Source organism: Marinobacter sp. JSM 1782161 (assembly GCF_011421605.1).
GTDB lineage: Bacteria > Pseudomonadota > Gammaproteobacteria > Pseudomonadales > Oleiphilaceae > Marinobacter_A > Marinobacter_A bohaiensis.
Map to the genome: position 1 here is coordinate 1 of NZ_WSSA01000005.1, position 57,671 is coordinate 57,671.

The 57,671-nt window shown below is 63.9% G+C and carries 52 protein-coding genes and 1 tRNA gene; 28 read left to right on the plus strand and 25 right to left on the minus strand.

Annotated elements, in window-relative coordinates; translation table 11 throughout:
- Positions 1-351 precede the first annotated feature (351 nt).
- On the minus strand, positions 352-1,554 hold the full coding sequence (gene tyrS / locus GQB00_RS19165) for a tyrosine--tRNA ligase (protein ID WP_111497951.1): 1,203 nt from the start codon (positions 1,552-1,554) through the stop codon (positions 352-354).
- 306 nt (positions 1,555-1,860) lie between these two features.
- Here tyrS and GQB00_RS19170 point away from each other — a divergent pair, with 306 nt between their 5' ends.
- On the plus strand, positions 1,861-3,276 hold the full coding sequence (locus GQB00_RS19170; protein ID WP_323127310.1) for an OapA family protein: 1,416 nt from the start codon (positions 1,861-1,863) through the stop codon (positions 3,274-3,276).
- A 7-nt stretch (positions 3,277-3,283) separates the two neighbouring features.
- Complete coding sequence (locus GQB00_RS19175; protein WP_165857475.1) at positions 3,284-4,387, plus strand: anhydro-N-acetylmuramic acid kinase; 1,104 nt, start codon at positions 3,284-3,286, stop codon at positions 4,385-4,387.
- A 64-nt stretch (positions 4,388-4,451) separates the two neighbouring features.
- Here GQB00_RS19175 and erpA read toward each other — a convergent pair whose 3' ends face one another.
- The 4 genes from erpA to argC form a co-directional block, all read right to left on the minus strand.
- The gene (gene erpA, locus GQB00_RS19180) at positions 4,452-4,805 is read right to left on the minus strand and encodes an iron-sulfur cluster insertion protein ErpA (RefSeq protein WP_111497953.1); all 354 of its coding nucleotides are present in this window, start codon (positions 4,803-4,805) and stop codon (positions 4,452-4,454) included.
- 67 nt (positions 4,806-4,872) lie between these two features.
- Positions 4,873-5,337: a bactofilin family protein gene (locus GQB00_RS19185; protein ID WP_111497954.1), complete on the minus strand. Its 465-nt coding sequence runs from the start codon at positions 5,335-5,337 to the stop codon at positions 4,873-4,875.
- A 4-nt stretch (positions 5,338-5,341) separates the two neighbouring features.
- Positions 5,342-6,082, minus strand: a complete 741-nt coding sequence (locus GQB00_RS19190; protein ID WP_111497955.1) for a DUF6776 family protein — start codon at positions 6,080-6,082, stop codon at positions 5,342-5,344.
- A 12-nt stretch (positions 6,083-6,094) separates the two neighbouring features.
- Positions 6,095-7,132, minus strand: coding sequence for an N-acetyl-gamma-glutamyl-phosphate reductase (gene argC, locus GQB00_RS19195; RefSeq protein ID WP_165857614.1), 1,038 nt, complete (start codon positions 7,130-7,132; stop codon positions 6,095-6,097).
- Between the two features lie 246 nt (positions 7,133-7,378).
- Between argC and GQB00_RS19200 the strand changes: the two genes are divergently transcribed.
- The 6 genes from GQB00_RS19200 (at position 7,379) to GQB00_RS19225 (ending at position 13,505) form a co-directional block, all read left to right on the plus strand.
- Positions 7,379-9,160, plus strand: coding sequence for a chloride channel protein (locus GQB00_RS19200; protein ID WP_111497956.1), 1,782 nt, complete (start codon positions 7,379-7,381; stop codon positions 9,158-9,160).
- Positions 9,161-9,166: 6 nt separating this feature from the next.
- Positions 9,167-9,589 carry a protoporphyrinogen oxidase HemJ gene (gene hemJ, locus GQB00_RS19205; protein ID WP_165857476.1) on the plus strand — a complete coding sequence of 141 codons (423 nt, stop codon included), beginning with the start codon at positions 9,167-9,169 and terminating at the stop codon, positions 9,587-9,589.
- Positions 9,590-9,614: 25 nt separating this feature from the next.
- Positions 9,615-10,400, plus strand: a complete 786-nt coding sequence (thiD, locus tag GQB00_RS19210) for a bifunctional hydroxymethylpyrimidine kinase/phosphomethylpyrimidine kinase (protein ID WP_165857477.1) — start codon at positions 9,615-9,617, stop codon at positions 10,398-10,400.
- The gene (thiE, locus tag GQB00_RS19215) at positions 10,397-11,068 is read left to right on the plus strand and encodes a thiamine phosphate synthase (RefSeq protein ID WP_165857478.1); all 672 of its coding nucleotides are present in this window, start codon (positions 10,397-10,399) and stop codon (positions 11,066-11,068) included. Before thiD ends, thiE begins: the two co-directional genes overlap by 4 nt.
- On the plus strand, positions 11,068-12,348 hold the full coding sequence (gene hemL / locus GQB00_RS19220) for a glutamate-1-semialdehyde 2,1-aminomutase (protein WP_165857479.1): 1,281 nt from the start codon (positions 11,068-11,070) through the stop codon (positions 12,346-12,348). The genes thiE and hemL overlap by 1 nt, the downstream gene beginning before the upstream one ends.
- 242 nt (positions 12,349-12,590) lie before the next feature.
- A complete protein-coding gene (locus tag GQB00_RS19225; RefSeq protein ID WP_165857480.1) occupies positions 12,591-13,505 on the plus strand; it encodes a DUF4382 domain-containing protein in 915 nt (304 codons plus the stop codon).
- Here GQB00_RS19225 and GQB00_RS19230 read toward each other — a convergent pair.
- The 3 genes from GQB00_RS19230 to mrcB are packed head-to-tail and all read right to left on the minus strand — an operon-like array spanning position 13,502 to position 17,363.
- Positions 13,502-14,413: a DUF4382 domain-containing protein gene (locus GQB00_RS19230; protein ID WP_165857481.1), complete on the minus strand. Its 912-nt coding sequence runs from the start codon at positions 14,411-14,413 to the stop codon at positions 13,502-13,504. The genes GQB00_RS19225 and GQB00_RS19230 overlap by 4 nt on opposite strands.
- 41 nt (positions 14,414-14,454) lie before the next feature.
- Positions 14,455-15,015: a hypothetical protein gene (locus GQB00_RS19235; RefSeq protein WP_111498152.1), complete on the minus strand. Its 561-nt coding sequence runs from the start codon at positions 15,013-15,015 to the stop codon at positions 14,455-14,457.
- Positions 15,016-15,017: 2 nt separating this feature from the next.
- On the minus strand, positions 15,018-17,363 hold the full coding sequence (gene mrcB, locus GQB00_RS19240) for a penicillin-binding protein 1B (protein ID WP_228276951.1): 2,346 nt from the start codon (positions 17,361-17,363) through the stop codon (positions 15,018-15,020).
- 224 nt (positions 17,364-17,587) lie between these two features.
- Here mrcB and GQB00_RS19245 point away from each other — a divergent pair, with 224 nt between their 5' ends.
- From GQB00_RS19245 to GQB00_RS19255, 3 genes are all read left to right on the plus strand, one after another.
- A complete protein-coding gene (locus tag GQB00_RS19245; protein ID WP_165857483.1) occupies positions 17,588-19,150 on the plus strand; it encodes an AAA family ATPase in 1,563 nt (520 codons plus the stop codon).
- Between the two features lie 114 nt (positions 19,151-19,264).
- Positions 19,265-19,630, plus strand: coding sequence for a pentapeptide repeat-containing protein (locus GQB00_RS19250; protein ID WP_165857484.1), 366 nt, complete (start codon positions 19,265-19,267; stop codon positions 19,628-19,630).
- 7 nt (positions 19,631-19,637) lie between these two features.
- The gene (locus GQB00_RS19255; protein WP_165857485.1) at positions 19,638-19,967 is read left to right on the plus strand and encodes a Rieske (2Fe-2S) protein; all 330 of its coding nucleotides are present in this window, start codon (positions 19,638-19,640) and stop codon (positions 19,965-19,967) included.
- Here the strand turns inward: GQB00_RS19255 and sfsA are convergent.
- On the minus strand, positions 19,964-20,674 hold the full coding sequence (gene sfsA / locus GQB00_RS19260) for a DNA/RNA nuclease SfsA (protein WP_165857486.1): 711 nt from the start codon (positions 20,672-20,674) through the stop codon (positions 19,964-19,966). The two genes, GQB00_RS19255 and sfsA, sit on opposite strands and share 4 nt — an antisense overlap.
- A gap of 465 nt (positions 20,675-21,139) precedes the next feature.
- Here sfsA and dksA point away from each other — a divergent pair, with 465 nt between their 5' ends.
- From dksA to pgi, 10 genes are all read left to right on the plus strand, one after another.
- Positions 21,140-21,580 (plus strand): RNA polymerase-binding protein DksA, encoded by a 441-nt coding sequence (gene dksA / locus GQB00_RS19265; RefSeq protein WP_111497968.1) that lies wholly within the window; start codon positions 21,140-21,142, stop codon positions 21,578-21,580.
- Positions 21,581-21,637: 57 nt separating this feature from the next.
- Entirely contained in the window at positions 21,638-22,516 is an 879-nt protein-coding gene (gene gluQRS, locus GQB00_RS19270; RefSeq protein WP_165857487.1) for a tRNA glutamyl-Q(34) synthetase GluQRS, read from the plus strand.
- A 59-nt stretch (positions 22,517-22,575) separates the two neighbouring features.
- On the plus strand, positions 22,576-22,752 hold the full coding sequence (locus GQB00_RS19275) for a hypothetical protein (RefSeq protein WP_165857488.1): 177 nt from the start codon (positions 22,576-22,578) through the stop codon (positions 22,750-22,752).
- Positions 22,742-25,720, plus strand: a complete 2,979-nt coding sequence (locus GQB00_RS19280; RefSeq protein WP_165857489.1) for an ATP-binding protein — start codon at positions 22,742-22,744, stop codon at positions 25,718-25,720. Before GQB00_RS19275 ends, GQB00_RS19280 begins: the two co-directional genes overlap by 11 nt.
- A gap of 23 nt (positions 25,721-25,743) precedes the next feature.
- On the plus strand, positions 25,744-27,144 hold the full coding sequence (locus tag GQB00_RS19285) for a sigma-54-dependent transcriptional regulator (RefSeq protein WP_165857490.1): 1,401 nt from the start codon (positions 25,744-25,746) through the stop codon (positions 27,142-27,144).
- Between the two features lie 885 nt (positions 27,145-28,029).
- A complete protein-coding gene (pcnB, locus tag GQB00_RS19290) occupies positions 28,030-29,382 on the plus strand; it encodes a polynucleotide adenylyltransferase PcnB (RefSeq protein ID WP_165857491.1) in 1,353 nt (450 codons plus the stop codon).
- Between the two features lie 2 nt (positions 29,383-29,384).
- Positions 29,385-29,909: a 2-amino-4-hydroxy-6-hydroxymethyldihydropteridine diphosphokinase gene (folK, locus tag GQB00_RS19295; RefSeq protein ID WP_165857492.1), complete on the plus strand. Its 525-nt coding sequence runs from the start codon at positions 29,385-29,387 to the stop codon at positions 29,907-29,909.
- Between the two features lie 113 nt (positions 29,910-30,022).
- On the plus strand, positions 30,023-30,817 hold the full coding sequence (panB, locus tag GQB00_RS19300; RefSeq protein ID WP_165857493.1) for a 3-methyl-2-oxobutanoate hydroxymethyltransferase: 795 nt from the start codon (positions 30,023-30,025) through the stop codon (positions 30,815-30,817).
- Positions 30,814-31,662 carry a pantoate--beta-alanine ligase gene (gene panC, locus GQB00_RS19305; protein WP_165857494.1) on the plus strand — a complete coding sequence of 283 codons (849 nt, stop codon included), beginning with the start codon at positions 30,814-30,816 and terminating at the stop codon, positions 31,660-31,662. Before panB ends, panC begins: the two co-directional genes overlap by 4 nt.
- A gap of 136 nt (positions 31,663-31,798) precedes the next feature.
- A complete protein-coding gene (gene pgi / locus GQB00_RS19310) occupies positions 31,799-33,463 on the plus strand; it encodes a glucose-6-phosphate isomerase (protein ID WP_111497976.1) in 1,665 nt (554 codons plus the stop codon).
- 55 nt (positions 33,464-33,518) lie between these two features.
- Here the strand turns inward: pgi and folK (GQB00_RS19315) are convergent, their stop codons facing one another.
- Entirely contained in the window at positions 33,519-34,049 is a 531-nt protein-coding gene (folK, locus tag GQB00_RS19315; RefSeq protein WP_165857495.1) for a 2-amino-4-hydroxy-6-hydroxymethyldihydropteridine diphosphokinase, read from the minus strand.
- The gene (gene folB, locus GQB00_RS19320) at positions 34,046-34,405 is read right to left on the minus strand and encodes a dihydroneopterin aldolase (protein WP_165857496.1); all 360 of its coding nucleotides are present in this window, start codon (positions 34,403-34,405) and stop codon (positions 34,046-34,048) included. Before folB ends, folK (GQB00_RS19315) begins: the two co-directional genes overlap by 4 nt.
- 194 nt (positions 34,406-34,599) lie before the next feature.
- Here folB and plsY point away from each other — a divergent pair, with 194 nt between their 5' ends.
- Positions 34,600-35,184 (plus strand): glycerol-3-phosphate 1-O-acyltransferase PlsY, encoded by a 585-nt coding sequence (gene plsY, locus GQB00_RS19325; RefSeq protein WP_165857497.1) that lies wholly within the window; start codon positions 34,600-34,602, stop codon positions 35,182-35,184.
- Between the two features lie 35 nt (positions 35,185-35,219).
- Here plsY and tsaD read toward each other — a convergent pair whose 3' ends face one another.
- The gene (gene tsaD, locus GQB00_RS19330) at positions 35,220-36,278 is read right to left on the minus strand and encodes a tRNA (adenosine(37)-N6)-threonylcarbamoyltransferase complex transferase subunit TsaD (protein ID WP_111497979.1); all 1,059 of its coding nucleotides are present in this window, start codon (positions 36,276-36,278) and stop codon (positions 35,220-35,222) included.
- Positions 36,279-36,604: 326 nt separating this feature from the next.
- On the opposite strand from tsaD, the gene rpsU reads away from it, so the two are divergent.
- The 4 genes from rpsU to GQB00_RS19350 all read left to right on the plus strand — a co-directional run bounded on the left by rpsU (position 36,605) and on the right by GQB00_RS19350 (position 41,010).
- Entirely contained in the window at positions 36,605-36,820 is a 216-nt protein-coding gene (rpsU, locus tag GQB00_RS19335) for a 30S ribosomal protein S21 (protein ID WP_004578868.1), read from the plus strand.
- Positions 36,821-37,056: 236 nt separating this feature from the next.
- Entirely contained in the window at positions 37,057-38,796 is a 1,740-nt protein-coding gene (gene dnaG / locus GQB00_RS19340) for a DNA primase (RefSeq protein ID WP_165857498.1), read from the plus strand.
- A 180-nt stretch (positions 38,797-38,976) separates the two neighbouring features.
- Complete coding sequence (gene rpoD, locus GQB00_RS19345) at positions 38,977-40,833, plus strand: RNA polymerase sigma factor RpoD (RefSeq protein ID WP_165857499.1); 1,857 nt, start codon at positions 38,977-38,979, stop codon at positions 40,831-40,833.
- 100 nt (positions 40,834-40,933) lie between these two features.
- Positions 40,934-41,010 (plus strand) — tRNA-Ile (locus GQB00_RS19350).
- A gap of 156 nt (positions 41,011-41,166) precedes the next feature.
- Here GQB00_RS19350 and amt read toward each other — a convergent pair.
- The 11 genes from amt to purU all read right to left on the minus strand — a co-directional run bounded on the left by amt (position 41,167) and on the right by purU (position 53,804).
- The gene (amt, locus tag GQB00_RS19355) at positions 41,167-42,522 is read right to left on the minus strand and encodes an ammonium transporter (RefSeq protein WP_165857500.1); all 1,356 of its coding nucleotides are present in this window, start codon (positions 42,520-42,522) and stop codon (positions 41,167-41,169) included.
- A 259-nt stretch (positions 42,523-42,781) separates the two neighbouring features.
- Entirely contained in the window at positions 42,782-43,639 is an 858-nt protein-coding gene (gene folD / locus GQB00_RS19360) for a bifunctional methylenetetrahydrofolate dehydrogenase/methenyltetrahydrofolate cyclohydrolase FolD (RefSeq protein ID WP_165857501.1), read from the minus strand.
- A 13-nt stretch (positions 43,640-43,652) separates the two neighbouring features.
- Positions 43,653-44,999 (minus strand): FMN-binding glutamate synthase family protein, encoded by a 1,347-nt coding sequence (locus GQB00_RS19365; protein ID WP_165857502.1) that lies wholly within the window; start codon positions 44,997-44,999, stop codon positions 43,653-43,655.
- A gap of 24 nt (positions 45,000-45,023) precedes the next feature.
- A complete protein-coding gene (locus GQB00_RS19370) occupies positions 45,024-45,707 on the minus strand; it encodes a protein glxC (protein WP_165857503.1) in 684 nt (227 codons plus the stop codon).
- Between the two features lie 11 nt (positions 45,708-45,718).
- On the minus strand, positions 45,719-46,621 hold the full coding sequence (locus tag GQB00_RS19375) for a class II glutamine amidotransferase (RefSeq protein WP_111497986.1): 903 nt from the start codon (positions 46,619-46,621) through the stop codon (positions 45,719-45,721).
- Positions 46,622-46,681: 60 nt separating this feature from the next.
- Positions 46,682-48,016 carry a type III glutamate--ammonia ligase gene (glnT, locus tag GQB00_RS19380; RefSeq protein WP_111497987.1) on the minus strand — a complete coding sequence of 445 codons (1,335 nt, stop codon included), beginning with the start codon at positions 48,014-48,016 and terminating at the stop codon, positions 46,682-46,684.
- A complete protein-coding gene (locus tag GQB00_RS19385) occupies positions 48,013-48,501 on the minus strand; it encodes a hypothetical protein (protein WP_165857504.1) in 489 nt (162 codons plus the stop codon). Before GQB00_RS19385 ends, glnT begins: the two co-directional genes overlap by 4 nt.
- On the minus strand, positions 48,501-51,410 hold the full coding sequence (locus GQB00_RS19390; RefSeq protein ID WP_165857505.1) for a 2Fe-2S iron-sulfur cluster-binding protein: 2,910 nt from the start codon (positions 51,408-51,410) through the stop codon (positions 48,501-48,503). Before GQB00_RS19390 ends, GQB00_RS19385 begins: the two co-directional genes overlap by 1 nt.
- Entirely contained in the window at positions 51,394-51,660 is a 267-nt protein-coding gene (locus GQB00_RS19395) for a sarcosine oxidase subunit delta (RefSeq protein WP_165857506.1), read from the minus strand. The genes GQB00_RS19390 and GQB00_RS19395 overlap by 17 nt, the downstream gene beginning before the upstream one ends.
- 11 nt (positions 51,661-51,671) lie before the next feature.
- Positions 51,672-52,913, minus strand: a complete 1,242-nt coding sequence (locus GQB00_RS19400; protein WP_111497991.1) for an FAD-dependent oxidoreductase — start codon at positions 52,911-52,913, stop codon at positions 51,672-51,674.
- Positions 52,914-52,931: 18 nt separating this feature from the next.
- Entirely contained in the window at positions 52,932-53,804 is an 873-nt protein-coding gene (purU, locus tag GQB00_RS19405) for a formyltetrahydrofolate deformylase (protein ID WP_111497992.1), read from the minus strand.
- Between the two features lie 58 nt (positions 53,805-53,862).
- On the opposite strand from purU, the gene GQB00_RS19410 reads away from it, so the two are divergent.
- Both GQB00_RS19410 and GQB00_RS19415 read left to right on the plus strand, forming a co-directional pair.
- The gene (locus tag GQB00_RS19410) at positions 53,863-54,141 is read left to right on the plus strand and encodes a hypothetical protein (RefSeq protein WP_165857507.1); all 279 of its coding nucleotides are present in this window, start codon (positions 53,863-53,865) and stop codon (positions 54,139-54,141) included.
- 138 nt (positions 54,142-54,279) lie between these two features.
- On the plus strand, positions 54,280-54,822 hold the full coding sequence (locus GQB00_RS19415) for a helix-turn-helix domain-containing protein (protein WP_165857615.1): 543 nt from the start codon (positions 54,280-54,282) through the stop codon (positions 54,820-54,822).
- A 138-nt stretch (positions 54,823-54,960) separates the two neighbouring features.
- Here GQB00_RS19415 and GQB00_RS19420 read toward each other — a convergent pair whose 3' ends face one another.
- Both GQB00_RS19420 and GQB00_RS19425 read right to left on the minus strand, forming a co-directional pair.
- A complete protein-coding gene (locus tag GQB00_RS19420; RefSeq protein WP_165857508.1) occupies positions 54,961-56,004 on the minus strand; it encodes an LLM class flavin-dependent oxidoreductase in 1,044 nt (347 codons plus the stop codon).
- Between the two features lie 27 nt (positions 56,005-56,031).
- Positions 56,032-57,609, minus strand: coding sequence for a BCCT family transporter (locus GQB00_RS19425; RefSeq protein WP_111497995.1), 1,578 nt, complete (start codon positions 57,607-57,609; stop codon positions 56,032-56,034).
- Positions 57,610-57,671: the final 62 nt, after the last annotated feature.

The following is a 57,671-nucleotide window of genomic DNA, read 5'->3' on the forward strand; positions in this document are numbered from 1 at the left end:
CGCTTCTCAACCTTGTCAACCGTTATTTTTCAGCGTTTTCGATGCTTCCGAAACCGCCGAATCGTTGCCGGCTGACCCGTTCAAGGTGGCGCGCATTTTACGCTGTTTCGCCACCCTGTCAACCGTTGATTTCGAGAAAATTTAAATCAAATTCTTCAAGCAAATCAGCCGGTTGCCTTTCGATTTCTGGCCCGCCTCAGTGGCGTGCCCCTCGAAAGAGATGCGCATTCTACAGACTTCTCCGAACCCGTCAACGCCTTTTTCAAAAAATCTCAAAAAAGACGGTGACGACCCAGCTCCTCTATATAGAGCGCCTCTTCTATATAGAGGAACCGGGCCATCTCTCGGCCGCTAGGCCGTGATGCGCACCCGGGCAATCTTCTTTTTGCCCGCCTGGATGACCACATCGTCCCCGGCCACGAACATCCGCTCGTCTTTCAGTTGCTCGCCATTCACGTAGACGGCACCACGCGCGAAGACATCCTTGGCGGCCTTCCCATTCTGGGCCAACCCCGCTTCCTTGAGCAGGGACACGATATGAACTTCCGAACGATCGCCCAACGCCACATCCACTTCCGGCACGTTATCGGGAATCTCGCCCAAGGCGACCTGGTTGCCTGCCGACTTGTGCGCATTCCGCGCCGCCTCCTCGTCATGGAAGCGGGTAATGATTTCCTCAGCCAGCAAGCGCTTGTATTCCTGAGGGTTGCCGCCCTGCTCGACGGCCTTGCGAAACTCTTCGACCTCACTCATCGGCCGGAAGCTGAGCAGCTCGAAGTAACGCCACATCAGCGCATCGGGAATCGACAGCAGCTTGGTGAACATCTCCCCCGGGGAATCGGTGACGCCCACATAGTTGTTGAGAGACTTGGACATCTTCTGCACGCCATCCAGCCCTTCCAGAATCGGAACCGTCAGAATGACCTGAGGCTCCTGCCCGTAACGACTCTGGATGGTGCGCCCCATCCCCAGATTAAAGCGCTGATCGGTGCCACCCAGTTCGACATCCGCTTCCAGTGCCACCGAGTCGTAACCCTGAACCAGAGGATAGAGGAATTCGTGAATCGCAATGGACTGATTGGCATCGTAGCGTTTGGCAAAGTCATCCCGCTCAAGCATGCGCGCAACGGTGTACTGGCCGGCCAGGCGGATCATATCGGCGGACGACATCTTGCTCATCCAGTCAGAGTTGAACGCGACCGTGGTTTTTTCCGGATCCAGGATTTTGAACACCTGCTCTTTATAGGTACGGGCGTTCTCGGCCACCTGCTCGTCGGTTAGCGGGGGGCGCGTTGCACTCTTGCCGGTGGGATCGCCGATCATGCCGGTGAAGTCACCAATCAGGAAGATCACTTCATGCCCCAGATCCTGGAACTGGCGCAGCTTGTTGATCAGGACCGTGTGCCCCAGATGCAGATCCGGCGCCGTGGGATCGAAGCCGGCCTTGATCCGCAGACGACGCCCGGACTTCAATTTCTCAACCAGTTCCTCTTCCGGCAGAAGCTCATCAACGCCACGCTTGATCAGCGCGAGGGCATCGTCAATTGCGGTCATTCATCCTTCCTTCTATCTGGCAAACAACGGATTTAACAAAGCTCAACACAACGCTTCATGGCGTTACCGACAAACCTGATACAGTTCACGCTGTTTATTTTTTAGGCAAACAATAATAGGATTCAGCACTTTGGCCACGAAGCCGACGCATTATATCAGGGTCGTTTCGCTCGTGCCGGGCGCACGATAACGCCGCTGAAAAAGGTACGCATGCTTTTTAATGCTTCGGGCCTTGAACTATACTTCACGAATTATTGAACAAACCGACAGAACTTACCGACTTGCCGGGGAAAACAGGTTACCGACGTGCTTAAAAAATTTCCGAAAAAACATCTGGTCGCGCTGGGCGTCGTGGGTATCGTTACCGGCGCCAGCTTACTGATCAGTCCCAGCGAGCCGGTGGAAGCCGGACGCGTCTCGGTTGCCCTGAACATGGAGAGCGGCAAAACCGCCCCCATCCAGCCTGCGGCCGACATCCCTGATGCCAACGAGCCAACCGCGGCCAGCACGCCCTCTGGAGCCCCAGCCCCAACTGCCGACGTGGTTTCGACAACACCGCAATCCTCAACAGAACCGGTCAACCAGGCGCCGGCGTCGCCCCAAACCCGCCCGCTGCAATGGCAACGCTTCGAGATCAAGCCCGGCGACAGCCTGTCCAGCCTGTTCAGCAAGGCTGGTTTCGACGCAGCCCTGATGTACTCGGTCATCAACGGCGAGGGTGAGGCCGCCAAACTCGAGCGGCTCTACGCCGGCGAGACCATTGCCTTCGCCAGCAACGCCGACGGCGAGCTGAAAAAGGTCACACTGGAGCGCAACCGCCTGGAATCGCTGGTGATCGACAAGCAGGACGACGGTTTCCAGGGCGAGATCGTCACCCGCGAACCGGAAGCCCGCCCGGCCTATCGGCACGGGCGCATCGACGGCTCCCTCTACCTGGCCGCCCGCGACGCCGGCCTCAACGATCGCCTGACCATGGAGTTGGCCGGCATTTTCGGCTGGGACATCGACTTCGTCTACGACATCCGCAAGGGTGACCGTTTCGAGGTGCTCTATGAAGAGCTCTACCTGGACGGCGAGAAAATCGATACGGGTCGAATCCTGGCCGCCAAGTTCACCAATCGCGGCGAGGAAGTGATCGCCCTGCTCTACGACGACGCCGGGGGCAACGCCGACTATTTCACACCGGACGGCCACAGCTTGCGCAAGGCGTTCCTGCGCACCCCGATCAACGCCCGGGTCTCATCGCCGTTCAATCTACAGCGCCGGCACCCGGTACTGGACGTCGTGCGTCCGCACGAGGGCACCGACTATGCCGCCCCGCCGGGAACCCCGATCAAAGCGGCTGGCGACGGACGCATCCTGTCCGCCGGCTGGAAGGGTGGCTACGGCCGCACCGTCGTCATCCAGCATGGCGACAACATCTCCACCCTCTACGCCCACATGCGCGCGATCGGAAAGGGTATGAAGCGCGGCACCCGCGTCAAGCAGGGGCAGACCGTAGGTTACGTCGGGTCGTCAGGTATGGTCACCGGCCCGCACCTGCACTACGAATTCCGGATCAACGGCTCACCGCGCAACTCGCGAACGGTCAAGCTGCCGGACGCCTCGCCCATTCCGGAATCGGAAATGACGCAATTCAAGGCCAAGACCCAGTCGCTACTGACCGCACTCAACGAAGCCAGCGGCGAGCGCCAGATCGCCCTGGGCCCGGACAGCGAGTAACACCGCCGTGACCGCAACCGCCTACATTGGCCTGATGTCGGGAACCAGCATGGATGGCATTGACGCCGTGCTGGTTTCCTTCCCCGAAGACCGGATCCACATCCACACCACGTTCAGCCTTCCCTATTCAGATACCCTCCGCCAGCGTGTGAGCCGCGCGTCTCTCAATCACGCTACGCCGGACGAGCTGGGGGAGCTGGACCACGAGCTGGGCGACCTGTTCGCCGAGGCCGCCACCGGGGTCCTCGACAAGTCCGATTTCGACGCCGGCGAGGTTGCCGCCATCGGCAGCCACGGCCAGACCATTCGCCACCAGCCCTGGGGCGCCATGCCATTCTCCATGCAGATCGGCGACCCCAATCGCATCGCCGAGCGCACCGGCATCACTACGGTTGCCGATTTCCGGCGCCGGGACATGGCCGCCGGCGGCCAGGGGGCGCCGCTGGTTCCGGCTTTCCACCAGGCCTATTTCGCCAGCCGCCAGGAATCCCGTTGCATCGTCAACTTCGGCGGCATCGCCAACATCACCTGGTTGCCCAAGGACAAGCCGGACCAAGCCGTCGGCTTCGACACAGGGCCCGGCAATGCGCTGATCGACGCCTGGTGCCTCGACCAGACCGGCCGCCCCTACGACGAGGACGGTCACTGGGCCCGCACCGGAACCGTCAACGAGGCCCTGCTCGAGGATATGCTCAGCGACGCCTACTTCAGGCGCAAGCCACCCAAGAGCACGGGCAAGGAACGCTTCAACCAGGCCTGGATCGAGACGGTCGTGGCGCGTCACCCGGAGCTGCCAGCCCACGACATCCAGTGCACCCTGGTGGAATTGACGGTACGGTCGCTGGTCATGCAGTTACCGGCCACCGAGAACCTGAAGCTGTTCATCTGCGGCGGTGGTGCCCGTAATCGTTTCCTGATGGAGAGACTTCGGGAAGCGCTGCCCCTGGTCGACGTGGAGACGACGGCCGTGCTGGGGCTGGACCCGCAATGGGTCGAGTCCGTCGCCTTTGGCTGGCTGGCCAAACGTACCCTGGAGCAGCGGCCCGGCAACCTGCCCGCGGTTACCGGGGCCCGGGGCGCCCGTATCCTGGGTGCGATCCACCACGGCTAATCAGGGTTATCGGAAAGAGGAAGGAAGCGGCCATCCTGCGTTGCGCGAATGGCCGGGAACCGGGTCAGATGGAGAAGGAGGAGCCGCACCCGCAAGTGGTCGTGGCGTTGGGGTTCTGAACCATAAACTGGGAACCCTGCAGACCCTCCTGATAGTCCACCGTCGCGCCGATCAGGTACTGATAGCTCATTGCATCGACCAGCAGGGTAATGCCGTCCTTTTCGATGACCGTGTCATCTTCTTCCAGGGCTTCATCAAACGAGAAACCATACTGAAACCCGGAACACCCGCCACCGGTCACGAAGACACGCAGCTTCAGGTCGGGATTACCATCTTCCTCGACCAACTCGCGTACTTTCGCCACAGCGTTGTCGCTGATAAAAAACGGCGTCGCTATTTGTTCCTGAACGGCACTCAAGGTCGCCTCCTGAATATTACGTGAGCAACTACCCGGGGATTATCCAATTCCCGAGTAAAACAGTCAATTATTGAGCCGTCTCTTTATCGGCTGCGGGCGAATCGCCCGATACCCCCGAATCGTCGGCCGGACGCTCCTGACGCAGCAGCCCCACCGGTTCCTTCTGGTGAACCAGGCTGCCGTTCACCTCAGCCCCCATCGCCATCTGGATGAGGCTGTAATACACGTTCCCGGTAATGGAGGCTTTCTCGGCCAGTTCAAGGTGTTCTGACGCGTACACATCGCCATTGACGGTTCCATTGATGATCACATGCGGCGCCACGATGTCGCCATCGACGGCTCCGATCTGGGAAATCCGCAGAATGGCGTCGGCACCTTCCTCAGCGATCACCTTCCCCCGGACACGGCCGTCCACGTGCAACCCGCCGGAGAACTCGACATCACCGGCCACCGTGGTCTTGCTGGAAATCAGGGTATCGAAATGCCCTGTAGCCGGTTTCCGCGACTTCTGCTTCTTGTTACTGCCGAGCATGCTGCTACTTCTCCGTTAAAGATTGCCAATCAAACGTGCGTTCGCTCTTGGTCGCCTTGCGGCCTTCCGCCTTGGCAACCACCTGAATTTCAAGGGGCTCAAAGCCCTCCGGCAGGGTCATCACGCCCTCCACGTCCTGGAAATATCGGTAGCGGAAGCGAATGCCCAGGTTCTCGATGTCGTCGGACAGATCGCGCAACGCGATGACCTCTCGCTCGCCGCCCCGTTGTCCGACAACGTTGACCGCCACCAGGCCGGCGATGTAACTGCTGTTCTCCCCGACCTGCGTCAGCACAAGCTTGAAGCGATAACGCTCGTCGCCGCGCCGGGGTTCCAGCTCAAAGCGCTGGATCTGCAACCCCATGGCCGACTCCGACGGCGCCATGATGTTCTTGTAGAACGTCAGATCGGAATTGACCGCCACCAGCCGATCCTCAAGCCGGGAAATCGTGTGCCGCGCCTGGGTCAGTGCCTGCTGATCGATCTTTCGGCCCCGTTCCAGGTTAACCACCTGCCGCTGAAGACCCGAACGCTGCTGACGCAAATCCGCCAGCTCGCCGGTCAGGTCCTTGTCGCTCTTGGTGACATCGCTGAACCGGAAGCCGCCCTGGGCCATGCCGGCAAAGTAGCCGATCACAGCAAACAGGGCACAACAGCCCATCAGGACCAGAAAACGACGCCATTTCTGCCCGGGCTGATGCCGGACGACGATGTACTCGCCCTGTTTCTTGCGCTCGGAGCTCAAACTGTCACTCCGTTACGGCAGCAGGGCCGGTGCTTCGAGCCCGGCGGTTTCGCTCAGCCCAAACATGATGTTCATATTCTGCACGGCCTGGCCGGCCGCGCCCTTCACCAGGTTGTCGATCACCGAGGAGACAATCACAACCGGGCTGTCCTCCTGACGGTGCAACGCCATCCGGCACTGGTTGGCGCCGCGCACACTGCGCGTTTCCGGATGCGAACCGAACGGCATGACATCGACAAACGGCTCGTTGGCGTAGCGCTCTTCAAACAGCCCCTGCAGCGAATCGAAGGCGGAGGAATCGCGCAACTCGGCGTACAGCGTGGCTTCGATACCGCGCACCATGGGCAGCAGGTGCGGCACGAACGTCACCCCGACGCGACCGCCGGCCGCCAGTTCCAGGCCCTGACGGATTTCCGGCAGGTGACGGTGGCCGGAGGCCCCGTAGGCCTTGAAGCTCTCCCCCACTTCACCGTGCAGCATCCCGATCTTGCCCTGGCGCCCGGCGCCGCTGGCCCCGGACTTGGCATCCGCCACCAGGTGAGACGGATTGACCAGCTCCTTTTCGAGCAGCGGCAGGAAGCCCAACTGCACGGCGGTTGGGTAGCACCCCGGGTTGGCCACCAACTGCGCCTCGCGAATCTGCTCACGGAACACTTCCGGCAGTCCGTAGACGGCCCGCTCGGCCCAGTCGCAGGATTCGTGCGGCATGCCATACCAGTTGGCCCAGACATCGAGGTCACGGATCCGGAAATCGGCGGACAGATCCACCACCCGCGTACCGGCGGCAATCAGCCCCGGCACCATACGCATGGCAACGCCGTGCGGTGTGGCAAAGAACACCAGGTCGCAGGCCGCCAGGGCTTTTTCGTCCGGCTCGGAAAACGTCAGGTCATAATGACCGCGCAGATTGGGATAGAGATCGGCCACGGGCATGCCCGCCTCCGATCGCGACGTGATCAGGGTAACTTCCACCTCGGGGTGGACGGCCAGAATCCGCAAGAGTTCGACACCGGTGTATCCGGTTCCGCCGACAATACCCACCTTGATCAACGCCATTCCTCCTTTGCTCGTGTCAGACTGTGCAGGAATTACAGTCTAACATGATATCGATCAGGCTTTTGGCGCCCCAAGGTGGCGTAATTACAATACAATAAGCCATTGTTACCTTTGATATACCGTTTGACATACCAAGGAGCCTCCGCCCGGAGCGACATGCCCCGATCCACGGCAGATCCCGTCTCCCGAACCATAACAATCGAGATCGGGGGCTCTGAACAACAACGAGCACCCTGACGCATGATGAATCTGAAGCAACGAATCACCGGCGAGTTGATCCCCCTGTTCAGGAGGCGCTTGTCCGGGGTGGATGCGTTGCCGCAGCTGGCCATTCTTGGCCTGCTCTCCGGTATCGTTACCGGTGCCGTCATCCTGCTGTTCCGCCTGGCCATCGAGTGGCCGCTTTCCGAATTCCTGCCCAACCGGGATTCCGAAGCCTTTGAAGGGCTGGGACTTTTCGCCCGCGGCGTACTGCCGTTATCCGGCGCGGTGCTGCTGGGCTTTCTGATGTACCGACTGGCGATTTCCGATCGCAAGGTGGGCATCACCTATGTGCTGGAACGGCTGAACTACCATCAAGGCTACATTTCGCTGCGCAGCGCGGTCATCCAGTTCGTGTTCGGCGTCGGCACCGTGGTGAGCGGCCAGTCCTCGGGGCGGGAAGGGCCCGCCGTGCACCTGGGCGCAGCCTTCTCCAGCCTGCTCGGCCAGTGGATGAAACTGCCCAACAACAGCATCCGCACCCTGGTGGCCTGCGGCTCGGCAGCCGCGATCTCGGCGTCCTTCAACACGCCCATCGCGGGCGTGATCTTCGCGATGGAAGTGGTGATGATGGAGTACACCATCACCGGTTTCACCCCCGTGATCCTGGCGTCGGTGAGTTCGGCCGTGGTCAACCAGGCGGTCTACGGTTCCGCCCCCGCCTTCAGCGTACCGGCCCTGACCATGAACTCGCTTCTGGAGATTCCCTGGATCCTGGCCATCGCCCTGGTGATCGGCGTGGCCTCAGCCGGTTTTGTGCGCCTGCTGGTGATGTCGACGCGCTTCAACCATCAACCGATTTTCCTGCGCATGGTCGCCGCCGGCCTGCTCATGGTGCCCGTGGCGCTGCTCGTTCCGGAAGTCATGGGCATCGGCTATGACACGGTCAGCGCCACCATTCACGACCAGATCCCCCTGCTCCTGCTGCTTGCGATCGCTCTGACCAAGCTGGTGATCACCGCGGTGACCATCGGCCTGGGCATGCCCAGCGGGCTGATCGGCCCCACCATCTTTATCGGCGCCACGCTGGGCGGCGCCATGGGTCTGATCGGCGCCGTGGCAGCACCGGACCTGGCCTCCAGCACCGGCTTCTACGCCATGCTGGGGATGGGCGCGATGATGGGCTCGGTGCTGCAGGCACCCCTGGCGGCGCTGATGGCGCTGATCGAGCTGACCCGCAATCCCAACATCATCCTCCCCGGCATGCTGGTGATCACCGTGTCCAGCCTGGTCGCCAGCGAGGTGTTCGGCCAGCGCTCGATCTTCCTGTCGGTGCTCAAGAGCCAGGGGCTGAGCTACCAGAACTCGCCCATCATCCAGGCACTGCGCCGGGTCTCCGTGGGCGCGATCATGGAGCGCAGCATCCGGCGCACCCAGCGCCGTATCGGCCCGGCGGAGGCCCGGGAAATCCTCAAGACGGAACCGCGCTGGCTGATCATCGACGGCCAGAAAGGCCCCACCGCCCTGATGCCGGCAGTGGACCTGGCGCGCTATCTGGAGGATCATGCGGACAAGCTCGAGCCCGACCCGGAGAATCCGGAGAAAAAGCCGGAGATCGACCTGCTGGAAGTCCCGGCCAACCGGCGCGATCTGGCGCCGATTCCCTATCAGGCGACGCTGGACGAGGCCATGGGCCAGTTCAGCGACCGGCGCTGCGAGGCTCTGTACGTCCAACGCCACGCCGCGCCCATGATCCAGCGGATCATCGGGGTCGTGCTGAAGTCGGAAATCGAAAGTTACTACCAGTACCGCAAGGAATAATCCTTCATGTTGTGGGTCAAAGCCTTTCACATCATTGCGGTGGTGTGCTGGTTCGCCGCCATCTTCTACCTGCCCCGCCTGTTCGTCTATCACGCCAACTGCGAGGACCAGACCGGGCGCGAACGCTTCAAAATCATGGAGCGCAAGCTCTATCGCGGCATCGGCACACCGTCGATGATCGCCACCATCGTGCTTGGCCTTTGGCTGGTCAGCTACAGCCCATCGGCCTATTTCAGCCAGGGCTGGCTGCATGCGAAACTGGCGCTCGTAGCCGTGCTGGTGGCCTATCATCTGTATTGCGGGCACCTGGTGCGGGTGTTCCGTGACGACGCCAACCAACGCAGTCACGTATTCTATCGCTGGTTCAACGAGTTCCCGGTACTGATCCTGGTGGCCGTGGTCATCCTGGTGACGGTCAGACCCTTCTGAATACCGGGCGATACAGGTCCAAGCTATGCATCAACGTCCCCAAGTTCTCATCCTGTCCGGCCTCGACCCGTCAGGCGGCGCCGGCATCCAGGCGGATATCCAGGCGGTTACGGCGCTGGGCTGTCATCCCCTGCCGGTCCTGAGTTGCCTGACGGTCCAGGACACACGCAACGTCTACGGCGCCGAAGCGGTCGATCCGGACCTGATCCGGCGCCAGCTGGACTGCCTGGATGCGGACACCCCCATCCACGCCATCAAGACCGGCGCCCTGGGCAGCGCGGCAGTGGTCGAGGTACTGGCCGCCTTCGCCCGCAAACACGCCGCCATTCCCCTGGTGGTCGACCCCGTCATCAAGGCCGCCGGTGGCGGTGATCTCGCCGACGACGAACTGGTCGCCGCCATGAAGGCCGAACTGTTTCCACTGGCGCGTGTCATAACGCCCAACGGCATCGAGCTGGCCCAACTGGGCGGTTCCGGGGATGAGGCTTCGTCCGCCCAATCCCTGATCGACGCGGGCTGCGCGGGCGTGCTGGCGACCGGCGGCCACGGCGACGGTCCGGCCATTATCAACCGGCTGTTCCGCGCCGGTGCCCCGGTGCAGGAATGGACCATCGACCGCCACGGCGGCGAGTACCACGGCACCGGCTGCACCCTGGCGGCTGGCATCGCCGCCGGTCTGGCCCAGGGCCGGTCGCTGGAAAGCGCCATCGAGCGCTCCCAGTACCTGGTCAGTTGTGCCATCCAGCAGGCGCTACGAGTGGGTCAGGGCCAACCGGTTCCCGATCGCGGCGTGCCCCTGGTGGCGTCATGAACCGATATACCCACTGGCGGCGCGGCCTATACGCCATTACCGATCCCGGCCTGCTGCCCGGCGACAAGCTGGTGCCGGCCGTGGAAGCGGCCTTGCGCGGCGGCGTCGTATTGGTGCAGTACCGCGACAAGACCGGCAGCGACAGCGAGCGCCTGGCCCGGGCGCGGGATCTGGTCAGTGTCTGCGACAACGCGCAGGTACCCCTGCTGATCAACGACGACGCGACGCTCGCCAAGCGCGTCGGCGCCGCCGGCGCCCATCTCGGCCAGAGTGACGGTGACCTGCGGGCCGCGCGCGAAATGCTGGGACCGGAGGCGATCCTCGGTCAGACCTGCCACGCCGATCTGGAACTGGCCCGGGCCGCCCTGGAAAACGGTGCCGACTACCTGGCTTTCGGGCGCTTTTTCCCGTCGATGACCAAGCCCGGCGCACCGGCGGCCAACCCGGACATTCTGACGTCAGCCCGAACCCTTGAACGCCCGGTCAGCGCGATTGGCGGCGTCTCACTGGAGAACGCGCCGCTGCTACTGGCCCACGGCGCCGACCTGCTCGCCGTGATTGGCGGCCTGTTCGGCACCGACGACGTGGAAGCGCGCGCCCGGGCCTTTACCAATCTGTTTAACCAGACCAACGCATTCAGCCCATCGAACGAACAGGAGCCCTCCTGATGACACAGTCTGAAACCCTTTTTGAAAATGCCCGGCAATACATTCCCGGTGGCGTGAACTCACCGGTGCGGGCCTTCAAGGGCGTGGGCGGCGTTCCCCTCTTCATCAAGACCGCCAAAGGCGCGTATCTCTACGATGAGGACGACAACCGCTACATCGATTTCATCGGTTCCTGGGGGCCGATGATCCTGGGTCACCGCGACCAGCGCGTGATCGATGCCCTGCACGCCCAGATCGACGTGGGTGTGGGCTACGGCGCGCCGACCGCCATCGAGACGGCCATGGCCAAGAAGATCTGCGAGCTGGTGCCGTCCATCGACATGGTTCGCATGGTCAATTCCGGCACCGAAGCCACCATGAGCGCCGTGCGCCTGGCCCGGGGCTATACCGGTCGCGACAAGATCGTGAAGTTCGAGGGCTGCTACCATGGCCACGTGGATTCGTTGCTGGTGAAAGCCGGTTCCGGCGCCCTAACCATGGGCGTTCCGAATTCACCGGGCATTCCCGCCAGCCTGGCCGAACACACCGTGACGGTGCCTTACAACGACATCGAAAGCGTACGCAAGGTGTTTGCCGAGATGGGCGACCAGATCGCCGCCATCATCGTCGAGCCGGTGGCCGGCAACATGAACTGCATTCCGCCGATGCAGGGCTTCCTGGAAGGACTGCGCAACGTCTGCGACCAGCATGGCAGCGTGCTGATCTTTGACGAGGTGATGACCGGTTTCCGCGTCGCCCTGGGCGGCGCCCAGTCCCATTACGGCGTCACCCCGGACCTGACCGCCCTGGGCAAGGTCATCGGTGGCGGCCTGCCGGTGGGCGCGTTCGGCGGCAAGCGCGAGATCATGGAATACATCTCACCGCTGGGCCCGGTCTATCAGGCGGGCACCCTGTCCGGTAACCCGCTGGCCATGCGCGCCGGTCTGACCACGCTGGAGGCCATTTCCGAGCCCGGCTTCCACGACCAGTTGATCGAAAAGACCAACCGCCTGCGTGACGGCTTCAAGCGCGCGGCGGAGGCGGCGGACGTGCCGCTGGTGGTGCAGAGCGCCGGCGCCATGTTCGGCTTCTTCTTCACCGACCAGAACCAGGTCAACGGCTTCGACGACGTGATGCGCTGTGACGCGGAGCGTTTCGGCCAGTTCTTCCAGGGCATGCTCAAGGAGGGCGTGTATCTGGCGCCGTCCGCGTTCGAGGCCAGCTTCACCTGCGCCGCTCTCAGCGAGGAAGACATCCAGCACACCCTGGATGCGGCCGCCCGGGTCATGAAAACCCTCTGACACCCACGATTACCGGCCAGCCCATCCGGGCTGGCCGGGCTGATCCCTCACCGCCTCAATTGAGCCGAACGCTCCTCTCCAATCTCTCGGTTGTTAAGAGACCGTAACGCCGTGGAAGGAACCCTCGTAATGTCGCATGGGCTATAAGTAGCAATGTGACGTATTGCATCGCATATCCATTGCGAACACAGATGCGGACAAGCGTCGCCATAACAACACATGGAATGAGAGAGAGTATTCCAATGAATAAGAGCTTGGTTCAGGGTTTTACAGTCACAGCGCTGGCAGCGGCCCTGGCCGCCTGCGGCGGCAGTGGCAGCGGCGGTGACGATGAGGCGACGGGGACCGTTTCCGTCGGCCTGACCGACGCACCGGTCGACGACGCGCTGGAAGTCAATGTCACCGTAACCGGGGTGGTCCTCCAGCCGGCGGGCGACGGCGAACGCCGCACCTTCGAGCTGGATGAGCCGGCGTATATCAACCTGCTGGATCTTCAGAACGGAGACGTGGAAGCGCTGGTCACAGATGAAGAAGTCGTTGCCGGCGAGTACAGCTGGATGCGGCTGCAACTGGCCGAGGAAAGCATCGAAAACTTCTCGGTAGTACTGGACAACAACGGCGGTGAATACGCGCTGGGCGTTCCGTCCGGGCAGCAACGCGGACTGCAGACCTCTGGCTTCACCGTGCCGGCCGGCGGCACCGTCAACTTCACCATCGACTTTGACGTGCGTAAGTCGTTGGCCTACCGCAGCGGGCCGGGCGACTACCTGCTCCGCCCGACGCTGCGTCTGGTGGACAACGCTGAAGTTGGCACGCTCACAGGCTCGGTCGACAGCACGACGCTATCCACCGAATGCGCAGACGCATCAACATTTGCAGGCAACGTGTACATCCACAGTGGCGCCGACGTCACACCGGACGACATCGGCAGCGGGGTGGAACCGCTGACCGTAGCCCCGGTGGATGCCAGCACAGGTGAAAATACCTTCATCGCGGCTTTCCTCCCGTCCGGCGAATACACCGTCAGTTACAGCTGCGACCTGGAAACCCAGGACGCCGACGGCTTCGCGGTTGACGACGACGTGACCTTTGTCGGCACGCAGAACGCCACGGTGAACGCGGGCGAAACGACCTCCGTCGAGATTCCCGCCTCCTAAGTTCCATCCAGATTGAGTTCGCGCTCGACACCGGCGCGTACCGCCACGGAAACCGGCACCCGAAAGGACAGGGACTCGTCCACCTCCAGATCATCCCGGTCGCAGCTGTAGCTGACGGTATAGTCCCCGGCAGGCAGCAGCCCCGCATAATAGGTATAGGTCCCCGGATTGTCCGCATCGCTGACGACCGCCGTCACCATGGGCTCGGGCACACCGCCGAGGTCATTGGGCGTGACGTTCCCGCCCTCGTAGACGTACACCAGACCGGCGTAATCCTGGGGTGTATCGCATGCCGTCTGGATCAGCGTGGAGCTGTCCACCGTACCGACGATGGCGCCAACGTTATCGTTCTCGACCAGCCGCAGCGTTGGACGAAGCTCATAGTCCGCGGCGACGCCGGAGGACGCATACAGCGACCGGCGCACGTCGAAATCCAGGGTCAATGCGATGGCGTCACCCTCGTCGAGGCTGAAGTCGGCGTCCACACGCAGTCCGGACTCGAAACTGGCCGGCACCACGACCGAATAGGTGCCGCCGTCCCTGCCCTCCGCCGTATGGGCATCGCCGTCGTCGCTGAGGATCAGCCGCACCCAGTCGTAGTCATCGGCCGGCACGTCCTCGTCGTCGATCAACGTCGCCGTGGTGCCATTTTGCAGAGACAGCAGGTCAATCTCGCGTGGGGCGTCGTCGATAAACGTAACGCTGTCGTCACCGTCGGGCTTGAGCTCAACGCCCAGCACGGTCACCGTCAGGGCGGCCAGGTCATCGACGGGAGCGTCCGCCAGCGCCAGCGTCAGGCGGCCTTCGTCGTCATCGTCGTCGCTGCCGAAACTGAACCACCACTCGCAGCCGGCGAGGGACAGTGCCAGCCCGGCTACCGTCAGCCCTGCCCAGATCTGTCTGCGCATGACACCTCCCGTCCCAATACGGCCTAGCAGGCCGGAGCCCGTTACAACGCGGCGGCGCGGGCCTCAGCCTGTTCCGCTCCGGCGACGTTGCCGGAATCCCGGCGGATGTCCGCCAGCAGGTGCCAGCCGGTCCGCTGCAGCCCGGTGTCCGAGCCGGACAACGACAGCCCTTTCAGGGCAAACTGTTCCGCCGCACCCAAGCGCCCTTCCACCTTGTAAGCGTAGGCCAGCTTGAAGTAGACACGACCGGAGCGCGGCGAAATACGCTGGGCCCGCTCCAGTTGGCTGATCGCTCCGCGGGTGTCGCCCTCGGCGAGCATGGCGTCGGCTTTCTGCACCAGGCTGACGGCCGCCGGAGACAGGGCTTCGCTCTCATCCTGGTAACCCGGCGCGGGTCGGCTCGGTTCCGTGGATTCCGGTTCCGCCTCAGGCTGAGACGCCTGCGGTGTCGTGGTCGTGCCGCTGCCCGTGTCGGTGGTGGGCGGCTCCGGGGCCTGGTCGCTGCCGCCCGCGGGCACGTAGATGGGACCTCCCGGTCCGCTGGCACACCCCGCCAGCAGGGTGGCACTCAGGCAGAGACCGGTCAGCAGTCGTTTATGCATCATCAGAAAATTCCTTCAAACCAGCTCCGCACGCGATCGGTGATGTTGCCGGAGCAATTAACGGTATCGGTCGGCTCACTGCCCACGATAAAGGGCACGAAGCGGGCGTCGCTGCAGGAATCCTGAGTCAGCGCCTGCCGCTCGCCATCCACCCAGTGGTATTTCACGTCCGACGGCACAATGGGCGAGAAACCGTACTGGGGAATCTGCGCCATCACATTGGCCCAGACCGGCAGCGCACCGGTGGCCCCGGTCAGGTTGGTCGGACCGTTGTCGTCGCGCCCCACCCAGGTCACCGTCACCAGGTCGCCGCTGAAGCCGGCAAACCAGCTGTCACGCCCGTCGTTGGTGGTGCCGGTCTTGCCGGCCAGCCCCAGGTCGCTGGACAGATAACGATACGCAGAGCGGCCGGTGCCCTCACGCATCACTTCCTGCATGGCGTATTGCACCAGATGCACCGCCGCCGGATCCACCACCTGATCGACTGCCAGCCCGTATCGGGTCAGACTCTCGCCGCCGGCGGTGGTCACTTCGCGGATGGTGCGCAGCGGCGTATTGAAGCCGGAGGTGGCCAGACTCTGGTACAGCGACGCCACGTCCACCGGCGACAGGTTGACGGCCCCGAGCAACATCGAAGGATAGTCCTGGATCGGGTCGTTTACTCCCAGCTTGTGCAGGTTATCGATCACCGCATCCACGCCCACGTCGAGGCCAACGCGCACGGTCGCCAGATTATAGGACTTGGCCAGCGCCCGGTGCAGCGGGACTTGCCCGTGCGCTTCGCGCTCGTAGTTCTGTGGCTCCCAGCGACGGCCATCGTCGAACACCAGCGAGAACGGCTCGTCCTTGATCGGGGTGATCAAGGTGTACTTGTCCGGCTCACTGAGCGCGGTCAGGTAGATGAACGGTTTGATCAGCGAGCCAATGGGACGCCGGGCATCGACCGCGCGGTTGAATCCGGCAAACTTGGGATCGCGACCGCCCACCAGCGCCAGCACTTCGCCGCTGTCGCGGGACGTCACCACGGTGGCCGCTTCCAGGTCTTCCTGCCCACGCCCTTTCTCGATGTTTTCAAGGGTGCGCTCAACGGCGTTTTCCGTCACGCGCTGGATCTCGGGGTTGAGCGTGGTAAAGATCCGCAGGCCCTCGCTCTGCAGATCCTCGTCCTTGTACTCCCGCGCCAGATGGCGGCGCACCAGATCCAGGTAGGCCGGATAGCGGGCGTTGCTGTAGGACGGTTTGGCCACCAGGTCCAGCCCTTTCTGACGCGCACGGGCAATGGCGTCCGCCGGCACCTGGCCGGTATCCGCGAGCATGTCCAGCACCAGGTTGCGCCGGCGCAGCGCCCGTTCGGGATGGCGGCGCGGGTCGTAATAGCTCGGACCCTTGATGATGGCCACCAGCAGGGCCACTTCGTGCAGGTCGAGGTCGGAGAACGATTCGCCGAAATAGAACTGGCTTGCCAGCCCGAAGCCGTGAATGGAGCGTGGTCCCGCCTGCCCCAGGTACACCTCGTTGAGATAGGTCTGGAGAATCTCTTTTTTGCCGTAGTGCAGTTCCAGCAACATCGCCATGATCGCTTCGTTGCCCTTGCGCACCAGGGTCTGCTCGCGGCTGAGATAGAGGTTCTTGACCAACTGCTGGGTCAGGGTACTGCCGCCCTGCACCACGCGGCCGGCCTGGAGGTTGGCCCACATGGCGCGGGCGATGGACAGCGGCGCCACGCCCCAGTGCTCGTAGAAATCCCGGTCTTCGGTCGCCAGCAGGGCAGTCTCGAAGTAAGGCGGTGCCTGATCGAGCTGGATCAGCACCCGGTCTTCCTTGTGGGCCGGGTAGATGCCGCCGATCTGCACCGGGTCCAGCCGCACCACCGGCGAGCTTTGCCCACTGGTCACCCGGAACTGGCCCACCCGGTCATCGCTGATGGAAAAGCGCAGGCGCCGCGCCGGTTCCTTTCCGTCCGGAAACTGGAAGCGGCGGGTGTAGATTTCGAACGTGCGGCCGTTGCGGCTGTAGGTTCCCGGCTCCCGGGCCGACCGTACCGGGGTGTAGCCCAGTTGCTTGAGCTCATTACTCAGCCCGCTGGTGGTCACCGGCGCACCGTCGTAGAGTTCCAGAGGCCGCGCGTACACCCGTGACGGGATCTCCCAACGTCGTCCCTCGAACTTCGAGGTCACCACCACGTCCAGCCAGACGGTCCAGCCCGCCAGGACCACGAGTCCGACCAGGCCAACGCGCCAGCTGAAGCGCCAGAGAGTGGATTTGAAACCGCCGCCGGAGGGCTGCTTGCGCGTGTTTTTCTTCTTCGCTCGGCCGCTGGAGCGGCGCTTGGGGGATGATTTAGCCATGGCGCGCATTATAACCAGAGCGGGTTAGCCGAAGGACAGAGGTTGTGAAACCGTAATAGAACCCGGATATGCCGACCATTGGCCCGAATCCGGGTCACGCCCCTGTCATTTGCAACGTGGCGCGCTATGATAGGCGTCGGCTCACGGTGCCGGCGTTCAGCCCCGCATCCGTTAACCGAGCCCCGATCCAATGCGCCGCAACCCAATGAGCAAAGGAGACCTCCGTGAGCAGCGAGCTGATCAAGGCCCTTCAGGATCCCGCACGTTACGACCATCCGGCCAGCGGCTTCCAGGTCCTGGAAACCCATATTTCCTGGGTCATCCTGACCGGCTCCCACGCCTACAAGATCAAGAAGCCCATGGATTTCGGTTTCCTTGATTTCTCCACCCTGGAGCGCCGTCGCCACTTCTGCGAAGAGGAAGTCCGCCTCAATCGCCGCCTGGCTCCCGCACTCTATGAAGACGTGGTGGCCATCACCGGCTCACCGGAAGCCCCGGAGCTGAACGGTGCCGGCGAGCCTTTCGAGTACGCCATCCGCATGCGCCAGTTCGACCAGGCCAACCTGCTCGACGCCATCCAGGAACGCGGCGAGCTGTCCGCCGAGGCCATGAAGGACCTGGCGCGCCAGACCGCGGCCTTCCACAGGGATCTGCCGCCGGTCGCCGAGGACAAACCACTGGGCACGCCGGAAGCCGTCTACGCGGCCATGCAGGAGAACTTCGACCAGATCCGCCCGCTGCTCGACGACGCCGGCCTGCTCAAGCAGGTGGATGCCCTGGAAGGCTGGACCCGCGACACCTTCGAGCGCCTCAAGCCGCTGGTCGCCGAACGTCGTGCCAACGGGTTTGTACGTGAGTGCCACGGCGACCTGCACCTGTCGAACATCACCTATTACGAAGGCGAGATCACGGTCTTCGACTGCATCGAATTCAACGAGCCGTTCCGCTGGATCGACGTCATCAACGACCTCGCCTTCCTGCTCATGGACCTGGAGTCCCGGGGGGAATACCGCCTGGCGAACGACGTCCTCAATACATACCTGGAATACAGCGGCGACTTCGACGGCCTGCCGCTGCTGTCGCTCTACAAGGCCTATCGGGCCATGGTTCGGGCCAAGATCGCCCTGTTCACCCTGGGCAATCCGGATCTGGACGACGCCGAGAAGGCGCGCCTGCTGGACACCTATCGCAGCTACGCCGAGCTGGCGGACAGCTACGGCGCCTGCCCCAACCCCTACCTGCTGGCGACGGCCGGATTGTCAGGCAGCGGCAAGACCGTGATCAGTGGCGGCCTGGCGCGGGAACTGGACCTCATCCGGCTGCGCTCCGACGTGGAGCGCAAGCGCCTGTTCGGGCTTGATCCGCTGGCCAGCAGCCGTTCCGGTATCGGCCAGGACATGTACAGCCCCGAGGCCAACCAGCGCACCTACGACCGACTCGTCGAACTGGCATCCAGACTGCTCAGCGCCGGCCTGCCGGTGATCGTCGACGCCGCCAGCCTGCGCGTCGCCGAACGGCAGTGCTTCGCCGGCCTGGCCGAGGAGCTCGGCATGCCCTTCCTGCTGGTGGACTGCATCGCTCCGGAAGAACTGCGTCGCAAATGGGTGCGAGAGCGCGCCGCCGACGCCTCCGAAGCCACCGAGGCCCTGCTGGAAGAGCAGAAAAAGTGGGTCGAACAGTTGACCGAGGAAGAGCGCACCCACACGGTGTACGTCCATACCGAGGAAGACCGTGTCGCCGAAGGTCTCGCCGACCGGATCCGGGCGCATTTCGGCCAGCCCCTGTAACCCGGCCACCCGGCCCGGCCAGGACGTCTACACTATCGGCATGGGTTGAGTCATAGCGGAGCCATGACGACGCCATGATAGAGCCGTAACAGGAACGACCGAGGGAGCTGTCGAATGGAAGATCCAATGGAGCACGTGGTCCGGGCGATCGATCACCCGCTGTACCAGACCCTGCGCGACGAGGATGTCCCCGCGTTCAACGACGCCCGGGGCCGGGTCGACGCGCTGCCCAGTTTCGCCCACGGCGATTTCCGCGGCCTCGACCTGCGCGGGCTCGACGCCCGCGACCTGGACCTGAGCAACGCCTATTTCCGCGGTGCCGACCTGCGTGGTATCGATTTCAGCGACAGCCAACTGGAAGGCGCCAGCATTGCCGGCGCCCAGATCTCCGGGTGCCTGTTTCCGCGCGCCCTGCACGCGGACGAGATTGTGATGTCTCTGAACCACGGTACCCGCATGCGCTACAACATGATGAAGTAGGCTGCCAATGGGGGACACTGGCACCATCGAACTGGACGACGATCTGGCGGATAACGAGTGCCGCCAGTTCACCCTGCCCGATGACAGCAGCGGCTTCGTCATCCGCCACCGCGGGCACGTCTACGCCTACCGCAACCTTTGCCCGCACCTGGGCATCGAGCTGAACTGGCTGCCCGACCAGTTCATGGATCCCGACCACTGCTTCATCCAGTGCGCCAACCACGGCGCGCTGTTCACCGTGGACGACGGCCACTGCATCGCCGGCCCCTGCGCCGGTGACCAGCTAATTCCCCTGGCGCTGGAGCGCAACAGGGGCCGCCTGATCATCCGGGTTTAATCCAGGATCACCGGCAGCGGCGAGGCCAGGGCCAGACTCACCGGGCTCAGTTCGGCCCGCCAGGCCAGCACCTCCACACCCGCGGCCACGGCCTCACGCAGCAGACGTCCGTACTCCGGATCGATATGGTCCGCCGGCGCCACCGATGCCACGCCCGTGTGATTGACGCAGAAAAACAGGACCGCGCGCTCGCCAGCCGCGGCCTGGGCCATCAGCTCGCGCAGGTGCTTCTGACCGCGGGTGGTCACCGCGTCCGGGAAATAGCCGCGTCCCGCCTCGCCGAGCGTGACGTTCTTGACCTCCACCCAGGCGTCGGCATGCTCCGGGTGACCGGACAGGTGCAGGTCAATGCGACTCTTCTCCGCCCCGTAACGCACCTCGCTGCGCAGGCGGGCATAACCGCCCAGCGCCGGGATCAGCCCTGCCTCGATGGCGGACCGGACCTGGCGGTTGGGCCGCGCGGTGTTGATCAGCGCCAGCTCGCCCGGCGCCGTCTCGACCAGCTCCCAGGTGTACTTGAGCTTGCGTTTGGGGTCCTGGCTCTCGCTCAGCCAGACGCGGGCGTCGGGCGGCTGACAGCCCAGCATCGAGCCGGTGTTGGGGCAGTGGGCCGTCACTTCCGAGCCATCCGACAGCACCACATCAGCCAGGAAACGCTTGTAACGCCTGATCAGACGCCCCTCGATCAGCGGCGACGGGAATTCCATAGGACATCCTCCAACAGTTTGCTCTCCATCAACCGCGGCAGGAACCGGAACAGTCGCGCCGCGGGAAGGCCAGCGCCGGCCATGCGGGTTGAGAATCAGGGCGCTATGGTAGCGATTCCGGGGCTTTGCGGCACCCGCACCGGGCGACTTTTGCAGGACTAGCGCGACTCAGGTGAATCTGCTATTTTCCGCAGATTCGTTCAGTCCCGCCGCCACGCCTGCAGCCGGGGCAACGCCGGCAAGCGCAACGGCAATCATGCTACGCTTACAGGTCAGGCAACGCCGGTTCAGGGCAGGTATCCATGACGGGAAAGACCGGAGAGACACACGGTTAATAGACGGATAAACAGTGACAGGAATCCGAGGCAGTCGCCAGACTGGCGGTTGTCATGCCCTATAGGTCAGGTCTCCAGAACCACAGCATGGCTGGAGCCTCCTTGGAGTATAAGATAGAGGCTGGTTTCTATGCCGAACACCGAAGAAAAAGCCCGCGAGCGGTTTACCAACTTCACGCCCTATGAAATGAAGAAGGGCGAGGAGTACATGAGCGACGACATGCTGGAGCATTTCCGCCAGCTGTTGCTCAAGTGGAAACAGGAGCTGATGGAGGAAGTGGACCGCACCATGCATCACATGCAGGAAGATGCGGCCAACTACGCCGACCCCAGCGACCGGGCGACTCAGGAAGAGGAATTCAGTCTGGAGCTGCGCACCCGCGACCGCGAGCGCAAGCTGATCAAGAAGATCGACCAGACCATCGATCGTATCGACAAGGACGATTACGGATTCTGCGACCAGTGCGGCGTTGAGATCGGCACCCGCCGTCTTGAGGCGCGTCCGACGGCAACGCTCTGCATCGACTGCAAGACGCTGGCGGAAATCCGCGAGCGTCAGACCGGGATCTGATCCCGCCGGGATCGGATGCGGCCCCGGGCGACCAGTGCGCCCGGGCATTGCCCACTGATGACTTCGATCTATCGGGGCCGGTTCGCGCCATCGCCAACCGGTCCGCTTCATTTTGGCTCCCTGGTCACCGGCCTGGCGAGCTACCTCGACGCCCGCAGCCGCGGAGGCTCCTGGCTGGTGCGCATCGAGGATCTCGACCCCCTGCGTGAACCCGCTGACGCCAGCGACCGTATCCTCGCCAGCCTGGAAGCCCACGCCCTGCGCTGGGACGAATCCGTGCGCTTCCAGTCCAGACGCCACGACGCCTACGCCGATACCATCAGGCAACTGCTCGAGCAGCGGGTGGCCTACCGCTGCACCTGTTCGCGCAAGGAACTGGCCGCCAACGCCGGACACCATCCCAACCTCTGCCGTGAACGCACGTCGGTGCCCTCAACGCCTTATGCGGTGCGCCTCAGGCTGGACGACAGCACCGTCGGCTGGATGGACCGACACATGGGCCCGCAGGCCCAGGTACTCAAGGCCGAACGCGACGATCCGGTGCTGCAGCGCAAGGAAGGTTTCTACGCCTATCAGTTGGCGGTGGTGGTGGACGACATCGACCAGGGCATCACCGACATCGTGCGCGGTTCCGATCTGCTCGACACCACCGGCGCCCAGATCCGTCTGTACGACCTGCTCCGTGCGCCGCAACCGCACTACCTGCACATTCCGGTGATCGTCAACGCCGACGGCCAGAAGCTGAGCAAGCAGACCCATGCGCCCGCCCTGGACGACCACCGGCCCGGTGCGAACCTGCTGCAAGCCCTGCGCGCCCTGGGCCAGAGGCCGCCGGACGAGCTCCCGGCGAACGAGCCTGACGCCATCCTCGAGTGGGCCGTCGCGCACTGGTCACCCGCTGACCTGCCGGCGGACTGCGGCACCGCTCCGGCCTGACACCCCAAGAGGTTACGTGGTATAACCGGTGCTTCAGTCACAGCAGGGAACGACATTCGATGTACATCTACCGCCTCGTCTTTCTGCTCGTACTGGCCGTCTATATCTTTTCACCGAATATCCTGGACTGGTGGATCCAGCCCGGCAGTGCGTGGTACAGCCCGTTCATTGCCTGGGCCGGACTGATTGCCGTGGGATTCTGGCTTGAGTGGCGACGCGATCCCAATGAGTTTTAGCCTGACCACGCTGATCCTGGTCAGCCTGGCCTACCTGTCCCTGCTGTTCGGCGTTGCCCACATCACCGAGCGCGGTCTGCTACCGGCGCGCTGGGTGCGCCATCCGCTGGTCTACGTCCTCAGCCTGGGCGTGTACGCCGGCATCTGGTCGATCTACGGCTCCGTGGGCATGGCCAGCGTCTTCGGATTCGGTTACCTGGCCTACTACATCGGCATCAGCGGCGCCTTCCTGCTGGCCCCGGTGCTGCTCAACCCCATCCTGCGCATCGGCCGCAGCTACCAGTTGACGTCCCTGGCGGACCTGTTCGCCTTCCGCTATCGCAGCCAGTGGGCCGGCACGCTGGTGACGCTGCTGTCGGGCGCGGCCATCCTGTCGCTGCTGAGCATGCAGATCAAAGCGGTGGCCGACACCGCCTCCCTGCTGGCCCCCGACGCCTCACCACGCCTGACCGGTTTCCTGTTTGCCCTGGCCATGGTGCTGTTTACCGTCCTGTTCGGCGCACGGCGGGAGCAGGGCAAGGAGAGTCACCAGGGACTGGTGGTGGCCATCGCCTTCGACTCCCTGGTCAAGCTGGTGGCGATGCTGGTGCTGGGCGGCGTCCTGCTGTACGGGGTGTTCGGCGGCTTCAAGGGGCTGGAAGTCTGGCTCGACTACAACGTCACCCTGTCGCGGCCGTTCGGCATACAGCTTGATGACGGCAGCTGGCGCGCACTGATGCTGATGTCCTTCGCCGGCGCGCTGGTACTGCCGCACATGTACCACATGATCTTCAGCGAGAATCCCAGCGCCCGGGGTCTGGCCAAGGCCAGTTGGGGGCTGCCGCTGTACCTGTTGCTGCTGGCCCTGCCGGTGCCGCTGATCCTGTGGGGCGGCCAGGCGCTGGAAGCGCCCACCGAGCCCAGCTATTTTGCCATCGGCGCCGCCTACATCCTCGATCATCCGGTGCTCACCCTGGGCATGTACATCGCCGGCCTGTCCGCCGCCAGTGGCCTGGTGATCGTCAGCACCCTGGCTCTCGCCGGCATGGTGCTCAACCACGTTGTGCTGCCCATCCGCCCACCGCGCGAGCGGGACAACATCTACCGCTGGCTGCGCTGGGTCAAGCGCATCCTGGTCGCGGTCATCATCTTCGGCGCGCTGGTGTTCTACGAATGGGTCGGCTCACGGCTGGATTTCGCCGTGCTGGGGATGCTGGCGCTGGCCGGCGCCCTGCAACTGTTACCCGGCGCTCTGGGCGTCATCTACTGGCCGGAAGGCAACCGCAAGGGGCTGATTGCGGGCCTGATCGCCGGCTCGCTGGTGTGGGTCGCCACGCTGGTCGCGCCCTTCTCCTACGGTGGCGACCTGCTGACCTGGCTGGGTCTGCCCCGCATCAGCGTCGTCAACGCCCACATTTTCACCTTCGCCAGCCTCACGCTGAACGTCTGCGTCTTCGCCCTGGTCTCGCTGCTGACCGACACCTCGAACGAGGAGGACAGCGCCGCCCAGTCCTGCTCCCTCGGCGCCCTGTCCCGGCCGCAGCGGCGCGAGCTGTTGTCCGGCTCGTCGGAGGAGTTCAAGCACCAGCTGGCCACGCCGCTGGGCATGGCGGTGGCGGAACGGGAAGTGGGCCGGGCGCTGCACCAGCTGCGACTGCCCAACGTGGAGTATCGCCCCTACCAGTTGCGCCGCCTGCGTGACCAGATCGAAGTCAATCTGTCCGGCCTGATGGGGCCGTCGGTGGCGCGGGACATCGTGAAACACCATCTGGGTTTCAAACCCCAGGCCACCGGACGCTCCAGCCAGGACATCCACTACATCGAGAAGGCACTGGGCGATTACCAGAGCCAGTTGACCGGCTTGGCGGGGGAGCTGGACAACCTGCGCCGCCACTACCGCCAGACCCTGCAGAACCTGCCCATCGCCGCCTGTTCCATCGGCGACGACGGCGAGATCCTGATGTGGAACCACGCCATGGAGGACGTCACCGGCATCGTCGCCGAAGACGTGGTGGGCGCGCGCCTGACCGCCCTGCCCGACCAGTGGCAGGAGCTGCTGGAGGATTTCGTCAGCGGCGAGGAGCTGCATCGCTACAAGTACCGGCTCGACATGCGCGGCCGGCCCCGCTGGTTCAACCTGCACAAGTCAACGCTCAGCGGACCGGATCACCCGGAGGGCGGCAGCATCGTGCTGGTGGAAGACCAGACCGAGACGCGCCTGCTGGAAGACGAACTGATGCACAGCGAACGACTGGCCTCGGTGGGGCGCCTGGCCGCCGGTGTGGCCCATGAGGTCGGCAACCCGGTGACCGGGATTTCATCGCTGGCCCAGAACCTCAAGCTGGAAACCGACAACCCGGACATTCTCGACACCGCCGACCAGATCCAGCAGCAGACCCGGCGCATTTCGCGCATCCTGCAGTCACTGATGAACTTCGCCCGGGCCGGCAACCACACGCCGGCCAACCGCTACGAACCGGTGGAGCTACGCCGCTGCATCGACGAATCCATCAACCTGGTTTCCCTCAGTGGCAAGGGACGCAGCCTGAGCTTCGTCAACGACTGCCAGCCGGAGCTGCAAGTGCTGGGAGACGAGCAACGCCTGGTTCAGGTCTTCGTCAACCTGCTGGCCAATGCCCGGGACGCCTCGCCGGAAGGCGGTCTCATCCGCATCAGTGGAAAGCAGGAAGCCTACTCCGCTATCATCGAAGTCGTCGACGAGGGTACAGGCATCCCGGCCGACCAGCTCGATCATGTCTTTGAGCCGTTCTACACGACCAAGGCCCCCAACCAGGGCACGGGGCTCGGACTGTCGCTGGTGTACAGCATCGTCGAAGAGCATTACGGTCACATCCAGGTAGAAAGTCCGGTCGAGAGTCCGGTAGAACGTCGGGCGGACAGCCCGGAGACGGACGGACGAGGCGAAGGCACATGCGTCCGTCTCAACCTGCCGGCCTTCGAAGCCGAAACAGACACCCTGCAAGATTGACAGAAGAGGCAGTAATTCAAGGCATGCGTCGTATCCTGATCGTTGAAGACGAAGAGATCATCCGCTCAGCCCTGCGCAAGCTGCTGACCCATGCCGATTACGACGTTTCGGATGCCGGCTCGGTGGACGAGGCCCGCAACCAGTTCGAGCTGGACGGCTTCGATCTGATCATCTCCGACCTGCGCCTGCCGGGCGCCGCGGGCACCGAACTGATCCGCCTGGCGCCGAATACGCCGGTGCTGATCATGACCAGCTACGCCAGCCTGCGCTCGGCGGTGGACTCCATGAAGCTCGGCGCGGTGGAGTACATCGCCAAACCGTTCGACCACGATGAAATGCTGGCGTCCGTGGAAGAGATCCTCCAGCGACGGGCCAGCGCTACTCCGGACACACCGGAAGCGGACAGCGAGCCTGCCAGCGCCTCTGCCGACGGCGACCCGTCACGCATCATGTACGGCCAGTGCTCGGCCATGGAGCACGTCTTCACGCTGATCCGCAAAGTCGCCCCCACCGAGACGACGGTGCTGATCAACGGCGAATCCGGTACGGGCAAGGAGTTGGCGGCTCGCGCCCTGCACTTGCTCAGCCCGCGCGCCGAGCAGCCGCTGATCTGCGTCAACTGCGCCGCCATCCCGGAAAGCCTGATTGAGTCGGAACTGTTCGGCCATGAGAAAGGCGCCTTCACCGGCGCCGTTTCCGCGCGTACCGGCCTGATCGAGGCGGCCGACGGCGGCAGCCTGTTCCTGGACGAGATCGGCGAGCTGCCCGCCGAAGCCCAGGCTCGCCTGTTGCGGGTGCTGCAGGAAAGTGAGATTCGCAAGGTGGGCTCCACCCAGAGCCGCAAAGTGGACGTGCGCATGATCGCCGCCACCCACCGTAACCTGCGCGCCATGACCAAGACCGGCGAGTTCCGCGAAGACCTTTATTACCGCCTCAACGTCATGCAGATCCGCATCCCGCCGCTGCGCGAACGCAACGGCGACATCCTGGGGCTGGCCAAGCGTTTCCTGCAAAACCAGGCCCAGCGCATGGGCAAACCGGACCTGAGCCTGAGCCCGGACGCCATGCGCGCCCTTGAGCGCCATCGCTGGCCCGGTAACGTCCGGGAACTGGAGAACGCCATCGAGCGCGCAACCATTCTCTGTGACGACAGCATGATCACGCCGACCCTGCTGGACCTGGAAGTCGAGAGCGGCGACGGGGACGTCCACATCCCCGCCGGCCTGATCGAGGAGGACAACCCGGCCCCGGCGCCGGACCCGCAATCGTCCAACGATCTGTCCCTGGAAGACTACTTCCAGCATTTCGTGCTGGAAAACCAGGACAAGATGAGCGAGACCGAGCTGGCCCAGAAGCTCGGCATCAGCCGCAAGTCGCTCTGGGAACGGCGCCAGCGCCTGGGCATTCCGCGCAAGAAGAGCTGAACGGCGCCCTCCCCTGCTATTCCTCCATCCATGCCCTGAACGCCCGGGCTCGCGACCCTGAGCCCCAATACCGGCACACCTGTCCAAAACGTAATCCGAAACGGCCCGATCGGCATGGCCGGACGGCAATGGCGTGTCTATTATTTAACCAGCACAAAACAAGAAACCGCTTCTCGGCAGGCAAGAAGTGAATTGCCTCTCACCTGTTACCCGGTGTTACCTGGGGGAACATCGTCCGTCTGAAAACCCGCGCCCAAGTAACACTTGAGTCTAAGAATAGTCCCGTTCTGGCACACCCAAAATTCATAAGCCTTTGTTAATAAAGGATAAGAAAAAACTGGCACGTGCACTGCAATCCTATATAGCGAACAACAACAAGAACTGAATGACGCAGCGTCAAAAACAAGAACAAAAAGCTGCAATGCGCTCATCAACAAAAACAAGAATTGAGCGCGAGCGAACTGAGTGTTTTGGGTGCTGAGCTTTTTAGTGGTGCCTGACTGTTGCGAGTTGCACGTGTAGAAAAGAATCGTCTTCCAGACGGCCATTCACCTGCTCGAATCTCGTGACGTGTCATTACCGCTCTCTGTGGTCAAAGCGTTCCGCTCGCAATCATTCGCTCCTGGCTTGGAGCTTGCGTTCAACCGTTTTAGAGCGCGCGACAACAACAACAATGCAGATCGTCTACTCTTCTCGGCGGGTTCGTGTTTCACGGACCCGCCTTTTGATTTTCCGGGTCGGCAAAATTGACTCGCGACGTCAATACGCGCCGTTCGCCTTAATCGCGACAAACCGTTAAACTCCCAGCCTAAACCCATTGTCTTCCGCGGCAATTTCATTCGGAAACGCCCGGAACTCGGATTTCATCCTTCAGAAACGGTTTCGATGCTCAATAGAATAAAGTCCTTCATTTCCGGGAAAGGCAAGAAGCAACAGCCTGCCTACCAGCGCCAGGTCATTCCCCGCGACCAGCACACCGTCTCTCGTTCGCTGATCAGCGACCCCGCCAAGAAAGTTCTGAGCCGCCTCAACAAGGCAGGCTTCGAGGCGTACCTGGTGGGCGGTGGCGTCCGCGACATATTGCTGGACGGGCGCCCCAAGGATTTCGACGTGGCCACCGACGCCACGCCGGAAGAGGTTCGTGACCTGTTCCGCAATTCACGCATGATCGGTCGACGCTTTCGCATCGTGCACGTGCTGTTCGGACGCGAGGTCATCGAGGTGACCACCTTTCGCGGCAACGCCGCCGATGCGGACGACGAGTCCGACGACGATCGCCGCGCCAACGAGCACGGCCTGCTTTTGCGGGACAATGTCTACGGCTCCATGGAAGAGGACGCCCTGCGCCGGGATTTCACGGTCAACGCCCTCTATTACAGCCTGGAAGACTTCAGCGTCATCGACTTTACCGGCGGCGTGGAAGATCTGCGCCAACGGCGCCTGACCCTGATCGGTGATCCGGAAACCCGTTACCGGGAGGATCCGGTCCGGATGCTGCGCGCCATTCGTTTCGCCGGCAAGCTCGACTTCACCCTGGCCCCGGCGACCGAGGCGCCGATCCGTGAGCTGGCGCCGCTGCTGACCCACATCCCGTCGGCGCGGCTGTTCGACGAGGTGCTCAAGCTGTTCTCCGCCGGCCACGGCGCGGCCACCTACGACCTGCTGCTTGAATACGGCCTGTTCGCCCCGCTGTTTCCGGCCACCGCCGCCGCGCTGGAAGCCGGCGAACCCGACGGCGTGATCCGCCAGGCCCTGGCCAACACCGACCGGCGCATCGCCCAGGGCAAGTCCGTAACGCCGTACTTCATGTACGCGGCGCTGATCTGGCCCGCTCTGCAGGCGGAATGGAAGCGCCGCCAGGATGACGGCGAGCCTGCCCAACCGGCCCTGCACGGCGCCATTAACGACGTCATCGGCGAGCAGGTGAAAGCCACGGCGATCCCGCGTCGCTTCTCGGGTCCGATGAAGGAAATCTGGGAACTGCAGATGCGCCTGCCGCGCCGTAACGGCAAACGCGCCTTTGCCACACTGTCCCACCCGCGTTTCCGCGCCGCCTACGATTTCCTGCTGGTGCGCGAAGCCGCCGGCGAAGACACCGAAGGTCTGGGACAATGGTGGACCGACTTCCAGCAAACCGACGAACGCGGCCAGGAGCGCATGCTCTCGGAACTGGCCCCGGCCGGCGCGCGTAACAGCAAGCGCCGTCGTCGTCGCCGCAAACCGCAGACCAAGGCCTGAGCATGCCGGAGACCGACGCCTACATCGGCCTCGGCAGCAACCTGGCCGATCCACTGAGCCAGTTGGCCGGGGCGATCACGCGCCTGGCCGCCCTGCCCTACACGCAATTGGTGGCCCAGTCTCCGTTTTACGCCAGCCGCCCGGTGGGGCCCCAGGATCAACCGGATTTCGTCAACGGCGCGGTTCTGCTGCGCACGGCTCTGGGGCCGCTCGACCTGCTCGACGCCCTGCAGGACATCGAGCGGGCGCACCAGCGCGAGCGCATCCAGCGTTGGGGGCCGCGGACGCTGGATCTCGATCTGTTACTGTATGGCAATCATCACATCGACGACGATCGCCTGACGGTTCCCCATGTGGAACTCGCCAACCGCGACTTTGTCCTCCAGCCCTTGCTGGACCTGACCCCCACGCTTATTCTCCCCGACGGCCGGCCGGTTTCCGAGCTGCGCCAGAGCTGCCCCGACAACGCGTTGCGCCGTCTGGACCCGGTCCCGGGCAGTCTTGCCTCAATGGGACCCGGCGATTAATCTAGTGGCTGTCCGGTTCGGCAACGGCGCTGCGCCCTGGACCGGAACGCGCATGCGGATTATCCGGTCGTCCCGGCATCTCCTCGATGAGCCACCCACAAGGCAAGGATTGTATGGCAGTCACCATCAATACTCTGCGCGAACGCAAGCAGAATAACGAAACCTTTTCCGTCCTGACCGCATACGACGCCACCTTCGCGCACATGATGAGCGAAGCCGGTGTCGACGCTATCCTGATCGGCGATTCCCTGGGCATGGTCCTGCAGGGCCACGACAGCACCCTGCCGGTCACCCTGGAGGAGATCTGCTACCACACCCGCTGCGTGGCACGTGGCAACCAGGGCGCGCTGATCATGGCCGACATGCCGTTCATGACCTACGGCACCACCGAAGCAGCCCTGGATAACGCGGCCGCCCTGATGCGTGCCGGCGCGCATATGGTCAAGCTGGAAGGTACCGACTGGATGGAAGACACCATCCGCGCCCTCAGCGAGCGCGGCGTGCCGGTCTGTGCCCACCTGGGCCTGACCCCGCAGTTCGTCAACAAGTTCGGCGGTTTCAAGGTTCAGGGCCGGGGCGACGAGCAGGCCGACGCCATGGTCCGCCATGCCCAGCTGCTGGTCGAGGCCGGTGCCGACATCATCCTGCTGGAATGCGTTCCCGCCGCCCTGGCCAAGCGCGTCACCGAGGCCGTCGACGCGCCGGTGATCGGCATTGGCGCCGGCCATGAGACCGACGGCCAGGTGCTGGTGATGCACGACATGCTGGGTGCGACCACAGGCCGCACACCCAAGTTCGTCAAGAATTTCCTGGCCGAGGCCGAGTCCATCCAGGGCGCCTTCGAAGCCTATGTGGTGGCCGTCCGCGAGCGCCGCTTCCCCGCCGAGGAGCACAGCTTCAAGTCATGAGAACGGTCCACACCATCAAGGAACTGCGCGCCTTGCTGAACAGCCATCGACAGCACGGCCACCGCATCGGCCTGGTCCCCACCATGGGCAACCTGCACACCGGCCATATTTCGCTGGTGGAAAAAGCCCTTCAGCAGGCGGATACGGTGGTCACCTCGATCTTCGTCAACCCGATGCAGTTCGGTGCCAACGAGGACCTGGACAGCTACCCGCGCACCCTGCGGGACGACCAGGAGAAGCTGGAGGCGGCAGGCAACCATATCGTGTTCGCGCCCAGCGCCGAGGAAGTCTACCCCAACGGCCTGGCACAGCAGACCCAGGTGTGTGTACCGGTAGTCAGCGAAGGTCATTGCGGCGCCAGCCGGCCAGGCCACTTTGACGGCGTTTCCACCGTGGTCTCGATGCTGTTCAACATGGTCCAGCCGGACGTCGCCGTGTTCGGCGAGAAGGATTTCCAGCAACTGGCGGTCATCCGCAAGATGGTCGGCGACCTGTTCATGCCCATCGAGATCGTCGGTGCGCCCACCCACCGCGAAGAGGACGGGCTGGCGCGCAGTTCCCGCAATGGCTACCTGAGCAAACAGGAGCGCCAGCAGGCCCCGGTGATCTACCAGGCGCTGAAGGCCACCGCCGACGCGCTGGGCCAGGGTCATTCCGACTTCGCCGCCCTTGAGGCCGAAGCCAAGAAAAAACTGTCCGAGGCCGGATTACGGCCGGACTACTACAACATCGTCAACAGCCTGACACTGAAACCGGCCCAGCCGGAAGACCGGCAGTTGACGATCCTTGCAGCCGCGTTTCTGGGCACCACTCGACTGATCGACAACCTATCCGTTAACCGTTAGGGAGCGGGCTCCTCGTTCCGGCATCATCGCCGGCGGAAGATCAAACCCCGGGCAACCCATGGTTGTCCGGTCCGCCGCAGAACCGGAACGTCGCAGCCGGACTCCCGATAACAAGGCCACCCGCCAGGGAGAGGAAATGAGCACGAGCCAGCCAGGACTGACCAGCAAGCCGGAATGGCAGGCGCTGACCGACCATCAGGCCAGTCTAAGCCAAACCCACATGCGCGACCTGTTCGAGCAGGACCCGGAGCGTTTCCAGCATTACTTCGCCACCGCCGCCGGCATTTCCCTGGATTACTCGAAGAACCTGATCACCCGCGACACCATGCCTCAGCTGATGAGCCTGGCCCGCGCCTGCAAAGTGCCGGAGCAGATCCAGGCCATGTTCGCCGGTGAGCACATCAACTCCAGCGAAAAACGTCCGGCCCTGCACGTGGCGCTGCGCAACCTGGACGACGAACCCATGCCGGTGGATGGCCAGGACATCATGCCGGAAGTCCGCTCCACCCTGGCGCGGATGGAAGAATTCGTCTGGCGTATCCGCAGCACCCAGTGGCGCGGCTTCAGCAACAAGCCCTTCACCGACGTGGTCAGTATCGGCATCGGCGGCTCCTTCCTCGGCCCGAAGCTGGTCTCCGCCGCCCTCAAACCGTACTGGCACGGACGCCTGAACTGCCACTACGTGGCCAACATCGACGGCAGCCACATCACCGAAGTGCTGCGCCACATCAACCCCGAAACCACCCTGTTCCTGATCCAGTCCAAGTCTTTCAAGACCCAGGAAACCCTGGAGAACACCAAGGTGGCGCGGGAATGGTTCCTGCACAACGGCGGCGACGAGGCGCTGATCTCCAAGCACTTCGTGGCGGTGACCGCCAACGAGAAGGAAGCCATCGATTTCGGCATTGCCGAGGAAAATATCTTCCCCATGTGGGACTGGGTCGGCGGCCGCTACTCACTCTGGTCCGCCATCGGCCTGCCCACCGCGCTGACCATCGGCATGGAGAACTTCCGCGCCCTGCTCTCCGGCGCCCACGCCATGGATCAGCATTTCCGCCAGGCGCCGCTGGAGGAGAACATGCCAGTGATCCTGGCGTTGCTGGGTGTCTGGTACGGCAACTTCTGGGGTGCCGACGCCCACGCTATCCTGCCCTATGATCACTACCTGCGGGGGCTGCCCGCCCACCTGCAGCAACTGGACATGGAAAGCAACGGCAAATGCGTCACCCACGCCGGTGAGTCAGTCAACTACCAGACCGGCCCCATCATCTGGGGCGGCGCCGGCGCCAACGGCCAGCACGCCTATCACCAGTTGCTGCACCAGGGCACGCGCATGTCGCCGGCGGATTTCATCGTCCCGCTACGCACCCACAACCCGGTCGCCAGACACCACGCCATCCTGTTTGCCAACTGCCTGAGCCAGGCCCAGGCGCTGATGCGTGGCAAATCCCTCGACGAGGCCCGCGCCGAACTGCGCGACCAGGGCCTGGACGACGCGGAAGTGGAACGCCTCGCGCCGCACAAGGTCATCCCGGGCAACAAGCCATCCAACACCATCCTGTTCGAGCGCAGCACACCGCGCATCGTCGGCGCGCTGATCGCACTCTATGAGCACAAGACTTTCGTGCAGGGCGCCATCTGGGACGTGGATTCGTTCGATCAGTGGGGTGTGGAACTGGGCAAACAGCTGGGACAGGACATCCTCGACCGCCTGCTCAAGACGGGCAACGGCACGCAGACCGACAGCTCAACCGATGGCCTGATCGAGCTGTTCCGCCGCAAGCACCAGGACGACGCCTGAGGCGCCCTCTGGCAGGCTCAGCGCCCGGGCGGTTAAACCGCCCCGGGCCAGACATTCAGGACGTGCCGGGGCGCGGTGAGATCGCCCGCCCCTGCCAGCGCAAGGCAATGGGCCAGAGTTTCTGGTCGCGGTCGTAGGCCGCCCATAGTTCACGGTAGGTGCGACCATCCACCGGGTGCTGCTCGTCCGGAGCAATCTCCGCCAGCGGCCAAAGCACGAAGGCGTTGGTCAGGATCTCGCCACGCGGCAGCTCCACCCCATCGATCACGCCAATCCGGTCGTCGTAGGTAAGGATATCCAGGTCCAGGGTGCGGGGGCTGAATTTGGGCATACCCGGTTGGTGACCGTTGTCGATTTCCAGCCCTTTGAGGAAGCGCGACAGCGTGGCGACGGACTCGCCGGTACGGATCCCCACGACCATGTTGTAGAACAGACTCCCCTCGAAACCCACCGATTCGCTCTCGAACACCGACGACACGCCAGTCAGTTCATAACGCTCGGACAGGGCATTCAGCGCCGCCAGGATGTGGCGCTCGCGATCCCGGTTACTGCCGATGCCCAGATAGACAGTGGCCGCATCAGTCACGAACGCTGCCCCCGCTCAATACGCACGCCCACACTGCGCGCATCAGGCACCGCGCCCGGCTTGCGCAGGCTCAGTTGCAGCCAGGTCACGCCGAAGCGCTGCCGGATCTCCGCCGCCAAAGCTTCGGCCGCCGCTTCCAGCAGACGCGGCTGATTCGCCCGGAACCAGGCACGCACCACCTCGCTGACCGCGGCGTAGTCGAGCGCGTCGCTCACATCGTCACTGGCGCCGGGGACCCGGTTGTCCCACGCCATTTCCAGGTCGATCTCGACCCGCTGCAGGATATGCCGTTCCCATTCGTACTCGCCAATCACCGTCTCGACCGCCAGGCCTTCGACCAATACCGTGTCCGTCACCGGCACTTCACCTCATCAAAAAACTTGCAGCCTGCATCTCGTTCACATTAACGTAAACCCAGGCACTGTCCCCGGCCCTCGCACGCGCAGTCGGAGGCCGCTCCCATCCACGTCAGGTCGTCGCGGAGCAGCTCTCAGGCGACCAGTTTCCGGGGATGCGATTTTCGCACAATCCACCTGTGACGTCTCTGCCCATGCCCGATTCCGCGCTGACTGTCGTAGCCGGCCTGTTTGCCTACCTGGTGGGATCGATCCTGTTTGCGCCGATGGTGTGCCGCCTGTGGCGGCTTCCCGACCCGCGCGCGCTGGGGTCCGGCAACCCCGGCGCGACCAACGTCTATCGCGCCGGCGGGCCATTTCCCGCGCTGGTCACGCTGGCACTGGATGCCCTGAAAGGCGCGATTCCGGTGTGGGCGGGCGCCGCGTTCGGGCTGGGACCGCTGCCGCTGGCCATCGTCGCCCTGTGCGCGGTGACCGGGCACATGCTGCCGCTGTTCGCGCGGTTCCAGGGAGGAAAAGGTGTGGCCACCGCGCTTGGTGCCGGCCTGGCGCTGGCACCGATGACGACGGTGATCCTGGCGGCGATCTGGGGGTTGGTGATGTGGCGCTGGCACATCTCTTCGCTGGCGTCGATCAGCGCCGCGCTGGCCGGCCCGGTGATCAGCCTGCTGCTGGAACCCCGGGCCCTGCCCCTGTTCGGGCTACTCTTGCTGCTGATTCTGGTACGCCACCGGGACAACCTGATCCGGCTGGCGCAACGGCGCGAACCGCCGCTGTAACCGGAAACCGCGGATCACCCAACCGGCCGGATCGTTTAACCGACTTTAAGACCTTCCAGACAGTCCGCCTCAAGCGTCGGCAGGGTGTTCATCGGCCAGCGCGGCACCGCGACAATGCGGTCGCCATCACGCTGGCCGGCCAGCAGGCGCTGACATCCGGCATAGGCAATCATGGCGCCGTTGTCGGTACAGAATTCCGGGCGCGCGTAGAACACGCTGGCGTCGAGCTTGCGCAACGCGGCTTCCAGCGACGTCCGCAGACGCCGGTTGGCGCTGACGCCACCAGCCATCACCAGGCGCTTGCAGCCAGTCGCCTCCAGCGCCCGACGGCACTTGATAACCAGGGTATCCACCACCGCGCTCTCGAACGCCAGCGCGATATCGGCACGCACCTGGTCGTCCAAAGTGCCATCCGCTTCGGCGGCGCTGACGGTATTGAGGGTGTAGGTTTTCAACCCGCTGAAGCTGAAATCCAGTCCCGGCCGGTCGGTCATCGGGCGCGGGAAGCGGTACACGCCCTCACGCCCCTGCTCCGCCAGTTTGGCCACACGCGGGCCGCCGGGATAATCCAGACCCAGCATCTTGGCGGTCTTGTCGAACGCTTCACCGGCGGCATCGTCCACCGATTCGCCCAGCAGCTCGTAGTGGCCGATGCCGTCCACGCGCACCAGTTGGGTGTGGCCGCCGGACACCAGCAGCGCCACGAACGGAAACGCCGGCGGCTCGTCTTCCAGCATCGGCGCCAGCAGGTGGCCTTCCATGTGGTGAACGCCAAGGACCGGGATATCCAGAGCAAGGGCCAGCGCATGGGCCACCGAGCCCCCCACCATCAGCGCACCGATCAGTCCGGGGCCGGCGGTGTAGGCAATGCCCTCCAGGTCCTGGCGGCTGAGCCCTGCCTCAGCCAGTACCTGGTCGCACAGCGGCAGCAGTTTGCGCACATGGTCGCGCGAGGCCAGCTCCGGCACGACGCCGCCGTAATCGGCGTGCATGTCGATCTGACTGAACAACGCGTGGGACAGCAGCCCCCGTTCGCTGTCGTAGAGCGCGACCCCGGTTTCGTCGCAGGAGGTTTCAATTCCCAGAACCAGCATAGTGACCTTCTCGGTGACCTTTGATGGACGTCTTGACGCAATAAGGCCCGCGAGCCGGACCCCAAAGCGCCCGTATTTTACCAGATCCGCCCGCGCCGGGGCGCCGTGGTTTTCCCTATGACCGTTTGCCGGGCCGACCAATTGGACGCTTTACAACCAACCCGGGAAGGCGCTATCATTGCCGCCCTTAAATCTGCGCTGGTCGAGTTTTAGACAATTCTGACGGATCCGCGTGAGATCAAGCGAATCATCAGAACCAGGCGACGGCCCGGCCGCGCCGGAACTGAACTTAAACCGAATCGATCCATAAGGTAGGTGATTTTCGAATGCCAGCTGTTAAAGTGAAAGAGAATGAGCCATTCGACGTAGCACTGCGTCGCTTCAAGCGGTCTTGCGAAAAGGCCGGCATTCTGTCTGAAGTGCGTCGTCGCGAGCACTACGAGAAGCCGACTGCCGTCCGCAAGCGCAAAGCAGCTGCTGCCGTCAAGCGCCATCTCAAGAAGCTTCAGCGGGAACAGCGCAAGTTCGAGCGTCTGTACTAAGCCAGACGCCCGAATTGCAGCTTCGCGTCCCCGCCGCGGTTTTCGCCGCCGGGGATGCATGCATCCAATGCCGTCGAGGCCTGGCTTCGGCGGCATTTTTAGCTTGTGGATGCCCTTTTCGTCCGGATGCCACGACCCCGAACGGAACGCAGTGACCTGGCCCGACCGCCGCTGGCGAGATCGGAGGCATGGTCTAATCTCTTGATGCTGAATAGCTGTACGACGCCGGAGATGCCATGAGCGGTCTGATCCCCCAACGCTTTATCGACGATTTGCTCGACCGGGTGGACCTGGCGGAGCTGATCGGCAGTCGGGTGACCCTCAAGAAGGCCGGCGGTAGTTACAAGGCACGCTGCCCGTTCCACGACGAAAAGACACCATCCTTCAACGTCCGACCGGACAAAGGTTTCTACCACTGCTTCGGCTGCGGCGCCCATGGCGACGCCATCAGCTTCGTCCGGGAATTCGATCACCTGGGTTTTACGGAAGCCGTCGAGGAACTGGCCCGGCGGGCCGGCCTGGAAGTGCCGTACGATCAGGCTGCGCGCCAGGAAATGCAGCAGGCGCGCACCCTCACCGACGCACTCGAGTTCGCCAACGGTTTCTACCGTCAGGCGCTAAACCAGCCGGGCGCGGCTTTTGCCCGGGACTACCTGCGCCAGCGCGGTCTCGACGCCGCCACCATCGAGCAGTACCAGATCGGCTTCGCCCCCGGTGACGGCACTGCCCTGCACCAGGCCGCCGAGCCTGGCCTGCGCGGGCCGCTGATCGAGACCGGCACCGTGTCCGACAAGTTCGGCCGGCCCCGGGATCTGTTCCGCAACCGGATCATGTTCCCGATCCGCAACACGCGGGGCAAAACCATCGCCTTCGGCGGGCGCACCCTGGGCGACGACAAAGCCAAGTACATCAACTCGCCCGAATCGGACGTTTTCCACAAGAGCCGGGAAATCTACGGCCTTTACGAGGCGCAGCGGGCCCTGCGCCGCCTCGACCGCCTGTTGGTGGTGGAAGGCTACATGGACGTGATCGCCCTGTCCCAGAACGGCATCCACGAAGCGGTCGCCACCCTGGGCACGGCGACCAACCAGGACAGCATGCAGGCGTTGCTGCGTCACGTGCGCCACATCGTGTTCTGCTTCGACGGCGATAACGCCGGCTTCCGCGCCGCCGACCGCGCCATGGACAACGCCCTGGAGCTGATGGCGGACGGCCTGCATTTGCAGTTCCTGATGCTGCCGGAGGGCGAAGATCCGGACACGCTGGTGCGCAAGGAAGGTGCGGACGCCTTCCGCAAACGCATTGAGGGCGCCACACCGCTGTCGCGCTTCCTGTTCGATCGCCAGAGCCAGGGGCTGGATCTGGATCAGCCGGAACACCGCGGCGAACTGCGCGCGCGGGTTGAGCCGTTGCTCAACAAGATGCCGCGCAGCACCCTGCGCGACGCCATGTGGCACGAGATGTTGCGTCTGTGCGGCCGCCGCTGGCAGCCGCGCAACGACAGCTTTAAGGGTAAGGGATTCAAGGGCAAGGGCTTTCGCGGCGCCGAGCGGGTCAGCGAAGACCCGGTCGAAGTCCGGCTCAGCAAGGACGGCAGCCTCAGCCTGGCGCTGATCGAAGCACCGGATCTGGCCGAGGAAGTACTGGAAGCGGCCCGTCGTGACCGCAGCCTGCGCCAGGCCGGTTCGCTGGCCCAGTGGATCCGCGAATCCGACATTCGACAACACCGGGAAGTCATCGCCGCCCTGGCCTACGACAGCCAGGCCCGGGCACGCTTCTTCCATCTATTCGATGGTATCGAGCATGTGCCGGAACGGGACAATCTGATCGCCTCGGCTCGGGAAATACTGACACCGAACCAGGAAGCGGTTCGAAAGCAGAAAATCGCAGCGCTGATCAAGCGCAAAGCCGCCGGCGAATTCACCGCGGACGATCACCGGGAACTCAAGCGCCTGAGCAGCGGGGAGGGCGTTTGAACCTTTTGCAAATGGCCCAATCCAAAGCCTTTGCGGGGGTTACTTACGGAGGTTTCTCTGGCTTTCTCTTGAAACAGGGGAATCTTGCCACAACTTAAGGTTTGTGGCAGAGAATTTGGGCGGCAGCTATAATGGCTGTTTATCTTTTCATCTTTATATCAGCGATTCCATAGGGTGTCTATGTCAGGCAGCAATTCGCAGAAGTCACGTTTGAAAGACCTCATCGCGCGAGGCAAAGAACAAGGGTACCTGACTTACGCCGAAGTCAACGACCACTTGCCTGAGGATATAGCGGATCCGGATCAGGTGGAAGACATCATCCGGATGATCAACGACATGGGCATCCAGGTATCCGAAGAAGCTCCAGACGCTGATACCCTGCTCATGACCGACGGCGATGCCACAGCGGACGAAACCGCTGCGGCCGAAGCCGCCGCCGCCCTCGCCGCCGTGGAAACCGACGCCGGCCGCACGACCGACCCGGTGCGCATGTACATGCGCGAGATGGGTACGGTCGAACTGCTTACCCGCGAGGGCGAGATCGTCATCGCCAAGCGCATCGAGGAAGGCACGCGCGACGTCATGGCGGCGATCGCCCACTTCCCCGGTACCGCCGGTACCGTGATCCAGGCCTACGACCGCATCGTCGAGAACGAAGGCCGCCTGAGTGACATCGTCACCGGCTTTCTGGATCCCGACGACGCCGAGCCGTTCATGCCCGAGGACACCACGCCCAAGAGCAGCAACGACAGCTCTAGCGATGACTCCAGCGACGATGACGACGACGATTCCGAGGAAGAAACCGATAACGGTCCGGATCCGGAAGAGACCCGCCTGCGCTTCGAGCTGCTGCGCGAGAAGCTCGCCACCGCCAACAAGGCGCTGGAGAAGCACGGCCGGGGTTCCGAAAAGGCCCAGGACGCGCTGAACGAGCTGGGTCAGGTCTTCGCCCCGTTCAAGCTGGCTAACAAGGCCTTCGAAGAGCTGGTCAACGTCATCCGCTCCACTAATGAGGCACTGCGCGAGAACGAGCGCGCCATCATGGCGATCTGCGTGCGCGAATGCCGCATGCCGCGCAAGGACTTTATCAAGACCTTCCCGGGCAACGAGACCAACCTGGACTGGGCGGAAGGCCTGACCAAGGGCTCCAAGCCGCACGCCGAGCGGATCAGCGAGCGTCTGGACGAAATCGTGCGCATGCAGAAGCGCATCGCCAATGTCCAGAACGACGTCGACCTGACCGTCGCGGAAATCAAGGAAATCAACCGTCGCGTGTCCATCGGCGAAGCCAAGGCCCGCCGCGCCAAGAAGGAAATGGTGGAAGCCAACCTGCGTCTGGTTATCTCCATCGCCAAGAAGTACACCAACCGTGGCCTGCAGTTCCTGGACCTGATCCAGGAAGGCAACATCGGCCTGATGAAGGCCGTCGACAAGTTCGAATACCGTCGCGGTTACAAGTTCTCGACCTACGCCACCTGGTGGATCCGTCAGGCCATCACCCGCTCCATCGCGGACCAGGCGCGGACCATCCGGATTCCGGTGCACATGATCGAGACGATCAACAAGCTCAACCGGATTTCCCGCCAGATGCTGCAGGAAATGGGCCGCGAGCCCACCCCGGAAGAGCTGGGCGAACGCATGGAGATGCCGGAAGACAAGATCCGCAAGGTCCTGAAGATCGCCAAGGAACCGATTTCCATGGAAACCCCGATCGGCGACGACGAAGACAGCCATCTGGGCGACTTCATCGAGGACATCCAGGCGCTGTCGCCGGTGGATTCCGCCACCGCCGAAGGCCTGCGCGAAGCCACCCGCTCCGTGCTGGCCGGCCTGACGGCCCGGGAGTCCAAGGTGCTGCGGATGCGTTTCGGCATCGAGATGAACACGGACCACACGCTGGAAGAGGTCGGCAAGCAGTTCGACGTCACCCGCGAGCGGATCCGTCAGATCGAAGCCAAGGCCCTGCGCAAGCTGCGTCACCCGTCGCGGTCCGACCACCTGCGTGGCTTCATCGACGATCACAACAGCTCGACCTGATGAGAGCCGAGTGAGGCGCGCGACTCCCGTCGCGTCGCCTCTGGCGGGCGCCATACGCGATGCGTATAATGGCGCCCGTTTTATATCTTCCCCCTGTTTCGGGCCTTTAGCTCAGTTGGTTAGAGCAGTCGACTCATAATCGATTGGTCGCTGGTTCAAGTCCAGCAAGGCCCACCATTTCTTCTGGTTATGTTTTTACCCGAGTCAACCGACCTCTCGAGACCCCATTGGGAGTCGCTGGACTAATCCGGTCTCGTCTCAAAGATGCGGGCTGTTTCGGGTGAAGCAAGAAGGTGAACGAGGCCCCTCAGGGCCTCGCTGTTTGGGAGATGATCAGCCACCAACCGGCTTCTGCGCCGGGGAGAATGACGGCTGCGAGCCGGAAGGCTTGGCCTCCGCGGCCTTGCCGCCCGATGGGGTGCCGCTTGCCGGGCTGGCGGAGCCGACCATGAACTCCGGGTAGGCCTGCATGCCGCATTCGTAAACGTCCATGCCGGCGTTTTCCTCTTCATCGCTGACGCGGATACCCATGGTCTGCTTGATCAGATAGAGCACCACGAAGCTGGCCAGGAACATCCAGGCGAAGGTCGCGACGGTGCCGATCAACTGGCCCATGAAGGTGGCGTCGGCGTTGCTGAACAGGACCGCGAAGACGCCCCAGATGCCGGCTGTGCCGTGCACGGAGATGGCGCCGACCGGATCGTCCAGTTTCAGGCGGTCCAGCAGCAGGACGGAGCCCACCACGATGACGCCACCCACGGCGCCGATCAGGGTGGCCGTGCCCGCGGACGGCTGCAGCGGTTCGGCGGTGATCGACACCAGACCCGCCAGCGCGCCGTTGATGGTCATGGTCAGGTCGGTCTTGCCGAACAGGGCCCGGGCCAGCAGTGCCGCCACGACCATGCCGGCCGCCGCCGCGGCGTTGGTGTTGACGAAGATCTTGGCCACCGCGTTGGCTTCGTCGACGTTGGAAATTTTCAGCTCCGAGCCGCCGTTAAAGCCGAACCAGCCCATCCACAGGATGAACATGCCCAGGGTCGCCATCGGCAGGTTGGCGCCGGGAATGGCGCGCACTTCACCGTTGGGGCCGTACTTGCCCTTGCGCGGTCCCAACAGAATCACCGCCGCCAGCGCGGCCGAGGCGCCGGCCATGTGCACCACCACGGAGCCGGCAAAGTCCTGGAAGCCCAACTGGTCCAGGAAACCGCCGCCCCACTTCCAGTAGCCTTCCACCGGATAGATCACCGCCACCATCACGACGGCGAAGATCAGGAACGGCCACAGACGCATGCGCTCGGCGACGGCACCGGAAACGATCGACATGGTCGCCGCCGCGAACACCGCCTGGAAGATGAAATCCGCCATGGTGGAGTAGTAAGGCGCGCCATCACCGCCGGCGACCACATCGGCCGTGGCGTTGTCCGCGCCCAGCAGGAAATCCAGCCCCGGGATGACCGAGTTCACCGGATCCCCGGGATACATGATGTTGTAGCCCACCACCAGGTAGACCACACAGGCCACGCCGTACAACAGCGCGTTCTTGTTAAGGATTTCCACCGTGTTCTTGCCCCTGACGAGCCCGGCTTCCAGCATGGCGAACCCCGCCGCCATCCACATCACCAGCGCCGCACACATCAGGAAATAGAAGGTATCGAGTGCGTACCCGAGTTCGAGCCCTACGTTTTCCATGATTTGTCTCTCTTTTTCTGCATCTCACGTTGGCACGCCGCAAAGGGCGGCCTTGATATACTTAAAGGAATATTATTTTCCCATTGATAAATAGCAAAATGCGGGCCCGTTTTTCATGTCACTGTTTTAAAAGACATTTACGATCAGTGTCGCCATTTCAACTTTTCTATAATGGTGCGTTTCTGATCGTTCCCGGGGCCCAATGCGCAAAAACCCGGCAGGGCCGGGTTTTCAATGCGTCGTTGCAACCAGTTGGCGCTCAGCCGTCCAGTGCTTCACAAGCCTCCAGGGTGTTCTGCAGCAGGCAGGCGATGGTCATGGGCCCGACACCACCGGGTACCGGCGTGATGGCCCCGACCCGATCCAGCGCGGCGTCGAAATCCACGTCCCCCACCAGCTTGCCGGATGCCAGTCGGTTGATGCCCACGTCGATTACCGTCGCCCCCGGCCTGAGCCACTCCGCCCGGATAAAGCGAGGCTGACCGATGGCCACCAGCACGATGTCGGCCCGCGCCAGCTCCGCCGGCAAATCCCGGGTTCTCACATGGCACACGGTCACGGTGGCGCCACGCAGCAGCAGCTCCAGCGCCGCCGGTCGGCCGACGATGTTGGACGCCCCCACCACCACGGCATGCTGACCGCCGGGATCGATGCCGTAAGCATCGAGCAGGCGCATACAGCCATAGGGTGTGCAGGGCCGCAGCGTCGGCGTCTTCGCCGCCAGACGCCCCAGGTTGAAGGGGTGGAAGCCGTCCACGTCCTTGGCCGGGCTGATGCGCTCGACCACCGTGGGGACGTCGATGTGCTCCGGCAGCGGTAACTGCACCAGGATCCCGTGAATCGACGCATCCCCGTTCAACCGGTCAATCAGGGCCAGCAGCTCCGACTCGGCTGTGGTATCCGCCAGGTGGAAGCTGCGCGACAGGAATCCTGCCTCCTCACAGGCCTTGATCTTGCTGTTCACATAAACGCTGGAGGCCGGGTCTTCGCCCACCAGTACCACCGCCAGCCCCGGGCGCGAACGCCCCTGCTCGATGCGGGCCTGGACCCTGCCGACGATGTCGCGACGCAACTGCGCCGCGACCTCCCGTCCGTTGATGATTGTGGCTGTGCTCACACGGACCTCCCGCCTAGAAGCCCTGGCCGGGCACCCAGTTGGTGCCGGCCAGCGGGACGCGCGCCATGGCGGAGGCTTCGACGGTCAGCGCCACCAGATCCTCGGGTTCCAGGTTGCGCAGGTCGTTCTTGCCGCAGGCCCGCGCCAGGGTCTGGGCCTCCAGGGTCAGCACGCGCAGGTAGTTGGCCAGACGATGTCCGGCGGCCACCGGGTCCAGACGCTGGCTCAGCGCCGGGTCCTGGGTGGAGATACCGGTGGGGTCGCGGCCCTCCTGGTAGTCGTCGTAGAACCCGGCGGCGGAGCCGATCTGGCGGAACTCCTCGTCATAGCGGGGGTGGTTACAGCCCAGCGCGATCAGCGCGGCCGTACCGATGGCGACCGCGTCCGCCCCCAGCGCCATGCACTTGGCCACGTCGGCGCCGTTGCGGATGCCGCCGGAGACGATCAGCTGTACCTTGCGGTGCATGCCCATTTCCTGCAGCGCCTGGACCGCCTGGGGGATCGCCGCCAGGGTGGGAATACCGACGTGTTCGATGAACACATCCTGGGTGGCGGCGGTGCCGCCCTGCATGCCGTCGACCACCACCACGTCGGCCCCGGCCTTCACCGCCAGCTTGACGTCGTAATAGGTGCGGGTGGCGCCCACCTTGATGTAGATGGGCACCTGCCAGTCGGTGATCTCGCGCAGTTCCTGGATCTTGATGGCCAGATCGTCGGGGCCGGTCCAGTCCGGATGGCGGCAGGCCGAGCGCTGGTCGATGCCTTTCGGCAGGGTGCGCATCTGGGCCACCCGGTCGCTGATTTTCTGCCCCAGCAGCATGCCGCCGCCACCGGGCTTGGCGCCCTGCCCCAGCACCACCTCGATGGCATCCGCCTTGCGCAGGTCGTCCGGGTTCATGCCGTAGCGCGACGGCAGGTACTGGTACACCAACTTCTTCGACTGGCCGCGCTCTTCGGCGGTCATACCGCCGTCACCGGTTGTGGTCGAGGTGCCCACTTCCGAGGCCCCACGGCCCAGCGCTTCCTTGGCGTTGGCGGACAGGGCACCGAAGCTCATGCCGGCGATGGTCACCGGGATGTCCAGTTGGATCGGTTTCCTGGCGAAGCGATCGCCCAGGGTGACCGCCGTGTTGCACTTCTCGCGATAGCCTTCCAGCGGATAGCGGGACATGCTCGCCCCCAGGAACAGCAGGTCGTCGAAGTGCGGCAGCTTGCGCTTGGCGCCGAAGCCGCGGATGTCGTAGATGCCGGTTTCCGCCGCGCGGCGGATTTCCGCCATGGTGGTGCGGTCGAACGTAGCCGATTCGCGCAGACCCGCGTGCGGGTCGCGTTCAGCGTGCTGGGTGGATTCGTTGCTCATGATTCAATCCTCTCGCGATCAGTCTCAGTAGGCGGCTGCGTTATCGACCTTGAAGTTGTACAACTGCCGGGCCGAGCCGTATCGCTTGAACCGTGCGGGGTCCTCGTCGATGCCGGCCCGGCTCAGCAAGTTGCCCAGTTCCTCGATGTGCTCGGGACGCATGTCCTTTTCCACGCAGTCCGCACCGAGGGATTTCACGCTGCCCTTGACGTAGATGTGCACCTCGTAGAGCGAATCCCCCAGCGCGTCGCCGGCGTCGCCGCAGACCACCAGACTGCCGGCCTGGCCCATGAAGCAGCTCATGTGGCCGACGTTGCCTTTGACGACAATGTCCACGCCCTTCATGGAGATGCCGCAGCGGGCGCCGGCATTGCCCTCGATCACCAGCAGCCCGCCGTGGGCGGTGGCGCCGGCGGCCTGGGAGGCATCGCCCTTGACCCGCACGGTGCCGGACATCATGTTTTCGGCCACACCCTGCCCCACGTTGCCGTGCACGGTGACGGTGGCCTTCTTGTTCATGCCCGCACAGAAGTAGCCGGCGTGGCCGTGGACCGTGACCGACAGGTTCTGGTCGATGCCGCAGGCGATGTTGTGCTGTCCATTGGGGTGCAGCACGTCGAATTCCCGCTCGACGCACTCGGCGGCCTGGTCGTGCAGCGCCTGGTTCAGGTCGCGCACGGGGGTTTGGCTCAGATCGAATGTTTTCATGGTGGTGCTCCTCAGGCGTCCCGTTCCCAGACGTAGAAAGTGGCCGGCTCCGGCTCCCAGACCCGGGCGTTCTCGATGCCCGGCAGGCTGGCCAGGGCCTGGTATTCCGAGGCCATGGCGACGTAGTCGTCGGTTTCCGCCAGCACCGCCGGCTTGCAGGCGATGGGATCGCGCATCACCGCGAAACCGTTGCGGGTGCCGATGGTGAAGGTGAAGAAACCGTCCAGGTCGTCCAGGGCGTGCTCCAGCGCCTGCTTCAGGGAATCGCCCTGCCCCAGGCGCCAGGTCAGGTAGCCTGCCGCCACTTCCGAGTCGTTATCGGTCTCGAAGCGGATGCCCTCGCGTTTGAGGTTCTCCCGCAGGCGGTTGTGGTTGGACAGGGAGCCGTTGTGCACCAGGCACAGGTCCATGCCGGTGGTGAACGGATGGCTGCCTTCCATGGTCACGGCGGACTCGGTGGCCATGCGCGTGTGGCCGATGATGTGACTGCCCTGCATCCGGCCGAGCTGGAACTTGCCGGCGATGTGCTCCGGCAGCCCCACTTCCTTGAGAATCTCGATGGAGCGGCCGATGCTCAGGATCAGCGCGTCCGGGGCGCTGTCTTCCAGCCAGCCGCGTACCCGCGCCTCGTCCGCGGCGATCTTGAACACCGCCACGTTGGCATTGCCGAACCAGGACAGTTCGGCGCCCAGCGCTTCGCCCATACGCCCGGCCAGGGCTTCCCAGTCGTAATCGTCGTCCCCATGACGCAGGGTGACCTTGGTGTGCCCGGCCGGCACCTCGTCGCCGTAGATGGCGAAACCGGCACTGTCGGGACCGCGGTCGGTCATGGCGATGAGCATGGGCTCGAACAGTGCACCCAACTGGCTCTCCAGCGCCGGATTTTTCAGGTAAAGACCTACAATTCCACACATATTGCTGACCTCATGCCGGCCCTGCCGGCGATAAAGCGTTGTTTCATTGGCTGCGCCGGATCAGAAGAACTCGGCGTAGTGTTTGATTTCCCAGTCGGAGACGTGGCGGCTGTACTCCACCCATTCCGCGCGCTTGACGGCGAGGAACTCGGACACGATTTCCGGCCCCATCTTCTCGGTGAACAGGGTGTCCGCTTCGAGTGCATCCAGCGCTTCGTTCAGGTTCTGCGGCAGGATGCCGACGCCCTTGGCCTGGATCTGCTCCAGCGACAGGTCGTACAGGTTGACGTTCATCGGCTCGCCCGGGTCCAGCTCCCGCTCCACCCCGTCCATGCCCGCGGCGATCAGCGCGGCGTGTACCAGGTAGGGGTTGCAACCGGAGTCCGGCAGGCGGAACTCAAGGCGGCCGTAGGGCACCCGCACCATGGCGGAGCGATTGTTGTCGCCGTAGCAGATGTAGGCCGGCGCCCAGGTGGCGCCGGACGCGCTGCCGCCCACCACCAGTCGCTTGTAGGAATTGACCGTCGGCGCGGCAAAGGCGCAGATGGCGCGGGCGTGTTCCAGGATGCCCGCGGTGAAGTGGTAGGCCAGCTTCGACAGCCCCATGCCGTGGCGATCACTGGGATCGTGGAACAGGTTCTTGCCGTCGGCGTCGGTGATCGACAGGTGGAAGTGCATGCCGTTGCCGGTCCGGTCGGAGGCCGGCTTGGGCATGAACGAGCACACCATGCCCATCTTGTTGGCGATCTCGCCCGCGGCCATGCGCACGAAGGTAAACCGATCGGCCGAGGTGAGCGCGTCGCTGTAGGTGTAGTTGATCTCGAACTGGCCGTTGGCGTCCTCGTGATCGATCTGGTAGACGTCGAAATCCACCGCCTGCAGCGACTCCACCAACTGCTCCAGGAACTCCCGCGAGCGGGACAGCCCCTTGTAGTCGTAGCAGGGCTTGTCGAGCACGTCGCTCTCGTCCACCGGCATCAGGCTGCCGTCCTCGGCCCGGTTGAACAGCGAGAACTCCGGCTCCAGGCCGGTGTTGAGGGTCCAGTCGCGCGCCTCCAGCAGGGCCAACTGGCGCTTGAGGATCACCCGCGAGCAATACGGGTGGGGCGCGTCGTTGACGTAGCCGTCGCAGGCGATGCGGGCATAGCCCGGCTGCCAGGGCACCTTGCTGAGAGTCGCCAGATCGCCGCGGGCCATGAAATCCGGGCCATGAGGCTGCATGCCCATGCCCCAGACCGCGAAGCCGGCGAAACCGGCGCCGCTCTCGACCACATTGCCCAGGCCGCTGGCCGGGACCGACTTGGTCTTGGCCACGCCGTGGATGTCGACAAACTGCGCCAGGATGTACTTGATCTCGTTCTCGTCGATGAAATGACTGATCTCTGTGGGCGTCATGACGCACCTCCTTCGTAGGTCGCTGAATCGTCCAGTTCGCAAACCAGGTCGCTGAACAGGTCTTCGAGATAGCGGTGGAATCCGTCACTGACGCCGACCAGCAGCGTGCCGTCTTCCTGTGTCCGGTAGAGCCAGGCGTTGACCCCGGCCAGCGAGGCCATCAGCCAGTCGCCTGGCCCGAAATGGCGGAAATCGTACTGGCACACCCGCGCCAGCAGCTCACGCCAGTCGTCGCCGCGGACCGCCAGCACCCGGTCGGCGCGGCTAAAGCACCAACAGTCGGCCGGCGGTTGACGGTCGCCGGGCAGGAACAGCAGGTATTCGTCGGCACCGGTGCGGGCTACCAGGGCACCGTCCTGTTCCGCGGCGGCCAGTTGTTCCCGGGGCCGAGGCAGGCCGTCGGCGTCCAGGGCGGCGGCACTGCCGGGCCCGGTAATCAGGTAGCCGCTCAGGTCGCGGCGTTGCGTTACGGTCAATGCAGCCATCACGCCACCTCCGTCAGGTCGGCCGTCTGCCGTGCGCCATCGGCGTCGTAGAAAGGGGTCTTGCACGGGGAGACGGCCACCAGCGCGCCGCTGTCCACCCGCACGTGCAGGGTTTGCGCGTCGTTCGCCAGCGGCAGGTCCACCATGGCCAGGCCGATGTAGCGGCCCAGCGCCGGGCTGTAGCCGATACTGGTGACCCGGCCGACGATGTCACCCCGCTCGATCATCAGGTGACACTCTTTGATGCGCTCGCCGCTGTAGCCCTGGGGCAGCACGAAGCCGGTCAGCCGGCGCGCGCAGCGCTCCTTGAGCAACGCCAGGGACGGCTTGCCGGTGAACCAGGGCTTGCTCTTGAGCGGCACCGCCCAGGGCATGTTGGCTTCGAAGGGGTTGGTCAGGCCGTCGGTGTCCTGGCCAACGATGACGTGCCCCTTCTCCAGGCGCAGGATGCGCTGGGCCTCGACCCCGAACGGGCGAATGCCGTGCTGGGCCCCGGCGCTCATCAGGGTGCGCCAGATCTCCAGGGCCTTGTGGGCGGGCGCGTGGATCTCGTAGCCCAGCTCGCCCACGAAGCCGACGCGGATCAGTCGCACCGGCGCACCGCACAGGGTGCCTTCACGGATGCCGAGATAGGGGAAGCGGTCCTCGTCCAGATCGGTATCGGTCAGCGTCCGGAGCAGCTGGCGCGACAGCGGGCCGGCCAGGTTCATCGCCGCCAGGGAGTCGGTGAGATTGACCAGGCGCACGTCCAGCCCCAGGTCCATCACCGTCTGGGACAGCAGACGGAAAGTGGCGGCGGCGTGGCTGGTGGTGGCGGAGACGTAGAAGCGGTCCTCCGCCAGGCGGGCAACGATGCCGTCGTCGATGATCACACCGCTGTCGTCCACCAGCAGCGCGTAGCGGGTCATGCCCAGCTTGATAGTGGACATTTTCATGGTGTAGACCGCATCCAGCAGCCTGGCCGCATCCGGCCCCAGCACCTCGATCTTGCCCAGGGTGGACACGTCGATCAGTCCCAGCCCGCTGCGCACCGCCTGGGCCTCGCGCAGGATGGCCTGTTCGCGCTCTTCCGGTTGGCCGTAGTACTCCGGCCGCTGCCAGTGCCCGGCTTCCATCATCTGCGCCCCGTTGGCCTCGTGCCAGGCCTGCATCGGGGTATGGCGCTCCGGGCGGAAACGCCGGCCCGCCAGGGCGCTGACCGGCACCGGATGGAACATGGGCCGCGCCGTGGTTGAACCGGTCTGGTCGATCGACTGCCCACGGATCGACGCCAGAATGCGGATGCCGTTCATGTTGGCATGCTTGCCCTGGCTCGGCCCCATGCCGATGGTGGAGAAGCGCTTCATCAGTTCGATGTTGTCGAAGCCTTCCTGTGCCGCATGGATGAGATCCTTGAGCTGGAGATCCTCGTCCATGTCGACAAAGTTCTTGCCCGCCGGATGCGACACGATCGGCCAGGGGTGGCTATGGGCCAGGTGGTCGCGATGGGCGGTCATGCCGGTCTGCACCGAGGCACCCTGCAACTCCGCCAGGGCGGCGTGAGCCGCGCGTTCGCCGTCCGCCAGCCTCTGCTCCAGGGTGAAAGCGCCGTTGACGCGACCACAGGCGTGGATACCGGCCGGCAGCTCGCGGGGCAGGATCTGGTGCAGGCTGTCGTCATAGCCCAGTGCGCCCCTGGCCTGGTACAGCAGTTGCGCCGCCGGGGCCCATCCCACGCTCATCAGCAGCAGGTCGCAGCCGATGGTCGCCAGCTTTGACGGATCGCAATCCCGGCCGTCGAACGGCGCCACCTGGATGGCCTGCAGGCGCTGGTCGCCCTGGGCTTCGTAAACGCCATAGCCGCGATAGACGGCCACGCCCTGGTCGGCGACTTGGCGGGCCCAGTCGCCCCGGGGCGCGTCGTTATCCATATCCACCACCGCCGCCAGCTCGATGCCGGCGGCCAGCAGGTCCAGCGCGGCACGGTAGCCTTCGGCGTTGGCGCAGAGGACCACCGCGCGCTGACCGGGCTTGATCGCGTAACGGGCGATCATCCGCTGGGCGGCGGACGCCATCATCACCCCGGGCAGGTCGTTGTTGCGGAACACCGCCAACTGCTCCATCACGCCGGTGGCGCAGATCATGCCCTGGGCGCGCATCTTGGTGATGCCGCCCGGCCCCACCAGCGGGATGTAATGATCGGTGTACCAGCCGGCGGCGACATGCTGTTCGAACAGGCGGATGTTGGCATGACGGCGCACCTGCTGTTTCAGGCGCGCGCGCACCTCGGCCGCGGCCGGCTCGTTGGCCAGCTGGTAGTCGAGGCTGCCGCCGATGTGCGGGTTCTCGTCCACCAGCACCACGTCGGCTCCGGCCTCGGCGGCGGTCAGCGCGGCCTGCAGGCCGCTGGCCCCGGCGCCCACCACCAGCAGGTCGCAGAAATCGTAGCGTTTGGACTGGCGCTGCTCGGTCCACCGGGTGTCGACCCGTCCCAGCCCCGCCTTTTCGCGGATTTTGCGTTCCCAGAAGGGGAACAGTTTCTTTGGCGTGTGGAACGCCTTGTAGTAGAAGCCCACCGGCATGAACCGGGCGAACAGGCCGATGAAGCGGTCCCGGTCGTTGGCCAGCGTGCCGTTGACGTTGCAGGCGTGCAGCTCCAGACCCTCGCGCAGCGGCTCCACATCACCCCGGATGTTGGTGCCCTCGCGGCTCTGGAACAGCGCATTGACGTCGTGATTGGCCAGGGTCAGCGCACCGCGCGGGCGGTGGTACTTGAAGCTGCGGCCCAACAGGGTCTGGCCGGAGGCCAGCAACGCCGAGCTGATGCTATCGCCCTGGTAGCCGGTAAAGGTCTGGCCCTCGAAGCGGAATGACACCCGCGTGTCGCGGTCGATCCACTCCAGCGGCTGGGGATCAAGCCGGGATGTCATAGCGCACCTCCCGGGCATCGACCACCGCCTTGATGTCGTCGGTCAGGGTGTCGCGGTCGAACACGAACCAGTAACCGGTGGGCCGGTGGTACCAGCGCTCGCGCAGCACGCCCGGCGCCCCCCGGCGGTTGAAGACGAAGTCCGACCAGGCGGCGCTGTCGCCGTCGACCGGTGGCTTGCGGATCTCGCCAACGTAATCGAATTCGCTGATGGGGCGGCGCCCGATCAGCGGGCAATCCAGTAACTTCATGCTCCGGCTCCTCAGTGTCCGACCGACGCCGCGCCCTTCTCGCCGACCAGGTCGAAGTCGGCAAAGCGGCTGTAGCGGAACGGTTCGATGAGTTCGTGGGTTTGGTCGTTGGCGGCGGTCCAGGCCATGGTCTTGCCGCTCACCGGCGTGGCCTTGAAGCCCCAGGTGCCCCAGCCGGCGTCCAGGTAGAAGCCCTCGATCGGGGTCTTGCCCATGATCGGCGCGAAGTCCGGGGTCAGGTCGCTCATCCCCGCCCACTGACGCATAACCTTCAGGCGGCTCATGAATGGGAACAGGTCCACCATCTGGTCGGTCAGCCCCTCGACGAAGTCGAAGGTGGAGCGGGTGGAGTGCAGCACCGACGGGTCCACTGAGGCACCCATCACCATCTCGCCGCGGGACGACTGGCTGATGTAGACGTGCAGGCTGCCGGACACCACGATGGTGTCCATGAACGGTTTGACCGGCTCGGACACGCAGGCCTGCAGCGGGAAAATCTCGATGGGCGTGGGCAAATCCACCATCTCGGTAATGCGCGGCGTGGAGCCGGCCACCATGGAGATCACCTTGCCGCAGCGAATGGCGCCGCGGTCGGTGTCCACGCCCACGACCTTCCCGTCCCGGGTGCGGATACCGGTGACGCGGGTCTTCTGGTGAATCTCGACACCGCGGTTGTAGGCGCCACGGGCGTAGCCCCAGGCCACCGCATCGTGACGCGCCACCGAGCCCGGCGCATGGTAGAGCGCCCCCATCACCGGGGTGTGGCCGGCGCAGTCCAGGTCCATGTACGGCACCGCCTTGGCGATCTCGTCGCGACCGACCACCTCACTGTCGATGCCATAGTGCTTGTTGACCTCGGCCCGCCAACGCATGGTGCGCATCGCGCTGTCGGTGTGGGCCAGGGTGAAGTGGCCGCGGGTGGAGTAGAAAATGTTGAGGTCGAACTCGTCGGACAGGTCCTCGAACAGCTTCACGCTGGTGTCGTAGAACTTCACCCCCTCCGGCGTCAGGTAGTTGGAGCGTACGATGGTGGTGTTGCGACCGGTGTTGCCGCCCCCGATGTAGCCCTGCTCCAGCACCGCCACGTTGGTGATGCCGTGCTCCTTGGCCAGGTAGTAGGCGCAGGCCATGCCGTGGCCGCCGCCGCCGATGATGACCACGTCGTATTCCGACTTCAGTTCCTTGGGTTCGGGGAAGAAGCGCGGCTCGTCGTGGCCGCGTTTGAACCCGTATTTCAGTAGATGCCAGGACATTGTTCTCTCCCAACCGGCTCAGGCGAAGACAACGGTCTTGTTGCCGTTCACCAGCACCCGGTCCTCGATGTGGTAACGCAGGCCCCGGGCGAGGACGGCTTTCTCCACGTCCTTGCCCAGCCGGACCATGTCTTTGGTGGTGTTGTGGTGGGTCACCCGCAGCACGTCCTGCTCGATGATCGGGCCGGCGTCCAGGTCCGGGGTGACGTAGTGGCAGGTGGCGCCGATCTGCTTCACACCACGCTCGGCGGCCTGGTGGTAGGGGCGCGCGCCGATAAAAGACGGCAGGAAACTGTGGTGGATGTTGATGATCCGCCCCGGATACTGCTCGCACAGCGCCTCGGGGATGATCTGCATGTACTTGGCGAGCACGATGCAATCGGCCTCGACCGAGGCGATCTGTTCCTGCACCGCCTGGAAGTGCGGCGCCTTGTCGTTTTTGTCCACAGGCACATGGACGAACGGGATGCCATGCCATTCGACGTAGGAACGCAGGGTGTCGTGGTTGGAAATCACGCAGGGAATGTCGAAATCCAGTTCGCCGGCACGCCAGCGGTACAGCAGGTCCGACAGGCAGTGGGCCTCTTTGGAGACCATCACCACCACCCGCTTCTTCCCGGCGGAATCGGTGATCTCCCAGTTCATGGCGAAGCGTTCGGCCACCTCGCTGAATTTGGCCTTCAAGGCCTCCAGACCGAACGGCAGGGAGTCGGCGACCACCTCATAGCGCATGAAGAACAGGCAGGCCTCGGGGTCGGCAAACTGGTGAGCCTCGCCGATCCAGCCATTGTGGTCGGCGATGAACTGGGACACCGCAGCGACGATGCCCACAGTATCGGGACAGGAGATGGTGATGCGGTAACGTCGTGTGTTTTCGGGATTGAGTGCCATTGCCAAGCCTTTATTTCTCTACCAGGAAAATTAGTTTCCCTTAGGTAAAGCACAAGGCTTGCCAATCTGGCGTCAGGCGGGCGAAAAATTCAGACGTGGGCGGCAACTGCCTGAAAACAGGCTGTTTATGAATATTTTTTTCTTATCAGGAATAATTGCGACCCTGAACAAGCGGGCCGAAATCATGCTGGCAAACGCACCAAAGCAAGGCCGGCGCGCACCATTCAGGTTCAAACCCGAGCCGACACACGCTGAAAACATTCGGCTGGGCATCCGCATGGCCGGATTCAAACGCAAAACGGGAAGGAAATTTTCCGATCAGGAATATTGGCGCTAAACTACAGCCGTGACTCAGGAGACCCCAATGCCGTCCGCTACGCCGCCCTCGCGCCATATCGAAGCACTGGAAGAAGGCAAGATCAGCTTCAGCCGGGACACCCACAACCCCCGCCTCAAGCTTGAGCAGTACATCGCCATGCGCGTAAAGCGCAAACGCCAGGAACAAGGCCTGAAGATCACCGATGTGGCGCGCATCGCTGAACTCAGCCAGGGCATGGTCAGCAAGATCGAGAACGCCCAGGTGTCCACCAGCCTGGAGACCCTGAGCCGGCTGTGCGATGCCATCGGCCTGCCCATTTCCCAACTGTTCAGCGATTACGACCGGCCGGATGGCGGCGCCCAGCTCACCAAGGCGGGTGAAGGGATGGAAGTGGTCCGCCGCGGCACGGAGAAAGGCCACACCTACCAGTTGCTGAACTACCACCGCGGCAGCCAGAAGAGCTACGAACCCTTCCTCATCACCATGGACGACGCGGCGGAGGTCTTTCCCACCTTCTCGCATCCGGGACTGGAGTTCATCTACATCCTGGAGGGCGACATCCTCTACCGGCACGGCAACCACCTGTACGAAATGGGACCCGGTGACTCCCTCTCCTTTGACGGCGAGGTGCCCCACGGTCCGGAAGAATTGCGCAAGGTGCCCATCAAGCTGCTGTCGATTATCCACTACGACGACTGACCGTCCCCGCCCCGCACAGGCGGGATCAACCGGCGACATCAGCCTGTGACAAAAAAAGGCGCCCGGCCAGGTATGACAGGCGCCGGGCGCAAACGGGGTCGCTGCCGTCGCGTGGCAGCCGATGGGTCGTCTCGACAATCAGTTGAAGTGAGGCATCACGTCCTTGATGAACCGCTCCAGGGACCGCTTCTTCTCCTCGAACGGGAGCGTGTTGTCGGTCCAGTAGCTGTACTCGGTAATGCCCAGCTCCTCGTATCCCTTGAGTCGCTGCACCAGCTCCGACGGGGTACCGATCATCATGTTGCGGTGCAGGGTTTCCAGGTCGAACTCGGCGTTATCCGCCACGTCGGCTTCGGACGCCGGCTCGAAGAAGCCGTCGATGGCCTTCTGGTCGTTCTTGAACCAGGCCATGAAGTAACGGTAGAAGCGGTTGAGCGCTTCCGCTCCCGGGCGCCAGCCATCCGGATCGCTCTCATCGTGCACGTAGGTGTGGCGCAGGAACATCAGCTCCGGGCGTTCCATCTCCGGGTGATCGGCGCAGGCGGTGTTGAACTTCCGCGCCAGATCGGCCACTTCCTCGTCCCCTTTCATCAGGGCCGTGACCATGACGTTGCAACCGTTGGCCACCGCGAAATCGTGGGAGGCCGGGTCCCGCGCCGCGATCCACATGGGCGGCAGGGGCTGTTGCACCGGCTTGGGCACGCTGGTGGTGGTCGGGAAGTTGAACACCTCGCCCTGGTGGCTGTAGTCGCCCTGCCACAGGCCGCGGATCGCCGGCACCATCTCGCGCAGCGCCGCGCCACCCTCGGAAGCCTTCATGCCATCCGTCATCCGGTCGAACTCGAACTGGTAGGCGCCACGGGCGATGCCGAACTCCAGCCGACCGCCGCTGATGACATCCAGCAGCGCCGCTTCGCCTGCCAGACGGATCGGATCCCAGAAGGGCGCGACGAAGGTGCCCGCCCCCAGCCGGATGCGTTCGGTCTTCGCCGCCAGGTAGGAAAGCTGCGCCACCGGGCTCGGTGATGAGGTGAACTGCATGCCGTGGTGCTCACCGATCCAGGCCGTCCGGAAACCGCCGTCCTCGGCAATCTTCACCAGCTCGCAGAGTTCCTCGAACAACTGCTGGTGACTCTTGTCGCCCGGATAGCGCTCCATATGGAGGAATAACGAAAACTGCATTGTTGTGGTCTCCTTGGGTGTTCGTCGTTACGACGCTTCGGATTGCTTGACCGCGGCCGCCTCGCCGACCGGTTCCGTCGCCAGGGCCTTGAACAGGCAGTAGCACATCACCAGCAGCGCCACAGAGAATGGCAGTGCGGCGGCGATCGCGGCGGTTTGCAGGGCCTGCAGGCCACCGGCCAACAGCAGGACGGCCGAGGTGGAACCCAGGCCCAGCCCCCAGATCACGCGATACAGCTGCGGCGGATTCGGGTTGCCCTGGGACAGGATGGTGCAGATCACCAGGGTGCCGGAGTCGGCCGAGGTCACGAACCAGGTGACGATCATCAGCGTGGCCATACCCACCATGAAGCTGGTGAGCCAGGGCACGTTCAGCGCCTCGATGGTCTGGAACAGCACCTTGGTGACGTTGTCGTTGGCCACCGAGGCCAGATCGACCCCACCGAACAGCTGCAGGTGCAACGCGGTACCGCCGAAAATCACGATCCACGCCATGGCGCCCAGGGTGGCCGCCAGCATGCCGCCGAACAGCACTTCACGGATGGTGCGCCCACGGGAAATCCGCGCGATGAACATGCCCACGTACGGGCCCCAGGACAGCCACCAGCCCCAGTAGAACAGCGTCCACCAGCCCTGCCACTGGCTTTCGGGATCCGGATTGGTCCAGAAGCCCATCGGCAGCAGGCTGCCCAGGTAATCGCCGACACTGGTGGTAAAAATGGTCAGCAGGAACACCGTCGGTCCCGCCAGGACGAAGAAAGCGAACAGGATCATGCTCAGGTGGATGTTCCACTCGCTGAGCATCCGGATCCCTTTCTTCAGTCCGGACACGGCCGACACCGTTGCCGCCACCGTCACGCCCAGCACCAGCAGGACCTGGTTGGTGCTGGAGATTTCCATCCCGAACAGGCTGTTGAGCCCGGCATTCATCTGCGACACGCCGAGACCGAGGGTGGTGGCGGTACCGAACAGGGTGGCGAAGATCGCCAACAGATCAATGGCGTGGCCGATGGGGCCGTAGATACGCTCACCCAGCAACGGATAGAAGGCCGAGCGGATGGTCATCGGCAGGCCGCGGCGATAGGCGAAATAGGCCAGGATCGTGCCCACCAGGATGTAGATCGCCCAACCATGGAAGCCCCAGTGGAAGATGGTGATGCGCAGGGCGGTTTGCGCCGCGTCCAGCGTGTTGGGGGCGATGCCCTCCATGGCGATGAACGGGTTGCCCTGCAGGTGGCTCAGCGGCTCGGCGATACTCCAGAACAGCAGCCCGGTGCCCACCGCCGCGCTGAACAGCATGGCGAACCAGGTGAAGTTGGAGAATTCCGGACGCTCATCGTCCCGCCCCAGGCGCAGCTTGCCGTAGGGGCTGACGATCACCGCAATGGCCACGAACAGCACCACGTTCACCGTCAGGATGTAGTACCAGCCCAGCTCCGTCTCGATGTACTGCTTGATACCGGTATAGATCGTGTTGGCCAGTTCCGGCTGCAACACGGTGAAGAGAACGAAAGCCACCACCATCGTCACCGATGAAATGGCCATCGTCTTGTTCACCCCGGCGAAGAGCCCTCGCCTGGGCATGTTGGATTGAACTTCGTGCATTCCAGCTCTCCCGAGTTCCGTTGTCGGCGTTCTTGTTCATTGTCAGAGGCCTGACGGGCTCT

Coding starts and splice junctions, on each gene's coding strand:
- GQB00_RS19385 (WP_165857504.1), bottom strand. CDS start 48,501: ATGGCTGCATTGACCGTAACGCAACGCCGCGACCTGAGCGGCTACCTG.
- GQB00_RS19280 (WP_165857489.1), top strand. CDS start 22,742: ATGAGTTTTAGCCTGACCACGCTGATCCTGGTCAGCCTGGCCTACCTG.
- GQB00_RS19420 (WP_165857508.1), bottom strand. CDS start 56,004: ATGCAGTTTTCGTTATTCCTCCATATGGAGCGCTATCCGGGCGACAAG.
- GQB00_RS19395 (WP_165857506.1), bottom strand. CDS start 51,660: ATGAAGTTACTGGATTGCCCGCTGATCGGGCGCCGCCCCATCAGCGAA.
- tyrS (WP_111497951.1), bottom strand. CDS start 1,554: ATGACCGCAATTGACGATGCCCTCGCGCTGATCAAGCGTGGCGTTGAT.
- thiE (WP_165857478.1), top strand. CDS start 10,397: ATGAACCGATATACCCACTGGCGGCGCGGCCTATACGCCATTACCGAT.
- rpoD (WP_165857499.1), top strand. CDS start 38,977: ATGTCAGGCAGCAATTCGCAGAAGTCACGTTTGAAAGACCTCATCGCG.
- tsaD (WP_111497979.1), bottom strand. CDS start 36,278: ATGCTGGTTCTGGGAATTGAAACCTCCTGCGACGAAACCGGGGTCGCG.
- dksA (WP_111497968.1), top strand. CDS start 21,140: ATGCCGAACACCGAAGAAAAAGCCCGCGAGCGGTTTACCAACTTCACG.
- rpsU (WP_004578868.1), top strand. CDS start 36,605: ATGCCAGCTGTTAAAGTGAAAGAGAATGAGCCATTCGACGTAGCACTG.
- folK (WP_165857492.1), top strand. CDS start 29,385: ATGCCGGAGACCGACGCCTACATCGGCCTCGGCAGCAACCTGGCCGAT.
- GQB00_RS19390 (WP_165857505.1), bottom strand. CDS start 51,410: ATGACATCCCGGCTTGATCCCCAGCCGCTGGAGTGGATCGACCGCGAC.
- GQB00_RS19285 (WP_165857490.1), top strand. CDS start 25,744: ATGCGTCGTATCCTGATCGTTGAAGACGAAGAGATCATCCGCTCAGCC.
- glnT (WP_111497987.1), bottom strand. CDS start 48,016: ATGACGCCCACAGAGATCAGTCATTTCATCGACGAGAACGAGATCAAG.
- hemL (WP_165857479.1), top strand. CDS start 11,068: ATGACACAGTCTGAAACCCTTTTTGAAAATGCCCGGCAATACATTCCC.
- GQB00_RS19375 (WP_111497986.1), bottom strand. CDS start 46,621: ATGTGTGGAATTGTAGGTCTTTACCTGAAAAATCCGGCGCTGGAGAGC.
- GQB00_RS19225 (WP_165857480.1), top strand. CDS start 12,591: ATGAATAAGAGCTTGGTTCAGGGTTTTACAGTCACAGCGCTGGCAGCG.
- pgi (WP_111497976.1), top strand. CDS start 31,799: ATGAGCACGAGCCAGCCAGGACTGACCAGCAAGCCGGAATGGCAGGCG.
- mrcB (WP_228276951.1), bottom strand. CDS start 17,363: ATGGCTAAATCATCCCCCAAGCGCCGCTCCAGCGGCCGAGCGAAGAAG.
- GQB00_RS19275 (WP_165857488.1), top strand. CDS start 22,576: ATGTACATCTACCGCCTCGTCTTTCTGCTCGTACTGGCCGTCTATATC.
- GQB00_RS19425 (WP_111497995.1), bottom strand. CDS start 57,609: ATGCACGAAGTTCAATCCAACATGCCCAGGCGAGGGCTCTTCGCCGGG.
- GQB00_RS19200 (WP_111497956.1), top strand. CDS start 7,379: ATGATGAATCTGAAGCAACGAATCACCGGCGAGTTGATCCCCCTGTTC.
- GQB00_RS19415 (WP_165857615.1), top strand. CDS start 54,280: ATGCGCGTAAAGCGCAAACGCCAGGAACAAGGCCTGAAGATCACCGAT.
- thiD (WP_165857477.1), top strand. CDS start 9,615: ATGCATCAACGTCCCCAAGTTCTCATCCTGTCCGGCCTCGACCCGTCA.
- GQB00_RS19370 (WP_165857503.1), bottom strand. CDS start 45,707: ATGAAAACATTCGATCTGAGCCAAACCCCCGTGCGCGACCTGAACCAG.
- panB (WP_165857493.1), top strand. CDS start 30,023: ATGGCAGTCACCATCAATACTCTGCGCGAACGCAAGCAGAATAACGAA.
- purU (WP_111497992.1), bottom strand. CDS start 53,804: ATGGCACTCAATCCCGAAAACACACGACGTTACCGCATCACCATCTCC.
- sfsA (WP_165857486.1), bottom strand. CDS start 20,674: ATGGAATTCCCGTCGCCGCTGATCGAGGGGCGTCTGATCAGGCGTTAC.
- GQB00_RS19400 (WP_111497991.1), bottom strand. CDS start 52,913: ATGTCCTGGCATCTACTGAAATACGGGTTCAAACGCGGCCACGACGAG.
- GQB00_RS19255 (WP_165857485.1), top strand. CDS start 19,638: ATGGGGGACACTGGCACCATCGAACTGGACGACGATCTGGCGGATAAC.
- dnaG (WP_165857498.1), top strand. CDS start 37,057: ATGAGCGGTCTGATCCCCCAACGCTTTATCGACGATTTGCTCGACCGG.
- gluQRS (WP_165857487.1), top strand. CDS start 21,638: ATGACTTCGATCTATCGGGGCCGGTTCGCGCCATCGCCAACCGGTCCG.
- hemJ (WP_165857476.1), top strand. CDS start 9,167: ATGTTGTGGGTCAAAGCCTTTCACATCATTGCGGTGGTGTGCTGGTTC.
- plsY (WP_165857497.1), top strand. CDS start 34,600: ATGCCCGATTCCGCGCTGACTGTCGTAGCCGGCCTGTTTGCCTACCTG.
- GQB00_RS19235 (WP_111498152.1), bottom strand. CDS start 15,015: ATGCATAAACGACTGCTGACCGGTCTCTGCCTGAGTGCCACCCTGCTG.
- GQB00_RS19185 (WP_111497954.1), bottom strand. CDS start 5,337: ATGCTCGGCAGTAACAAGAAGCAGAAGTCGCGGAAACCGGCTACAGGG.
- GQB00_RS19230 (WP_165857481.1), bottom strand. CDS start 14,413: ATGCGCAGACAGATCTGGGCAGGGCTGACGGTAGCCGGGCTGGCACTG.
- GQB00_RS19365 (WP_165857502.1), bottom strand. CDS start 44,999: ATGAGCAACGAATCCACCCAGCACGCTGAACGCGACCCGCACGCGGGT.
- pcnB (WP_165857491.1), top strand. CDS start 28,030: ATGCTCAATAGAATAAAGTCCTTCATTTCCGGGAAAGGCAAGAAGCAA.
- GQB00_RS19250 (WP_165857484.1), top strand. CDS start 19,265: ATGGAAGATCCAATGGAGCACGTGGTCCGGGCGATCGATCACCCGCTG.
- amt (WP_165857500.1), bottom strand. CDS start 42,522: ATGGAAAACGTAGGGCTCGAACTCGGGTACGCACTCGATACCTTCTAT.
- panC (WP_165857494.1), top strand. CDS start 30,814: ATGAGAACGGTCCACACCATCAAGGAACTGCGCGCCTTGCTGAACAGC.